Annotated in this window: 51 protein-coding genes and 2 pseudogenes (1 of these 53 cut by a window edge); 28 read left to right on the top strand and 25 right to left on the bottom strand. The window is 69.7% G+C overall.

Annotated elements, in window-relative coordinates; translation table 11 throughout:
- The 3 genes from IEZ27_RS37020 to IEZ27_RS37010 all read left to right on the top strand — a co-directional run.
- On the top strand, positions 1–208 hold the 3' end of the coding sequence (locus IEZ27_RS37020) for an ABC transporter ATP-binding protein (protein ID WP_189651521.1). The gene continues 542 nt to the left of window position 1, outside the view; 208 of the gene's 750 nt are visible here — the last part of the coding sequence; its start codon lies off the left edge, out of view; it ends in the stop codon at positions 206–208.
- A gap of 187 nt (positions 209–395) precedes the next feature.
- Positions 396–1,382, top strand: a complete 987-nt coding sequence (locus tag IEZ27_RS37015) for an agmatine deiminase family protein (RefSeq protein WP_229824688.1) — start codon at positions 396–398, stop codon at positions 1,380–1,382.
- 290 nt (positions 1,383–1,672) lie between these two features.
- Positions 1,673–2,476 (top strand): hypothetical protein, encoded by an 804-nt coding sequence (locus tag IEZ27_RS37010; RefSeq protein WP_189651519.1) that lies wholly within the window; start codon positions 1,673–1,675, stop codon positions 2,474–2,476.
- Positions 2,477–2,593: 117 nt separating this feature from the next.
- Here IEZ27_RS37010 and IEZ27_RS55655 read toward each other — a convergent pair.
- A pseudogene (locus IEZ27_RS55655) lies at positions 2,594–2,920 on the bottom strand (FtsX-like permease family protein); the annotation flags it as partial.
- Between the two features lie 194 nt (positions 2,921–3,114).
- On the opposite strand from IEZ27_RS55655, the gene IEZ27_RS37000 reads away from it, so the two are divergent.
- Positions 3,115–3,651 (top strand): hypothetical protein, encoded by a 537-nt coding sequence (locus IEZ27_RS37000; protein WP_189651517.1) that lies wholly within the window; start codon positions 3,115–3,117, stop codon positions 3,649–3,651.
- Positions 3,652–4,082: 431 nt separating this feature from the next.
- Positions 4,083–5,090: an RNA polymerase subunit sigma-70 gene (locus tag IEZ27_RS36995; protein ID WP_189651516.1), complete on the top strand. Its 1,008-nt coding sequence runs from the start codon at positions 4,083–4,085 to the stop codon at positions 5,088–5,090.
- Positions 5,091–5,339: 249 nt separating this feature from the next.
- On the opposite strand, the gene IEZ27_RS36990 is transcribed toward IEZ27_RS36995, so the two are convergent.
- Positions 5,340–5,924, bottom strand: coding sequence for a dihydrofolate reductase family protein (locus IEZ27_RS36990; protein WP_189651515.1), 585 nt, complete (start codon positions 5,922–5,924; stop codon positions 5,340–5,342).
- Between the two features lie 240 nt (positions 5,925–6,164).
- Between IEZ27_RS36990 and IEZ27_RS36985 the strand changes: the two genes are divergently transcribed.
- From IEZ27_RS36985 to IEZ27_RS36970, 4 genes are all read left to right on the top strand, one after another.
- Positions 6,165–9,401, top strand: a complete 3,237-nt coding sequence (locus IEZ27_RS36985) for a BTAD domain-containing putative transcriptional regulator (RefSeq protein WP_189651514.1) — start codon at positions 6,165–6,167, stop codon at positions 9,399–9,401.
- Between the two features lie 201 nt (positions 9,402–9,602).
- The gene (locus IEZ27_RS36980; protein WP_229824687.1) at positions 9,603–10,169 is read left to right on the top strand and encodes a GNAT family N-acetyltransferase; all 567 of its coding nucleotides are present in this window, start codon (positions 9,603–9,605) and stop codon (positions 10,167–10,169) included.
- 169 nt (positions 10,170–10,338) lie between these two features.
- Positions 10,339–10,683 carry a hypothetical protein gene (locus IEZ27_RS36975; RefSeq protein WP_189651513.1) on the top strand — a complete coding sequence of 115 codons (345 nt, stop codon included), beginning with the start codon at positions 10,339–10,341 and terminating at the stop codon, positions 10,681–10,683.
- 475 nt (positions 10,684–11,158) lie between these two features.
- Positions 11,159–12,121: a LysR family transcriptional regulator gene (locus IEZ27_RS36970; RefSeq protein ID WP_189651512.1), complete on the top strand. Its 963-nt coding sequence runs from the start codon at positions 11,159–11,161 to the stop codon at positions 12,119–12,121.
- Here IEZ27_RS36970 and IEZ27_RS36965 read toward each other — a convergent pair.
- The 6 genes from IEZ27_RS36965 to IEZ27_RS36940 all read right to left on the bottom strand — a co-directional run bounded on the left by IEZ27_RS36965 (position 12,108) and on the right by IEZ27_RS36940 (position 18,518).
- Entirely contained in the window at positions 12,108–12,956 is an 849-nt protein-coding gene (locus tag IEZ27_RS36965) for an alpha/beta fold hydrolase (protein ID WP_189651511.1), read from the bottom strand. The two genes, IEZ27_RS36970 and IEZ27_RS36965, sit on opposite strands and share 14 nt — an antisense overlap.
- A gap of 126 nt (positions 12,957–13,082) precedes the next feature.
- A complete protein-coding gene (locus IEZ27_RS36960) occupies positions 13,083–13,868 on the bottom strand; it encodes an ABC transporter ATP-binding protein (protein ID WP_229824686.1) in 786 nt (261 codons plus the stop codon).
- Positions 13,865–14,899 carry an ABC transporter ATP-binding protein gene (locus IEZ27_RS36955; RefSeq protein WP_189651510.1) on the bottom strand — a complete coding sequence of 345 codons (1,035 nt, stop codon included), beginning with the start codon at positions 14,897–14,899 and terminating at the stop codon, positions 13,865–13,867. Before IEZ27_RS36955 ends, IEZ27_RS36960 begins: the two co-directional genes overlap by 4 nt.
- Positions 14,892–15,878, bottom strand: coding sequence for an ABC transporter permease (locus tag IEZ27_RS36950; protein ID WP_189651509.1), 987 nt, complete (start codon positions 15,876–15,878; stop codon positions 14,892–14,894). Before IEZ27_RS36950 ends, IEZ27_RS36955 begins: the two co-directional genes overlap by 8 nt.
- Positions 15,875–16,804, bottom strand: coding sequence for an ABC transporter permease (locus tag IEZ27_RS36945; protein WP_125629633.1), 930 nt, complete (start codon positions 16,802–16,804; stop codon positions 15,875–15,877). The genes IEZ27_RS36950 and IEZ27_RS36945 overlap by 4 nt, the downstream gene beginning before the upstream one ends.
- Complete coding sequence (locus IEZ27_RS36940) at positions 16,791–18,518, bottom strand: ABC transporter substrate-binding protein (RefSeq protein ID WP_189651508.1); 1,728 nt, start codon at positions 18,516–18,518, stop codon at positions 16,791–16,793. The genes IEZ27_RS36945 and IEZ27_RS36940 overlap by 14 nt, the downstream gene beginning before the upstream one ends.
- A gap of 453 nt (positions 18,519–18,971) precedes the next feature.
- Here IEZ27_RS36940 and IEZ27_RS36935 point away from each other — a divergent pair, with 453 nt between their 5' ends.
- Positions 18,972–19,424, top strand: a complete 453-nt coding sequence (locus IEZ27_RS36935) for a hypothetical protein (RefSeq protein WP_189651507.1) — start codon at positions 18,972–18,974, stop codon at positions 19,422–19,424.
- Positions 19,425–20,192: 768 nt separating this feature from the next.
- Here the strand turns inward: IEZ27_RS36935 and IEZ27_RS36930 are convergent.
- Positions 20,193–20,564 (bottom strand): winged helix-turn-helix transcriptional regulator, encoded by a 372-nt coding sequence (locus IEZ27_RS36930; RefSeq protein ID WP_189651506.1) that lies wholly within the window; start codon positions 20,562–20,564, stop codon positions 20,193–20,195.
- A gap of 79 nt (positions 20,565–20,643) precedes the next feature.
- Between IEZ27_RS36930 and IEZ27_RS36925 the strand changes: the two genes are divergently transcribed.
- Positions 20,644–21,054 (top strand): RidA family protein, encoded by a 411-nt coding sequence (locus IEZ27_RS36925; RefSeq protein WP_189651505.1) that lies wholly within the window; start codon positions 20,644–20,646, stop codon positions 21,052–21,054.
- Positions 21,055–21,841: 787 nt separating this feature from the next.
- On the opposite strand, the gene IEZ27_RS36920 is transcribed toward IEZ27_RS36925, so the two are convergent.
- Positions 21,842–22,411 carry a hypothetical protein gene (locus IEZ27_RS36920; protein WP_229824685.1) on the bottom strand — a complete coding sequence of 190 codons (570 nt, stop codon included), beginning with the start codon at positions 22,409–22,411 and terminating at the stop codon, positions 21,842–21,844.
- A 453-nt stretch (positions 22,412–22,864) separates the two neighbouring features.
- Here IEZ27_RS36920 and IEZ27_RS36915 point away from each other — a divergent pair, with 453 nt between their 5' ends.
- Positions 22,865–23,449 carry a DinB family protein gene (locus tag IEZ27_RS36915; RefSeq protein WP_189651503.1) on the top strand — a complete coding sequence of 195 codons (585 nt, stop codon included), beginning with the start codon at positions 22,865–22,867 and terminating at the stop codon, positions 23,447–23,449.
- Positions 23,450–23,847: 398 nt separating this feature from the next.
- Here the strand turns inward: IEZ27_RS36915 and IEZ27_RS36910 are convergent, their stop codons facing one another.
- Positions 23,848–24,465, bottom strand: a complete 618-nt coding sequence (locus IEZ27_RS36910; RefSeq protein WP_189651502.1) for a LysE family translocator — start codon at positions 24,463–24,465, stop codon at positions 23,848–23,850.
- Entirely contained in the window at positions 24,462–25,211 is a 750-nt protein-coding gene (locus IEZ27_RS36905) for a metallophosphoesterase (RefSeq protein WP_189651501.1), read from the bottom strand. The genes IEZ27_RS36910 and IEZ27_RS36905 overlap by 4 nt, the downstream gene beginning before the upstream one ends.
- 94 nt (positions 25,212–25,305) lie before the next feature.
- Between IEZ27_RS36905 and IEZ27_RS36900 the strand changes: the two genes are divergently transcribed.
- Both IEZ27_RS36900 and IEZ27_RS36895 read left to right on the top strand, forming a co-directional pair.
- Positions 25,306–25,923, top strand: a complete 618-nt coding sequence (locus IEZ27_RS36900; RefSeq protein WP_189651500.1) for a CGNR zinc finger domain-containing protein — start codon at positions 25,306–25,308, stop codon at positions 25,921–25,923.
- A gap of 749 nt (positions 25,924–26,672) precedes the next feature.
- A complete protein-coding gene (locus tag IEZ27_RS36895) occupies positions 26,673–28,469 on the top strand; it encodes a discoidin domain-containing protein (protein ID WP_189651499.1) in 1,797 nt (598 codons plus the stop codon).
- 81 nt (positions 28,470–28,550) lie between these two features.
- Here IEZ27_RS36895 and IEZ27_RS36890 read toward each other — a convergent pair whose 3' ends face one another.
- Positions 28,551–29,717, bottom strand: coding sequence for an ROK family transcriptional regulator (locus IEZ27_RS36890; RefSeq protein ID WP_125629664.1), 1,167 nt, complete (start codon positions 29,715–29,717; stop codon positions 28,551–28,553).
- A gap of 146 nt (positions 29,718–29,863) precedes the next feature.
- On the opposite strand from IEZ27_RS36890, the gene IEZ27_RS36885 reads away from it, so the two are divergent.
- From IEZ27_RS36885 to IEZ27_RS36870, 4 genes are all read left to right on the top strand, one after another.
- Positions 29,864–31,108 (top strand): Gfo/Idh/MocA family protein, encoded by a 1,245-nt coding sequence (locus IEZ27_RS36885; protein ID WP_189651498.1) that lies wholly within the window; start codon positions 29,864–29,866, stop codon positions 31,106–31,108.
- Between the two features lie 257 nt (positions 31,109–31,365).
- Complete coding sequence (locus IEZ27_RS36880; protein ID WP_189651497.1) at positions 31,366–33,573, top strand: MMPL family transporter; 2,208 nt, start codon at positions 31,366–31,368, stop codon at positions 33,571–33,573.
- Between the two features lie 5 nt (positions 33,574–33,578).
- Positions 33,579–34,781 carry a sensor histidine kinase gene (locus tag IEZ27_RS36875; protein WP_189651496.1) on the top strand — a complete coding sequence of 401 codons (1,203 nt, stop codon included), beginning with the start codon at positions 33,579–33,581 and terminating at the stop codon, positions 34,779–34,781.
- Positions 34,778–35,404, top strand: a complete 627-nt coding sequence (locus tag IEZ27_RS36870) for a response regulator (protein WP_125629672.1) — start codon at positions 34,778–34,780, stop codon at positions 35,402–35,404. Before IEZ27_RS36875 ends, IEZ27_RS36870 begins: the two co-directional genes overlap by 4 nt.
- 83 nt (positions 35,405–35,487) lie before the next feature.
- Here IEZ27_RS36870 and IEZ27_RS36865 read toward each other — a convergent pair whose 3' ends face one another.
- Positions 35,488–38,193 (bottom strand): family 78 glycoside hydrolase catalytic domain, encoded by a 2,706-nt coding sequence (locus IEZ27_RS36865; protein WP_229824684.1) that lies wholly within the window; start codon positions 38,191–38,193, stop codon positions 35,488–35,490.
- On the bottom strand, positions 38,190–39,443 hold the full coding sequence (locus tag IEZ27_RS36860; RefSeq protein WP_189651495.1) for an MFS transporter: 1,254 nt from the start codon (positions 39,441–39,443) through the stop codon (positions 38,190–38,192). The genes IEZ27_RS36865 and IEZ27_RS36860 overlap by 4 nt, the downstream gene beginning before the upstream one ends.
- A gap of 127 nt (positions 39,444–39,570) precedes the next feature.
- Here IEZ27_RS36860 and IEZ27_RS36855 point away from each other — a divergent pair, with 127 nt between their 5' ends.
- Positions 39,571–40,590, top strand: a complete 1,020-nt coding sequence (locus IEZ27_RS36855) for a LacI family DNA-binding transcriptional regulator (protein ID WP_189651494.1) — start codon at positions 39,571–39,573, stop codon at positions 40,588–40,590.
- Between the two features lie 72 nt (positions 40,591–40,662).
- Here IEZ27_RS36855 and IEZ27_RS36850 read toward each other — a convergent pair whose 3' ends face one another.
- Entirely contained in the window at positions 40,663–42,228 is a 1,566-nt protein-coding gene (locus IEZ27_RS36850; RefSeq protein ID WP_189651493.1) for an MDR family MFS transporter, read from the bottom strand.
- A 6-nt stretch (positions 42,229–42,234) separates the two neighbouring features.
- Complete coding sequence (locus IEZ27_RS36845; protein WP_229824683.1) at positions 42,235–42,828, bottom strand: NADPH-dependent FMN reductase; 594 nt, start codon at positions 42,826–42,828, stop codon at positions 42,235–42,237.
- A gap of 100 nt (positions 42,829–42,928) precedes the next feature.
- On the opposite strand from IEZ27_RS36845, the gene IEZ27_RS36840 reads away from it, so the two are divergent.
- Complete coding sequence (locus tag IEZ27_RS36840; protein ID WP_189651491.1) at positions 42,929–43,645, top strand: TetR/AcrR family transcriptional regulator C-terminal domain-containing protein; 717 nt, start codon at positions 42,929–42,931, stop codon at positions 43,643–43,645.
- A gap of 169 nt (positions 43,646–43,814) precedes the next feature.
- Here IEZ27_RS36840 and IEZ27_RS36835 read toward each other — a convergent pair whose 3' ends face one another.
- Together IEZ27_RS36835 and IEZ27_RS36830 are read right to left on the bottom strand one after the other, a co-directional pair.
- Entirely contained in the window at positions 43,815–44,129 is a 315-nt protein-coding gene (locus IEZ27_RS36835) for a hypothetical protein (RefSeq protein WP_189651490.1), read from the bottom strand.
- Positions 44,130–44,258: 129 nt separating this feature from the next.
- Complete coding sequence (locus IEZ27_RS36830; protein ID WP_189651489.1) at positions 44,259–44,813, bottom strand: TetR/AcrR family transcriptional regulator; 555 nt, start codon at positions 44,811–44,813, stop codon at positions 44,259–44,261.
- A gap of 87 nt (positions 44,814–44,900) precedes the next feature.
- Here IEZ27_RS36830 and IEZ27_RS36825 point away from each other — a divergent pair, with 87 nt between their 5' ends.
- Complete coding sequence (locus tag IEZ27_RS36825) at positions 44,901–46,370, top strand: alpha/beta fold hydrolase (protein WP_189651488.1); 1,470 nt, start codon at positions 44,901–44,903, stop codon at positions 46,368–46,370.
- Between the two features lie 73 nt (positions 46,371–46,443).
- On the opposite strand, the gene IEZ27_RS36820 is transcribed toward IEZ27_RS36825, so the two are convergent.
- Positions 46,444–48,723, bottom strand: coding sequence for a hypothetical protein (locus tag IEZ27_RS36820; RefSeq protein ID WP_189651487.1), 2,280 nt, complete (start codon positions 48,721–48,723; stop codon positions 46,444–46,446).
- Positions 48,724–49,047: 324 nt separating this feature from the next.
- On the opposite strand from IEZ27_RS36820, the gene IEZ27_RS36815 reads away from it, so the two are divergent.
- A complete protein-coding gene (locus tag IEZ27_RS36815; RefSeq protein ID WP_229824706.1) occupies positions 49,048–49,929 on the top strand; it encodes a phosphotransferase enzyme family protein in 882 nt (293 codons plus the stop codon).
- Here IEZ27_RS36815 and IEZ27_RS36810 read toward each other — a convergent pair.
- Positions 49,922–50,149 carry a hypothetical protein gene (locus IEZ27_RS36810; protein ID WP_189651485.1) on the bottom strand — a complete coding sequence of 76 codons (228 nt, stop codon included), beginning with the start codon at positions 50,147–50,149 and terminating at the stop codon, positions 49,922–49,924. The two genes, IEZ27_RS36815 and IEZ27_RS36810, sit on opposite strands and share 8 nt — an antisense overlap.
- Complete coding sequence (locus IEZ27_RS36805; RefSeq protein WP_189651484.1) at positions 50,146–50,850, bottom strand: SDR family oxidoreductase; 705 nt, start codon at positions 50,848–50,850, stop codon at positions 50,146–50,148. The genes IEZ27_RS36810 and IEZ27_RS36805 overlap by 4 nt, the downstream gene beginning before the upstream one ends.
- Before the next feature lie 74 nt (positions 50,851–50,924).
- On the opposite strand from IEZ27_RS36805, the gene IEZ27_RS36800 reads away from it, so the two are divergent.
- Positions 50,925–51,449 (top strand): TetR/AcrR family transcriptional regulator, encoded by a 525-nt coding sequence (locus tag IEZ27_RS36800; protein WP_189651483.1) that lies wholly within the window; start codon positions 50,925–50,927, stop codon positions 51,447–51,449.
- Between the two features lie 134 nt (positions 51,450–51,583).
- Here the strand turns inward: IEZ27_RS36800 and IEZ27_RS36795 are convergent, their stop codons facing one another.
- Entirely contained in the window at positions 51,584–52,681 is a 1,098-nt protein-coding gene (locus tag IEZ27_RS36795; protein WP_189651482.1) for an epoxide hydrolase family protein, read from the bottom strand.
- A gap of 47 nt (positions 52,682–52,728) precedes the next feature.
- Here IEZ27_RS36795 and IEZ27_RS36790 point away from each other — a divergent pair, with 47 nt between their 5' ends.
- The 5 genes and pseudogenes from IEZ27_RS36790 to IEZ27_RS36770 all read left to right on the top strand — a co-directional run bounded on the left by IEZ27_RS36790 (position 52,729) and on the right by IEZ27_RS36770 (position 56,111).
- On the top strand, positions 52,729–53,118 hold the full coding sequence (locus IEZ27_RS36790; protein WP_189651481.1) for a hypothetical protein: 390 nt from the start codon (positions 52,729–52,731) through the stop codon (positions 53,116–53,118).
- Positions 53,119–53,140: 22 nt separating this feature from the next.
- Positions 53,141–53,430 (top strand): annotated as a pseudogene (locus IEZ27_RS36785) (IS3-like element ISRhosp1 family transposase); the annotation flags it as partial.
- A 333-nt stretch (positions 53,431–53,763) separates the two neighbouring features.
- Positions 53,764–54,216: a hypothetical protein gene (locus IEZ27_RS36780; protein WP_189651479.1), complete on the top strand. Its 453-nt coding sequence runs from the start codon at positions 53,764–53,766 to the stop codon at positions 54,214–54,216.
- A 444-nt stretch (positions 54,217–54,660) separates the two neighbouring features.
- Positions 54,661–55,554 carry a hypothetical protein gene (locus IEZ27_RS36775; RefSeq protein WP_189651478.1) on the top strand — a complete coding sequence of 298 codons (894 nt, stop codon included), beginning with the start codon at positions 54,661–54,663 and terminating at the stop codon, positions 55,552–55,554.
- Positions 55,555–55,610: 56 nt separating this feature from the next.
- Positions 55,611–56,111, top strand: a complete 501-nt coding sequence (locus tag IEZ27_RS36770; RefSeq protein WP_189651477.1) for a hypothetical protein — start codon at positions 55,611–55,613, stop codon at positions 56,109–56,111.
- A gap of 153 nt (positions 56,112–56,264) precedes the next feature.
- Here the strand turns inward: IEZ27_RS36770 and IEZ27_RS36765 are convergent, their stop codons facing one another.
- Together IEZ27_RS36765 and IEZ27_RS36760 are read right to left on the bottom strand one after the other, a co-directional pair.
- Positions 56,265–56,411 carry a hypothetical protein gene (locus IEZ27_RS36765; protein WP_189651476.1) on the bottom strand — a complete coding sequence of 49 codons (147 nt, stop codon included), beginning with the start codon at positions 56,409–56,411 and terminating at the stop codon, positions 56,265–56,267.
- Positions 56,412–56,634 (bottom strand): SDR family oxidoreductase (locus IEZ27_RS36760; RefSeq protein WP_189651475.1); only part of this gene is annotated, 223 nt, incomplete at its 5' end. It abuts the gene before it with no gap.

Raw genomic sequence — 56,634 nt, 5'->3', positions numbered from 1 at the left:
CCTCCTGGCCGATCTGCGCGAGCAGACCGGCACCGCGTTCCTGTTCATCACCCACGACCTCGGCGTCGTGAGTCAGATCACCGACGACCTGGTCGTCATGCGGCACGGGGAGATCGTCGAGCGTGGCCCGACCAGGCACGTCCTGGGGCAGCCGCAACACGCCTGGACCAGGCTCCTGCTGTCCTCGGTTCCGAAACCGGCACGGTAAGCTCCTGGCTGACGAAAATTTCAGTCAGGGGGCTGTTGTGCGAATATCGCGACGTCAGACGCTGCAAGCCGCGATTCTGGCGGCCTTCGGAGGCGCGCTGAGCGCCTGCGGCTCACCCTCGACGGGGGCCGTGGCGACGACCGCCGTCAAGCCGAACGCCCCGGCCACAAGGGCTGCCGGATGGCTGATGCCCGAAGAGACGCATCCACACCGGCTGACGTTCATGTCGTGGCCGACCGAGCTGATCTGGAAGTCCGACACCGCGGGCGTGCGCGACGACATCGCCCGCATCGCCCGCACGATCGCCGACTTCGAACCCGTGGTCATGCTCGCCAACCCCAAGGACGTCAAAGCCGCACAGCGCGCCTGCGGCTCCCAGGTCGAGGTCGTGGACATCCCCGTCGACGACCTGTGGATGCGCGACATCGGCCCCACCTTCGTGCTCCGCGGCGACAAGATCGCTGGAGTGGACTTCCACTTCAACGGCTGGGGCGGCAAGCAGGAGCACACCCGCGACAAGGACGTCGCCCGCAAGATCCTCACCATGGAACACATCACCAGGATCGACGCGCCGATCGTCGCGGAAGGCGGCTCGATCGAGGTGGACGGCGCGGGCACGCTCATGGCGACGGAGAGCTCCCTGGTCAACGACAACCGCAACCCCGGCAAGTCCCGCGCCGACATCGAACGCGGGCTGCGGGAGACCGTCGGCGCGACCACGTTCATCTGGGTGAAGGGCGTCAAGGGCAAGGACATCACCGACTACCACATCGACGCGCTGGCCCGCTTCTCCGAGCCCGGAGTGGTGGTGATCAGCACCCCGCCCGAGGACGCCCCGCAGGACGTCTGGACCGCCGCCCACGACCAGGCGCGCAAGGTCCTCCGATCGGCGGTGGACGCCCGCGGCAAGCGGCTCGAACTCGTCGAGCTCCCGGAACCGGTCGACATCGGGCGCCGCGGCGAGGGCTTCCTGGCCAGTTACGTCAACTACTACGTCGTCAACGGCGGGGTCATCCTGCCCCGCTTCGGCGACAGGAAGGCCGACAAGAACGCCGCCGCCATCGTCCGGGACCTGTATCCCGGGCGCGAGGTCGTGCAGGTGCCGGTCGACACGCTCGGCGAGGGCGGCGGCGGCATCCACTGCTCGACCCAGCAGCTGCCCGCCCCCGCTTGACACTCCGCCATGCCCGATGGATCACACGTGCGCACCTGCTCCCGCCGGAATCGGCGGCAGCACGGGCCCGCACGAAGAAGCCGCCGTGGTACCGCCACGCGCCCTCATCGAGGTAGGCCCGGCATCGGGGTGGCGATGGAGCCGCGACGTGGCCCGCGGATAGGATCGGCCGGGTGCGCCGGACGAATCTGACAGGGGCGACCGACGGCGGATCCTGGGTCGGCCTCGGCCTGGAGCTTCAGCACGCGGCCGAGCCGGGACTGCGGCCTGAGGCGGCGAACGGGAATCGGATGGTCCTGTCGCAGGGGCCGGACGCGGTGCTCTTCGCCGAGATCGACGACGATCGGGGCGGAGTCGAGTACTCCCGTACGGAGAACTACCGGTCACCCCTGGCTCCCTTGCGGGCCGCCGAGGCGCGCGCGGTCACCGAGCCGGGTCAACCGTCCTGGTACGCCCGCTGGGCGCATCGTTTTGCCGACGCCCTGGAAGCCTCCCCCATCGGCCCCTTCCACGAGGGGCGGTGGGTGCTCTCCCGGCGGCTTGCCGGGGAAGGGGCGTCCCGGACGGAAGACGTGTCGGCCGACCGATGGCGTTCCCTGTTGCTCGATGATCATCCAGACGGCTACATCGACTGGTTCACCGGCTCATGGGGGGTCATGCCCCTGCGGCGGATGTCACCGCCCGACAACGGCAGGGTGAAGGCTTACCGCAAGCAGGCCCGGGAGGGGATCCTGCCGCCCGCCTTGCTCTGGTGGTTCAGCGGGCTCAACTGCTACGCGATCCTGGACGGCCACGACCGTCTCGTCGCTGCCATCGCCGAGAACCGGAAGCCGGCGGTACTGGTCCTCTCCCGCGCACCGTCCGAGGAGCAGACCAGGACCGGTACGGACAGGGCCCTGTCGACCTATCGCCTCACCATGTCCCTCCTGGACGGTCCGCATCCGGTGACGGACCACCAAGGCTCGACCCGGGCGGCGAGCCACCTGCTCGCCGCTCAGCTGCACGAGCTCAAGGTCGACTACGCGCCCACCCGTGCATGGCCGATGCGAGCGGCGCACCGACGCAGCCAGGAGGGCCTGGACAGCTTGACGTGAGGCCAGGCGTACGCTCGCCCACCCCTTGCGCATCCAGTTCCCCGAACTGCCGGCCATCGAAGGCACACCACCGCCCCAGGCGACAGCTGCCAGTCCCGCCGCCGGCGCGCCCGGCAGGAACAGGTCTGGCGGGTAGCCGCCGACGGGCAGGTCACCGGCGTACGCCGACAGGTCCACGCCGGCCCCGAGCACGCTGGGGAGGCCGAGGCCCAGCCCCAGGCCGACCAGCGTGGCGGCGAAGACCATGGGCAGGACCTCCAGGACGGTCAGCCGCTGCGCCTGCCGCTCCGACAACCCCAAAGTGCGCAGGACCGACACCGTCCTGGCCCGCTCGGCTGCCCCGATGACCAGCGACAGGACGACGGCGATCAGCGCGTAGGCGGCCAGCGCGCTCTTGAGGGCCCGTTCTATCGCGCACCGACACCATCCAGGACAGCACAACACAACACGCCGATCGGCCCCCGATCCCAGAGCATCTCCTCCACGCTGGGCACATGCCTGGACACAACCGTGCTTCCCGCCTCACCGCTCGAACCACCAGGCGACTCGCCGCCCGCCGTCGGACGGGTCGGCCTCTCCGCCGCAAGCTCACTTCGGTACAGCTCTGGGCTGCCATCGCGGGGATCACCGGGAGTCTCATGTCCGTGCCCGCGTTCCTCGTCTCCATGAATGCCCTGCGGATCAGTGAACAGCAGCGGGTGGACGCTCAGCAGGCGAGAACAGCGTCTGATCGGGCCGGCCGGCGTGACTTCGCACTGCGCGTCACCGTCGAACCGGGCGAAGTGGATATCGCCGACCCGCTCATGACCGGCGGAACGATCACGGTCAAGAACGGGAACGCCCTCCCGACCACCGTCCAGATTCATGTTGAATTGTCTGACAACAATGTGGTGCAAGGGCCTGCGCACTATGCCACCTTCGACGCTCCCGCATGCAGCCAGGTGGTCTACCGGATGCGACACGATGAGGAGCGCACACGAACATTCGACGACGCCGACGGCCGGACAACGCTCGTCGTGGTCGTCAACCCGCTCGACCCGCACTCCCGCTTCTGGTCTCCTGGGCTCGGTGCGGAACCAGTCACAACGAGCGAGGTGACGAGGTTGAGTACAGCTGATTCTCTTTCGGTCAGCGACTTCTCCTCCACGAGCCGCTACCTTCCGACCTGCATGTGATCATCCCTCCTCTTCGGTGACGCGCTCCATCGCCTCCGCCCCTGTCCCCCACGTACGTGACGCCCGCAGGCATCCCGCCCCGCCGGACGGCACGTACGACCTGCTGGTCGACGGCCGTCTCACAGCGCAGGCCACGGCGCCCGGCGGCAACGTCCACACCATCACCGGCTCAGGCCGGTGCTCGTCGAGGAGGTGCCGCGGTTGTCACGCATGGGGCTTGCCTCCGGCCTGCCGCCGCACTGGGCGATCAGCCATGGCCGCCCGGTCCTTCCCCGGTACCACGGGGATCCCCTCTCGACATCGAGGGTGTGCCCGACCCGGCCCGTCCGGCCTGACGAACGGCCCGGTATCGGCGGCTTCACCGCTCAGAAATCCTCCGCCACGTCGTCTGTTCTGGTGTCCCCTCGCCACCCGCGGAAGGATTGACCACCATGACCGACGCCAGACTGCCAGGCGACGACGAGGCCGCGTTCATCGCGGCGGCCCGCTCCCATGACGCGGCACAGTTCGCGCTCATCACGGAGCGCTACCGGCGTGAGCTGCAGGTGCACTGCTACCGGATGCTCGCGAACTACGAGGACGCCCAGGACATGACGCAGGAGACGTTCCTGCGGGCGTGGAACAAACGGGAGTCGTTCAAGGGCCACGCTGCGCTGCGGACCTGGCTGTACCGGATTGCGACGAACGCCTGCCTCGACTTCCTGGGCAAGCGCAACGATCGCACACCCGTGCCTGCCGGGCTGCCGAGCGCGGGCTCGGAAGTGCACTACTTGCAGCCCTACCCGGACCGGATGCTCCCGGCGGACCCGCAGGAATCGGTGGTGACGCGGGAGACGATCGAGCTGGCGTTCATCGTCGCCGTCCAGCACCTGCCGCCGCGGCAGCGGGCGGTGTTCATCGTGCGCGACGTCCTCGGCTGGCCGGCGTCGAATGCCGCCGACGCCCTCGATCTGACGGTCGCATCGGTGACCAGCGCACTGCAGCGGGCGCGCGTGACGATGCGCGAGCAACTGCCCGACCGCCGCCTCGACTGGCGAAGCCCGGCCTCGCACGAGCTGTCGGATGACGAGCGCGGCGTGGTGAAGTCGTACATCGACGCCCATGAGCGCAACGACCTCGACGGGCTGATGGCCCTGCTGCGCGACGACCTGCGCTTCGTGATGCTGCCCGACCCGGGCGCCTTGATCGTCACGGCCGAGGAAGCGGTGGACGGCTGGGTCTCCAGTGGGCTCTTCCAGCGCGGCTACGACGACTGGCGCTGCACCGCCACGACGGTCAACCGCATGCCTGCCGCCGCGTTGTACCTCCGCACCCCCGACGACCCGGCATACCGTTTGTTCACCATCGCGGTCCTGCACATCGTCGACGGGAAGATCACCGAGCTCACCGGATTCGACGCCACCGACAAACCATGGCTGGGCCTGCCCGCGACGCTGTGATCAGGCAGGTCCCCATCGTCGACGAGTCCAGCGCACGGGCCGGCGTCACCGAGGTCACCGCGGAGTGAGCACCCTGACCAGCTGAACACCAACGCGGCACGGCGAACACCACCGCCCCGCCGGCGTTGCCGGCGGGGCATCCTCATGCCCGAAGAACATCGTCACGATCAACGACGCCGTCGTCCTCATCTTCGGCGAGACGGTCGACAACTCACCCGGAACGCGAGGAAGCGCCGGGAGAAGGTTCCCTCATCGCCGCGTCTCGTATCGGGTCAGCATCACGCCGCCGGGAAATGTCCGCGTCTCGACCAGGTTCAGGTTCACCCAGCTGTCCAGCCCGGTGAAGAACGGCGTGCCCCCGCCCACCAGGACCGGGTGGGTGACGATCGCGTACTCGTCGATCAGCCCGGCCCGCATGGCCGCCGCGGCGAGCGTCGCGCCGGCGATGTCCATCGGGCCGCCGTTCTCGGCCTTGAGCCGGGCGATCTCGGCGACCGCGTCGCCGGTGACCAGGCGGGTGTTCCAGTCGACCTTGTCGATCGTCGATGAGAACACCACCTTCGGCATGTCCCGCCAGAGACGCGCGAACGCGACCTCCGCCGGGGTGGCGTCGGGCCGTTGGTCGCCGGTCGGCCAGTGGGAGCTCATCGCCTCCCACAGCTTGCGCCCGTACAGCGACAGCTCGCTCGCCCGCATCTGGTCATACCACCACTGGAACAGCTCGGCGCTCGGCGAAGAGTCCGGCCCCTCTCCCCCACTCCAGCCGATGTCGTCGCCGGTCGCGGCGATGTAGCCGTCCAGGGTCACGTTCATGCCGAAGATCAGTTTCCGCATCCTGCCAGCCTCCTGTGAATCGATCTCACACGTACAGACGGGCGCGGCGCGGAATCCTAATCGGTGCGCGATCTGTGGCGGATCGGGTACGGTTCCGCGCTCGAGCCACGGGCCGGGAGATCGAGACACTGATCGTGCAGCTGATCACCGTTCGGAACGGTCGTCTGGGCAGGGTTTGGACCGGTAGGCTTGTGCGCGCTAAAACTCCGCGTTCGTCGGCTGGTCGGCCGACGATCTGCGATGTTCCCGGGGGTCGGCGTGGCCTTGCCAGTTCATCCGGTCCAGCCTGACGACGAGGAGCCGCCGGTCGGTGGCGTTGGTCTGCGCCTGCGGGTCCTCGGCCCGTTACGGGTGTGGCGGGACGGTGTCGAGCTGGATATCGGTCCCCGGCAGCAGGCGTATCTGCTGGCCTTGCTGCTGGCTCGGGTGGGCAGGCCGATCAGCGCGAGCGAGTTGATCGATCTGATCTGGGGCGACGACGTCCCCAGCAGCGCGCTCAACATCATCCAGAAGTACGTCGGCGCGGTGCGGCGGCTGCTCGAACCCGCGATCCCCTCCCGTGGAACCGGCTCGTACCTGCATCGCCGCGGCAACACCTACCTGTTCACGGCGCCTTCCGGCATGTCGGACCTGGTCGCCTTCCGGGAGCTCGTCGAGACCGCGAAAGAGGCCCTCGCAGAGCATCGTCACGAAGCGGCGCTTGATCGCTACATCGAAGCGCTCGGCCTGTGGCAGGGCCGTGCGGGCGACGGATTCACGCATGGGCCAACCGCGTTGCCGATCTTCGCGGCCCTCGACGAAGAGTTCCACGCCGCGTGCGCCGCGGCGGCCGAACTGGCGATGTCGCAGCGCCGGCCGGCGCCTGTGCTGCCGGCGTTGCGGCTGGCCGCGTCGATGGCGCCGTTCCATGAGCCGGTGCAGGCCGGCCTCATCGCCATCCTCGGGGCCGCGGGACGCCGTGCGGAGGCACTGTCGGCGTTCCGCACGGTCAGCGACTGCCTTGCCGACGAGCTCGGTGTCGAGCCCGGCCCGGCGCTGCAGGCCGCATATCTGCAGGTACTGGCGCAGCCTCCGACGTCGCCGGTCGTGACGGGTGCGGACGTCGGGGGTGACGGCGCGTCGGCGCGAGCGGCGGCCGGGCTGGTCGGCCGGGCCGAGGAGCTCGCCGTCCTGCGGCAAGCCGTCGAGATGGCGCTCACCGGCCACTCGGCGCTCGCCATCGTCGAAGGCGAACCGGGCGTGGGCAAGACCCGCCTGCTGCAGGAAGCCGCCGCCGAGGCGAGCCGGCTCGGCGCGTTCGTGGTCTGGAGTTCCTGCTTGGAAGGAGATGGAACACCGCCGATGTGGCCGTGGGAGCAGGCGCTCCGTCCGATCCTCGACAGCCTGCCGGCGCCGTTGCGGGAGAAATGGCTCGCCAGTGATCTCGGCGGACTCCTCGAACCGCGAAACGACAGCGCGGCCGCGCCAACGATTCCCGACAGCGGCGCCCAGTTCCGCCTGCTCGAACAGGTCGTCACCGTGGTCGGACAGGCCTCGGCGCAACGGCCCACGCTGCTGATCCTCGATGATCTCCAATGGGCTGACGCCGCCTCGCTCCAGCTGTTCGGCCACCTCGCGGCCCGGCTGCCCGCCGGCACGGTGATCATCGGCGCACTCCGTGACCGCGCACCCGTACCCGGCTCTGACCTGTCGCGGGTCCTGGCCGCGGCCAGCCGGCTGCCGGATCACCGCAGGATCCGGCTCGGCCCGCTCGGCTTGACCGAGGTGACCGAGCTCATCCGCCGCGAGATCGGCCAGGACCCGGGCGCTGACGTCGCCCGCGGCATCCATACCCGTACGGCCGGCAATCCGTTCTTCGTCCGGGAGTTGTCCCGGCTGCTGAGCGATGGCGGCTCGCTGCGCGACGGCGAGGCGGCAGTGCCGGCCGGGGTACCGGCCACCGTACGAGACGTCGTCCGCGACCGGATGGCCGGTCTCGACGACAGCGCTCGCGACCTGCTGCATGTCGCCGCGCTCATCGGCCGCGACGTGGACCTCGCCCTGCTCGCCGCCGCCGGCGGCGTCGACGTCGCGGACTGCCTCGAACGCCTCGAACCGCTGCAGGCGCTCGGTCTGCTGGAAACCAAGCCGGAAAGCCCGCATTCGCTACGGTTCGCGCACGACCTGGTCCGCGAGTCTGTCACCGAGACCACGACCCGGCAGCAGACCGTCCACCTGCATCTGCAGGTCGCCGACGCCCTCGAACGCATCCATGTGGACGACGAGTCCGTCGCCGAACGCCTCGCCCACCACCTCTGGGCCGCCGGCCCGCTCGCCGACCCGGCTCGCACCGCGCAGGCACTGGCCCGTGCCGGGCGCCGCGCGGCGACCAAACTCGCGTTCACGGCCGCCGGTCGGCACCTGGACTCGGCCGCCCGGATCGCGCGCACAGCCGGCCTGCGGGACCTGGAGCTGTCGGTGCTGTCACTGCTCACCCTTGTCGCCAGCAGGCACGGGGGATACGGCGGTTCGACGTTCGACCTGCTGGAGCGGGCCGAGTACCTGGCCCGCACGCTCGGCCGCGAGAAGGCGGCCGTGCACTTTCTGTTCGTTCGGCTCGTCGGGGCCTACACCTCGATCGAGAAGGACCGTGGAAGGTGGGCTCGCCGGGTGTACGAGCGAGGACAGGCGTCCGCCGACCCGACCATCCAGGCGTACGGCCGGCATGCCTGGGGCCTGTACCAGTGGGACATCGGCAACATCGGCGAGGCGTACCGCTTCCTCAGCGCGCCAGGCCAGACCAGCCCGCGCCATGGAGCCGGCGACCTCGGACCGTGGAAGGTGCCGAACGAACGGATCGGCTGGCTGGCCGTGATCACCGCGCTGCACGGCGATGCCGAGACGGCACGGTCCACGATCGACACAGCGTACCCGGCCGACGAAGACCCGGTGGCGATGTCGGTCTGGGCCTACTACCACACCATGGCGGCCTCGATGGCCGGTGACGCGCGACATGTGAGGTGGGCGGCCGAGCGGTGGATCGCGGCCGGCGACGACCGCTCCGGCGTCGCGCAGGAGCACTACATCCGGCTGGACTGGCACTGGGCCTGTGCACTCACCGGCGACGACCCGGCAGGCAAGGCGGCGGAGGCCGAACAACTCCTGGCCGCGACCCTCCTCGACCCGCCGCGATGGGGCATCGCCTACCACTACGGACTGATCGCCGAGATGTGGCTGGCCGCCGACATGCCCGACGCGGCCGCAACCGCACTCGACCGAGCCGACCAGGCCCTCACGACCTACGGCCAACGTTTCGCCGAAGGGCTCCTGCTGTTGCTGCGCGCACGCCTGCTGCACGCCCGTGGCGAACCCGTCGACGTCGTACGAGCCGCCGCCGAAGCAGCCCGCGCCCACTCGGACGAACGCGGGGCCCACCTCTTCGCGCGCCGTTCCGAGCGGTTCCTGGCCGAACTCGACCAGGAACCGGCGGACATGTGATCGCGCGCTGGACGATGGGCTGAGCCGCTGATGTTCGGATTCACGGCCGTTGCTCAGCAGACCCCTGCAGTGTGAGGCCGCCGCGTCCCCGAGCGTTCCACGGCACGTCGCGACGACCAGCTTCGTGGGGCGTCGCCCGGCTGACAGGTACTCTCCGAAATTCGGTGGGTGCCTGTCGGACATTTTTGCGATCATCCGCACGTGACAGATGAAACCGATCGCCAGACGTCGTTCCCCACCAGTTCGAAGCATGTGCGCTTTGTCGAGTTGTCGAGCGCTGCGATGTCCGCTCTGCTCGACGGGGATCTGCCCGCAGCCGGCGACACGGCTGGGGTCGCGCTGACCGAGTACTTCGTGACAGACAGAGCGCGATGGCTGTGGCGGGTTCGGATCGACCAGATGGCCGCCGATCCCGGCCACGCGCGGTGGATGGCGCGGCAGGCGGTGACCGGGCCCGAAGGTGTCGTCATCGGTCATGCCGGGTTTCACGGACCGCCCGATGAGGCGGGCATGGTGGAGATCGGCTACGCCGTCGCTCCCGACTTCCGCCGCCAGGGCTATGGCCGAGCCATCCTGATCGAGCTGTTGCGTCGGGCCGCGGCCGAACCGGAGGTCAAGACCGTACGGGCGACGATCAGTCCCGACAATGTGGCGTCCCTGGCCACGATCGCCGGCTTCGGCTTCGTCCAGGTCGGCGAAGATTGGGACGAAGAGGAAGGTCTCGGACTCATCTTCGAAGTCCCCGCCAACCGCGGCCGCCAGGCGTGACCAACCCAGTGAGGGGCGCAGACCAAGCAACGCTGAAAGGGACAGTCTCCTGGTCACGGCGGGTGTGCGCGCGAGGATTTTGACTCGAACATGGCTGTCCCTTCCAGCCGTACTTGGGCTGTGGGCCGTCTAAAGCCGATCCATAGCGCTGCGTTCTACGGTGTGCCGCATGCGACCTACGACGGCAATGCGCCGTGCATTCATCATCGGGCTCGTGGCAGTGAGCGGATTCATCGTTGTCCCTGCGGGGTCGGCCTCCGCCACCACCGTCTACATTGCCCCTGACCTGAGCTGCTACAAAAAGGTGCTCACTGTCCGTGGTGGAGGTATCAGAGGGTTCTCCGTCAACTGCACGGGCCCGGTCGGCAAGGTCAGGACCTTCACCGTCTGGGGGTGGCGCCAGAACGCCGGCACGCTGACGAGCAGCGGGATGAGCGTCCACGGATCCGAAAGCGGATGGGTATCGCTGCCGACGCTCTCGAGCGGCACCTACGACTGGATCGACGTCAAGTGAACAGCAGAACGCTCTGACTTCGGGGCTGGGACCTCTTCGGGAGCAGCGAGCCTCCAAGACCGAGCTCGCCAACCGGCCCCAATGACCCAACACCACGATGGCCGCCACCCCGACCAGGGTGGCGGCCATCGGCGGTGGACTGGGCCGCCTCCAGGGCGAGGTGTCCCAGGGCCAGTTGCTCGCGCCGTCGTGGACACCCTCCACGTGGCCTGCACCGACACGATCGCCGCGGGAGATCTGCCCCGGCGATCAAGCACGCGGACGGGGATCGACAGCACCTCGTGGACCGCCGCCGCGATCTGAGGGACACATGCCAGGTCAGAGCGGGTGAGGCGATTCTCGGCGTCCACAGGTGGCGCACCCCATGCCGGAGCGCCCGCGTCCGGAAGGGCCCGCTAACATCGGGGTCCCCCGGTCCCGCCTCGCGGATGCCCCCACTGCGACGGACGCCCGGCCGACCCGCCACGGAGCCCGCGTGCCCACGATCGACCCCCGACGTCTCCTCATCCTCCGTGCCTTCGTGCTGTCCGACTCGGTCACCGCGACCGCGGCGGCGCTGCACCTGACGCCGTCCGCGGTGTCGCAGCAACTCGCGGCGCTCGAACGCGAGGTCGGTCACGCGCTCGTCATACGCTCGGGGCGCAAGCTGGCGCTCACGCCGGCCGGGCGCATCCTCGCCGGGCACGCCGAGGAGATCAGCTCCCGGCTGAAGATCGCCGAGGCCGACCTGGCCGCGCACGCGGGCGGTGTCCTCGGGCAGCTCCGGATCGGCGCCTTCCCCACGGCGATCAGCTGGCTGGTGGCGCCCGCCATCGTCGAGCTGCGCCGCCAGGCCCCGGGCGTCGACGTCACCGTCGTCGACGCGGAGGCGCACATGAGCCACCGGATGCTGATGCGCGGCGACATCGACGTGACCGTCAGCATGGAGTACGAGTCCGACCCCGAGCGCGACTCCCCCGACATCGTGAAGTTCCCGCTCTACATCGAGCGGTTCAAGGTCGTCCTCCCCCAGGCGCACCCGCTGTCCGGCGAGGAGGGGATAGCGCTCACCCAGCTCACCGAGGAGGGCTGGATCATGCCCTCGCCCGGTAATCCGTGCCGCACGATGGTGCTGCAGGCGTGCGCGGAGCTCGGCTTCCACCCGCCGATCACCCACGTCTCGGACGACTACCGCGCCGCGCTGGCGCTGGTCGCCGCCGAGGCGGGGATCTGCCTGGTGCCGGAGTCCGCGCTCTCCGCCCGCGACGCCGAGTGGGTGACGATCCTGCCGACGCGTGGCATCGCGCCGCTGCGCAAGGTGATCATGACGACGCGGCGCGACAACCAGGGCCACCCCGTCGTACGGGCGGGGCTGGATGCGATGCGGGCCGCTGTCGCCGAGCCGGACTCGGAGGTCTACGGCCCGCTCGCGCGGTCCGACACCTTCAGTGTCGAGTGACGGCCCCGGCCGAGGGCGCGTTCTCGCGGAGGAAGGCGTCCACGTGCCGGTGGTACTCGTCCGGCTTGTCGCGGCGTACGCAGTGGTGGGCGCCCTCTATCACGACGACGTCGAAGCCGGGCGCGACGGCCGTGAGGCGATCACGGGAGTGCTTGTCGACGATGACGTCGCCGGTGCCGGTGACGAGCAGCGCCGGTACGCCGGCCGGGCCGACCGTGATCTGCCGCGCGGTCGGCGTCCAGATCCGGCGCTTCTCGTGGACCCGCTGCTGCATGTAGTCGATGTCGACGGCCTTCATCGCCTCGGCGAGCGGGCGCAGCTCCTGCTCCGCCCAGTGGGGCTTGAGCTCGCGCTGCATGTCCATGAGTTCCTCGACCGACGCCGTGTCGGCGAAGTCGAAGGGGTCCTTGGTGGTCTGCTCGACGCTGAGCCACGGGTTGGGACCGGCCTCCGGCACCCACCACGGCGGGTCCTCCAGCACGACGCCGGCCACGAGATGCGGGGCGTCGGCGGCGACGAAGGCGGCGATCCGCGCGCCCATGGAGTGCCCGACGACGAGCGTCCTGCGCCCGGTCTCGTCGAGCATGTCCTTGAGGATGTCGATCGCGTCCTGCACCATCACGTCGGTGGACGGAACGCCCTCGTGCTCGGGCAGGCGGCCGGGCGACTCCCCATGGCCCCGTGCGTCCGGCGCCACGATGTGGTAGTCGCCGCCCCAGCGATCGACGGCGTCACCGAAGCACGCGCCGGACTCCACGGCGCCGTGGAGGATGAGGATGGCCGGCGCATCTGCTGCGTCCCGCCCATACTCTCGGACGAACAGGTCTGTTCCCACGTGTCCTCATTCACTGCTCTGTCGCGCCGGCCCCCGGCCGGCTCACGACGGGGTTGTCGTTCGGTGGATCATGGTCAAGATCGTGGCACGCCTCTTCGGCGTCGCGCAACGCTCCCGCGGGTCAGGTCAGGCCGGTAGCTCCGCCTCCGGTGTCGCCTCGACCAGCGCGCGCGTGCAGGGGTGCTGCGGGGAGCGGAAGATCTCCTCGGACGAGCCGGTCTCGACGATACGGCCGCGCTGCATGACGGCGACCCGGTCGCTGTAGAGCCGGATCACCGCCAGGTCGTGGCTGACGTGGAGGAACGAGATCCCCTGGTCGCGCTGCAGGTCGGCCAGCAGGTTGAGGATCTGGGCGCGCACCGACACGTCGAGCGCCGAGGTCGGCTCGTCCGCGATGATCAGATCCGGCTTGAGGGCGAGCGCTCGTGCCACGGCGACGCGCTGGAGCTGCCCGCCGGACGCCTCGTGCGGGTAGCGCTTCAGGTAGTCGGCGCCGAGGCCGACCGACTCCAGCAGCGCGACCAGTTCGGCGGTCGACGTCGTCTCGCCGTGCGCGTGGAAGACGTTCTCCAGCGTCTGCCGCACGGTCTGCAGCGGGTTCAGTGACGCCAGCGGGTCCTGGAAGACCATGGCGACGTTGCGCCGCAGCCGCCGCAGTCCTCGCCGGCCGAGGCGGGCGATGTCCTGCCCGTCCGTACGGACGGTGCCGGACGTCGGCACCACCAGGCCGTTGGCCATCCGCGCCAGCGTGGACTTGCCCGAGCCGGACTCGCCGACCAGGCCGAGCGCCTCGCCCCGCTCGACGTGGAGCGAGACGCCGTCCACGGCGAGGAAGCCCTTGCGGCCGCGGCCGAAGCCACCGGCGGTGCGGTAGCGCTTGCTGACGTCGGTCATCTCCAGGATCGTGCTCACCGGGCGACCTCCTGCGGTTCGGGGAGACGATCGAGGTGGCAGGCCGCGAGGTGCACGCCGCCGTCCTCGCCGGCCGGGCGGACGGTGGGCAGCGGTACCTCCACGACACAGCGTTCGCCGACCTGGTCGGCGAAGCCGCAGCGCGGCGCGAAGGCGCAACCCGGTCCGGCGTCGCGCAGCGACGTGGGCGTGCCGGGGATGGCGCGCAGCCGCGTCCGCTCGCCGCCGATGTCGAGCCGGGCGTCCAGCCGCGGCGTGGCCGCGCGGAGACCTGCGGTGTACGGGTGGGCGGGCTGATCGAAGATGTCGCGGAGGCTGCCGTACTCGGCCTGGCGGCCGGCGTACAGCACGAGGACGTCGTCCGCCGCGCTCGCCACCACCCCGAAGTCGTGGCTGATCAGGAGCATCGCCATGCCGTACTCCTGCTGGAGCCCGCGGAGCAGGGCCAGGATCTGGGCCTGCACCGTCACGTCGAGCGCGGTGGTCGGCTCGTCGGCGATGAGCAGCGCCGGCCGGTTCACCAGGGCCATCGCGATCACCGCGCGTTGCCGCATGCCGCCCGAGAACTCGTGCGGGAAGCGGCGTACGGCGTCCGCGGGCCCGGGGATGCCGACCCGGTCGAGCATCTCGACCGCACGGGCCCGCGCGGCGCGACGGGTGACCGACGGGTCGTGCAGGCGGACCGCCTGGGCGATGTGCGCGCCGATGTCGAGGTACGGGCTGAGCGTGGACATCGAGTCCTGGAACACCATGGCCACGTCGGAGCCGCGGGCCCGGCGCAGCTCGCGCTCGTCGGCGGAGAGCATCTCCCGCCCGGCGACGACGATCCGGCCCCGGGCGCTCGCACCGCGCGGCAGGAGCCGCATGATCGCCCGGCCGGTGATCGTCTTGCCCGATCCCGACTCGCCGACCACGGCGAGCGTGCGGCCGCCGTCCAGCCTCACGGAGAGGTCCCGCACGACATCGGCGGTGAGGCCGCCGCTGGTGAACGAGACACACAGGTCCTCGACCTGGAGTACGGGGTCAGGCACGGCGGATCCTCGGGTCGAGAAGCGGCATCAGCAGGTCGGCGATCAGATTGCCGACGATGATGAGGAAGGCGGAGAAGAGCGTCACCCCGACGACGATGCTCAGGTCGGACTCGTTCACGCCGGACAGCAGCAGGTCGCCGAGCCCGTGCAGGCTGAACACCTTCTCCGCGATCACCGAGCCGCCCAGGAGCGCGGTGACGTCGAGCGCGAACATCGCCACGACCGGCACCATCACGCCGCGGACGGCGTGCCGGTTCACCCGCCGGGTCGACGCGCCGCGCGCGGTCATCGCGACGAGGTGGTCGGCCGAGAGTTCGTTGAGGAGCTGCGTACGGGTGACCCGGATGTAGCCGGCGGCGAGGATGAACGACAACACCATCCACGGGCCGATCAGGTGCCAGGCCCAATCCGCCGGTGACTCCGAGAACGGCACGAAACCGGAGTACGGCAGCGCGTTGAGCATGAAGCCGAAGACCTGGATGACGAGCAGGCCGACGAGGAAGGTCGGGACCGACAGCCCGAACATCGCGAAGCCTATCGAGAACCGGTCGACGATCCCGCCCTTGCGTATCGCCGACAACGCGCCGAGGCCGATGCCCACGACGAGGCACAGGACGGCCGCGCCCAACGCGAGCGACAACGTGACGGGCAGCCGCTCGGTGATGAGCGTCGTCACGTCGCTGCGGTTCGGGAACGAGTAGCCGAAGCACGGCGCCTGGCAGTGCACCTGCTGGGCGCCCTCGCCGTACGTACGGCCGGTGAACAGGCCCTTCACGAACTGGACGTACTGCCACACCGGGCTCTGGTCGGTCTGCATGTAGGCGCTGACCTTGGCCCGGGTCTCGGGCGGGCACGGCTTGCCGCACATGGCGCGGGCCGGGTCCTTCGAGGCCCCGAAGAAGAGGGCTATCGTCACGAAGGCGATCGCGAGGAGCATGAACACCGCGGTGGCCATGCGGCGGGCAATGTAGACGATCATGCGGAATCCTCCATGCGCACGTCGAGGACGTCGCGGAGCGCGTCACCGGCGAGCGTGGCGCCGAATACGATCAGGAACACCACGGCGCCCGGGAAGAGCATGTACCAGACGTCCGCACCGCTGTAGATCCACGGCAGCGAGTCCGAAAGCAGTTTGCCGAGGTCGGGGACATCGCCACGCAGGCCGACGCCGAGGAACGACAGTCCCGCGACGACGCTGACGTTGCCGGGAAGTGACATCGCGAACAGGACGACGACCAGGCCGAAGAGGTGCGGCAACATCTCCCGGCGGATGATCTGCCAGGGCGCGGCGCCTGTCGCGCGCGCCGCCTCGACGAAGGCGCGGGCGTTGACGGCGCCGGCCTGGGCGCCGATGATCCGGGCCGGGACGGTCCAGCCGAAGAAGGCCAGTACCAGTACGAGGACCAGCGCCCGCGGCATCTCCGGCGGCACGATCGCCATGATCGCGATGACGAACATCAGGCCCGGGAAACCGAACATGAAGTCGATCACCCGCCCCGCGACGGCGTTGAGCCAGCCACCGAAGTACCCGATCGCCGTACCGAGGACGGCGGCGAAGGCGATCGACAGGATGCTCGCCCCGAACGCGATGAACAGCGACGAGCGGATGCCGTAGACGATCTGGGCGAACAGGTCGACACCCGTCACCGGGACGACACCGAGCCAGTGGTCGGCGCTGACGCCACCGAAGGCGCCCAGCGGACGGCCGCCGTCCGGGTCGAGCACGTCGGTGTGCAAGGTGTTCGGGTCCTGTCCCTCCATCCACACGAGCAGCGGGGCGCAGAGCCCCGCGACGAGCGGCACCACCAGCATGACCAGGCCGGCGACGCCGGACCGCTTCCGGAGGAAGCGGCCGAGGACCGAGGTGCCCCGGCCCTCCGCCTGCTGGATCTCAGCGATCGACACCGACGACCAACTCGTTCGCGAACGGCGGGTAGGCCGGGATGAAGTAGTTCATGATCTTCGAACCGGCCAGGGCCTGCGTGCGCTGCACGAGGATCGGCACGACCGGGGCGTCCTCCATGATCTGCTTGTCGATCGCGGCCCACATCTTGGCGGCCTTGTCGAGGTCCGGCTCCGCGACCGCGGCGTCGATCGCGGCGTCCACCTTGGGGTTGGAGAACTTCGAGGCGTTTCCGCCGCCGTTGCCGATCTCGCTCGACGCGAACAGCGGCTGGATGGTGCTCATGCCGCTCGGGAAGTCCGCTCCCCAGCCGTTCGTCGTCATGTCGTAGTCGCCGTCGTCGGACGAGACGAGCTCGGACCAGGTGTTGCCGTCCAGGCCCTTGAGCTCGACCTTGACGCCGACCCGCGCCAGCGAGTTCTTGATGCTCTGGGCTTCCTTCTCCTCGATCGCACTCACGTCGGTCGGATAGGTCAGTGTGAGCTTCAGGTCGGAGGCGCCGGCGGCGGCGAGCAGTTCCTTCGCCTTGTCGACGTTGCCGGTGTCACCGCCGTCGTACAGGTTGTACTCGGTGTAGCCGGGGATGCCGGGCGTCATGATGGTCGAGGTGATCTGGCCGCCGAACTTCGGGCCGCCGTACACGCTTTGCAACTCGGCCTTGTTGATCGCGTAGTTGATCGCCTGCCGCACGCGGACGTCGGACAGACCCGGGCGCTTGACGTTCATGGCGAGGTAGCGGAAGTAGCCCGAGGGGCTGTTGGCCATGCGGCCGGCGATCGACGGGTCGGACTGGATCCGCTGGAACTGCGACGGCGAGATGAGCGCGTTGCTGATCGCGGTCTGGTCCTCGCCCTTGTCGTCGATGAGGCGCTGCACGATCGTGTCGTTGTTCAGGCCCATGTCAAGGACGATCTTGTCCGGGCCGGCGAACCGCACCTGGTCGCTGTCGGCCGTCCAGTTCGGGTTGCGCTCCAGCACCGCCTGCGACCCCTTGCGGAAGCTCGTCACCTGGTACGGGCCGCTGGCGACCGGGTGCTCGCCGTACGTCTCCGGCTTGGTGTCGGCGGCGGCCGGCACCGGCGCGAAGGCCGGCATGCTGACGATCCACGGCCAGTTGCCGAACGGACGCTTCAGCCGGAAGACGATCTTGTGGTCACCGGCGACCTCGATGGAGTCGAGCTCCTTGCCGTCGTACGGGCCGTCGTAGTCGGTGCCGCCGACCAGCAGCGTCTTGTGGTAGCCAAGGCCGCCCTGAAACATCGGCGCGAACGACCGCTCGATGCCGTACTTCACGTCCTGCGCGGTGATGGGGCTGCCGTCGGAGAACTTCAAGCCCTCCTTCAACGTGAAGGTCCACGTCTTGCCGCCGTCGTCCGTCTTGCCGGTGTCGGTGGCGAGGTCCGGCACGAGGACCGTGTCCTTGTCGGGGAGCGTCCGCCACGACGTCAGCCCGCGGTGCACCCACCGCAGCCGGCTGGTCGGCACCATCTGCGCGTTGGCGGTCTCGAAGGACTCGGTCGCGCGCCGCGAGAGGTAATGCAGGGTCCCGCCCTGGGGCACGGACTCGAGCCCCGTCGTCTTCTTGCTCGTCGTCGGCTCGGTGGACTGCGAGCCGGACTGCGAGCTGGACTGCGGGTTCGCGTTGCAGCCCGCCGTCACGAGGGCCAGCACGAGCGCGAGCCCTGCGGGCACCACTCTCCGGGATCGATTCGCCATAGATCGCGCTTCCTGTGAAGCGGCCCCGATCGGTCGGGTCCGCTGTGGATCTCAGGAAGGGAGTCTGTTGGCGAGCGAGAGCACACGTCCATCGAGGAGTTCTGCAACGGATCTTTCAGAAAATCTGAAAGATCGCGGAGATCCGCGCGCGCGGCGTCAATGTTAGTCCGTCGGCCCCGGTGACCGGAAGACCGCGGCGCACATCCACGGGCCCCGGCCTCTGGCAGTACCCGCCGAAATCCCGCACGACAACGACGCGCCACTGACTCCGATCCTCACCAACCCCACGAAGACATTCGCGTGGAAGCTGGGCGGCACCAAGACAAGAGCGTTCGCGGGCATGGTGCGCGGCAAGATGGTAGTTGTCTTCGTCGCAACAGAAGGCCCGTACCAGGGCAAGGTCATCTCGGCCGTGGTACCTGCCGCCAGGAACATCGCGAAGTGGGGTCTGTAGTGGGGAAGGTCGCCGAGGCGCTGACATGGGATGGTGTCCGGTGCGTCATCAGCATCTTCGTGGTCACCACCGCCAAGGCGCCGCTCCAGGCCGGCTTTCGTGACGGCGACGTCGCGCCCTCACAGGTGAAGGTCTACGACCTCACGGCCGATGAGGACTATCTGCCGGGGCGGCACGTGTTCGAGTACGACCTGATCTTCGATGCCGTTCCCGAGGACCTGGATGCCTATCTGAAGGCATGCCTGGACCGGGCATGCGAAGGCGCCGTTGTGGCATGGCTCGCGTTCGAGGGCTCTTTCAGCTACGACTACTTGCTGGCGCCGGAGGTGGCAAGCCAGGTTTACGGGGTGTGCGCACCGGGCGCGCCTGCCGAGCTGGCCCTGGAGGAGGAGGTCCTGACGAGCGAACGGTGGCGGATGACGCTCCAACGGTACGCGCGGACGCTCTCCTGAGACGGCTCGTCAGGCCAGGAAGCTCCACCCTGGAGCGGAGGCTCGTCGTCGCGGATCTTCTCACGCGGCTTCGGGGACAGCCCGATCGTGAGGAACCTTGCGTGAAGTCGGCGAGCAGCGGCCGGCCCACATGGACGACCAAGGCATCGATGTCGCCGTACTGTCCCTGTCGTCTCCGGGTGTGCAGGACCTGCCGGAGGCCGGCGCCATCGTGGTGACCCGCGAGGCCAACACCCAGCTCGCCGAGATCGTCGCTCCGCCCGCGCCAAACGCCCGTCGGTCTGAAGCCCCCCACAGCGGCCGGCCGGAATGCCACCACGCGGCTCAGGCGCCCCTCAGGCGGCCCCGCCAAGATCGCCGCGGGCGGCCGTCATGTCGATCCGGAACCGGCGGCCGAGGCGACCCGCGCGGGGAACTCCCCGCTCACGCCCCGTGAGGCCGACATGCTCGCCCTGGCACGGGACGCCGCCCGCCGAGGAGATCGCTCGACAGGTGTCGGTGTCGCAGGCACGGTGCGTAACTCTCGCTGAGGCGATCGCCACGCGTGGAGCGGCCAATCGGCACGAGGCCGCCCGCATCGCTGCCGAGCGGGGCTGAATCTGACGGCTTCCCACTGCGCAGAGCGGACGATCGCCGCACCGGGGCGAGGTGTGGGTGCGGAATCCCGCGCCCTCGGAAGTTCATGCACGACAGCAGGAAAGGCTTCGATGCTCGGCCGCCCCGTCACGGGCCTGAGCCGCCGGCTCGAACGGGACCAGGACACAGGTCTCAGAGGCCCGCGTCTTCGCGCGTGTCGAAGACGTCACGGGCATGTTCGATGGCGGGCATGTGCTCGGACGCCCAGGCCAGCAGGACGTCAACAGGCTGCCGCAAGGTCTTGCCGAGCGGTGTGATCCGATACTCGATCGCCACCGGCCGCGTGGAGAGGACCTCGCGTTCGATCACCCCGTTGCGCTCGAGGCGGCGAAGAGTCGCGGTCAGCGACTTCTGCGTGACCGCGGGCATGGCCCGGCGTAGCTGGTTGAAGCGGCAGGGGCGTTCGCAGAGCTCGTTGAGCACACCGAGGGACCACTTGTCGAGCACCTGATCGAGGAGTTCGCGGTGTGGGGCGTCGATGCGGAGTTCGCTGCCGGTATCCATGGTGAAACCTGGTCTCGTTGAAGTGTCCTTCTCCTACTAAGTAGCTTAAAGATACCTACGTTGACAAGGAGAAACAGCTGTGGCCGTCAAGCATTTCACCCCTGAAGGCCTGCTCCAGCCAACCCCCTACCACCATGTCGCCGTCGGCACGGGCACGACGCACGTCCATGTCAGCGGGCAGGTCGCACGACGGGCCGACGGAACCCCGGTGGCCCCCGGCGATCTGGCCGGACAGGTCGCGCAGGCTCTGCGCAACACCGCCGTCGGCCTGGCAGGCGCAGGTGCCTCGTTCGCGGACGTGTTGCGCCTGACGTTCTATGTGACCCGGTGGAGTCCGGAGAAGATCGGCGACTTCATGGCCGGAGTCGAGGCCGTCGCCGAGGAGATCGGCCTTGCGCTCCCCATGCCGCCGGCCTCCCTCATCGGCGTCGACCACCTCTTCGAGCCGGACGTGCTCGTCGAGGTCGAGGCGACCGCACTGCTCGACTGATTCGGCGTACGGAGCCGGGCCTGGTCACCGCGAGACCACGCACGCACGAACACCACTCGCCGACCGCTTGAGGGACATCCGTTTCCCAAGCGATCGGCGTCGTTCTGCGGGCCGAACCCGGCCACCAGGGCGCAACGCGACCCGTCCGGTGTTGGGGTTGACGATCGTGCTGAGGAACGCCACGGTCGCGGCGCCCGAACGCGGGCCCGCTCACATCCGGGCGCAGACGGTATACGATCTCAAAGCACTTTCGTGGCCGGCCCCCCCACGCGGTCAGATGGTGGGGCACGCCGCGACACCTGAACAAGCCGTCGCCATGGTGGTGGAACGCCTTCCCCCCAGGATGCGGTCCCGCCTTCGTCGGCAGTCCAGAAGAGCTCGCGGCCCTCGAAACGGCTTCACAACCGGTGGAAGGTCCGACCGCGAGCTGAGAAGTCGAGCTACCGAGCCTCAGGATGGGCGAGAGGTTCCACAAATCCGACCGCAAATGGTGAAGGTCACCGACTGTCGGCCCGGACCTCCCGAAGACCGATCTGTTGCGCGAGCAGGGGTTCCAGTAGGCCACTGACCTGCGTGAACGCGCGCCCTTGACCGCCCGTGGCGTGTTGATATGCCGGCCCGTACCGCTCGAGCCACATCACCGCGACCCGGCGTCTACTCGGCGAGCGACAACTCGTTGGCTCGAGAAGCAATCACGCAGCCAGGGGACGATTGCGTCCCATCATGGATGGAGTCAGCGCCCGACAGTGCCTGGACGTCGCTCGCTTCGCCCGGCGGTTGAACAGATTCATACAGGGCGGCGGAGCCGGCCCTCGGGGGTAAAGGTGAAGCTCTGGCCGAAATTCCCCTCACCGATGCGGACGGCGAGCAGAACAGGCTCGGCGTGGGCGGGTGGCCATTGTTGTTCGGCTTCCAGGGCCGGCCCGTTCCAGAGGTGAAAGGAGATCATCGGCTCTTCGGGCACGCCGGTCAGGTAGCTGAGGGTCTTTCCGTAGAGCGGGTTGTTCCCGCCGAAGAGGATCGAGGGTGGGCCGAAGGCGGTCGTGACTTCGGTGAGTGTCCGGTTGAGCGCTGTCCAGGTGCTGATCGTGGCCGTGAGGGCACGGTACTCCTGGAGTGTCAGTGTGCGATCGGCTTGGAGCCAGCCTTGGGTACGGGCGAATTCCGCGTAGATCGAAGCCACACCGCACGCGTAATGACCGGGTATCAAACAGGCGAACGCTCCGGTGACTCCGGTCGACATGAAGGCCCCGTGCGTCTTCCAGTCCTGCAAGGCTGCGGACCAGTGATCCTCACGTTGTTCCACATGCGCCAGGTGGTCGACGAGAATGCGCAGCGCGACCTCGTTGCCGTACATCCCTGGCCTGCGTAGAGCCGAATTCAGCTCTCGTCTGAGGTAGTCGCGAATCTCTACGGAGGGCCGGAGGTCTGGGTCGTCTGACACAAAGATCAGTCTCTCAGGTGTTGAGAATCGATTGTTTTTGAAGACCAGCTCGACCGGTCTCCAAAAGGCGCGACAGCACGCCTGGCCTCCACGTACGTGGCCCGCTCCGGCGGAGCCACTGTGCGCCCGTGACCGTGCCTCTTGGGTCTGGGTGCGGACCGTGGTCTCGGTGTGGACCTCGCGCACCGGCTCGGCGCGCCCGAGCGGCACCTGATCGCCTGGGAAACCCCCGAAACCCTAGGCCTCCTGCCCTGCGGGACCTCAAGTCCCGGGCAGTGTGGCTGTGAGCGATAGCCGGCGGAGCCGAACGACTCCAGGCAGCTCGCAAGCTGAGCCCACCGGCGCAGCCTGACAGAATCGTGACCCGTGATCGACGATTTCGTGAAAGACAACCTGCACGAGAGACTGCGGCGGGACCGCAAGGCGCTGCTCTGGAAGCTCGACGGCTTGTCCGAATACGACGCCCGCCGACCTTTGACAGCGACCGGGACCAACCTCCTCGGCCTGGTCAAACACGTGGCCACCATCGAGGCCAGGTACTTCGGCGAGGTCTTCGACCGCCCTTCCCCAGAACCGCTGCCCCGGTGGCAGGACTCCGACGGCAACGATCTGTGGGCGACCGAGGACGAGACCCGCGATCAGATCATCGGGTTCTACCGGCGTACGTGGGAACACTCGGACGCGACGATCAACGAGCTTCCCCTCGACGCCCCCGGCCATGTGCCGTGGTGGCCGGAGTCAACGCCGGCCTGGCACACGAACCTGTTCGCCATCATGGTCCATGTCCTCGCCGAGTCCACCCGGCATGCCGGGCACGCCGATATCCTGCGCGAGAGCCTCGACGGCCGGACCGGGTTGCGCCCCGAATACGAGGAGCAGATCGACGAGGAAGCCCGTGCTTCCTACTGGGCGAAGATCGAGCAGGCCGCCAGGGCGGCCCGCACCGATTAAGGCTTGACCACATCGCGCCACCGTGGCCGTGCCCTTGGCGGGGACAATGACGGCCGTCATCAATGACAGGCCTGACAAACCGTTCAAGCTCATCACCGCTCTCGGGTTCCATGCACTCCACCGTGTCAGGTGAGCGAGGAGCACGGTCAACGGCGCCTACACCTACGCCTGACCCTCACGGCCGCCCCGGCGGGGCTGAGGTGTTCCGGCGCACAACCGGGAGCTGTACTGCCTGGCTCAGCCAGGCGCTCACACCGACTGCCAGGGTGTTCACGAGCGGGGATGACCTGGGGCGACGGGAGGGTTGAGAAGATCGCTTCCCGAATGAGAAAGATCGTTTCCCAGGATCGGTCGAGCGCGCCACGAGCTTGCGCCGGCGCCGCCGACCGCGACATCGCCTACATCGTGGCGGCCCGGACACCGAGGACGACGAGCACTACCGCCGTCACCTTGCCGAATGCGCGCTTGAAGCGGGCCTTGTGCAGAACATGTGCCCCTTGGCGGACAAGGACCGTCCAGGTCAGCAGCCACACCGCCATCAGCAGGGCATGGGCGGTGGCCAGGGTGAGGATCTGCCCGTTGAGGGGCGGGCCGGGCACGATGAACTGCGGGACCAGGGTCAGGTAGATGGAGGCCGCCTTGGGGTTGAGTACGTTCGCGAGCAGGGCCTGGGTGTAGACGGAGCCGGTACGCTCCGGCCGATCCGTCGGCTTGGGAGGCGGGGGCAGGGTGGTGGAGCGCCAGGTCCACAGGCCGAGGCCGATGAGGTAGGCCGCCCCGAGGAGTTTGACGATGGTGAAGGCCTGGCTGGAGTGCATGACCAGGGCCGACAGTCCGGCGATGGCCAGGGTCGCGTGGGCGTACAGGCCGCTGACCGTACCGAGGATGATCGGGAGGGCCTGCCGGTGACCACCGGCCGTGACGTGCTGGATGAGCAGGGTCAGGCTGGCGCCCGGAGTGGCGATGATGGGCAGGATCGCCAGGAGGAACGCGATGACCGCGTACGTGTGGGTCATGCCTGGAGCACGACGCGGAAGTGGGTGGTGAGGCGGTGGTCGTCGTCCAGGATGTGGAAGGCGAGGCCGGGCGGTTGGTCGCGGTCGGCGGGCTGGTCGCCCTCCCACGGCAGGCGCAGGGTCCAGGTGACGGCCGGTGCGACGATCAGGGGACGACCGGCGAAGGTGGAGGCGGCCGCGGTGTGAGCGTGGCCGGTGAGCACGGCGACGACCTGCGGATGGGCGTCGAGCAGCGCGGCCAGGTCGCCGGGCGACTCCAGCCGCCCGGAGTCGGGCAACGGGTGGTGCAGTACGACGGGCGGCTGATGGAAGGCGATCAGCGCGGGCGTGTCCGGGGCGAGCCCGTCGAGGGTGGCGTGCATCCAGGCGAGGGTTTCGGCGTCGAGCCGTCCCTCGTCGCGCCCGGGGATGGTGGAGTCGCACATCAGGATGGCGGTGCCGGCGACGTGGTGCACCCGGTTGACGGGGCCGGGCGCGGACGGCTTTCGCAGCAGCGCCTTGCGGTAGGCCGTACGGACGTCGTGGTTGCCGGGGCAGGTGAGCACCGGGAAGGGGGCAGCCAGGATCTGGGCGGCCTGCTCGTACTCGGCCTCCGCGCCGTGATCGGCGATGTCACCGGTGACCAGCAGGGCGTCGACCGGGCGGGGCAGCGCCCTCAGGTAGTCCATGACGTAGGTGGCGCGTCGGGTCGCCCTGTCGGTGCCGTCAAGGTGCAGGTCGCTGATCTGAGCCAAGAGCAACGTCATCGTGCGATCCCCCAAAGCTGTCTAATGGTTAAATGGGATTTAGCGTTAGGAACCATAGGGTACGGAAGACGACATAAGCAACCGGGAGGTTCGAGTGGAGCGCTGGCCGGCACTGGAACTGGCGAGCACGATCCGCCACGACGGCAACGGCGGTGTCGCCGACGACCTGGCAACGGCGCAGGGCACAACCCGCTGGATCCATCAGCAGGCCGAGTTGCTGCCCGGCCACGTGGACGTCGCAGAGCTCACGGCAGGCGAGGAGCTCAGGAGCGAGATCGTCGGGCTCCGCCGGGCCGTACGGGCGTTGTTCGCGCAAGCGGTCAGCCCAGCGCCCCCAAGCCGGGCCGACGCCCACCGGCTGATGCCGGTCGAGCAGGCGCTGGCGCACCTCAACGCGGCTGCCGCCCGTGAAGCGATCGTCCCGCAACTCGACTGGCCCACGAGCGGAACACCCCGTACGGAAGTGTTGTCGACCGAGCGCGATGCGAGCGTCCGGTTGATCGCGGCCCTGGCGCGGGCCGCCATCGATTTCCTGAGCGGTCCGCAACGTGAGCAGTTGCGGGCCTGCAACGCGCCGCGCTGCGTACGCTACTTCGTCAAGAGCCACGGGCGGCAGGAGTGGTGCAAGCCGTCATGCGGCAACCGTGCCCGGGCCGCACGCCACTACCAGCGCCACAACGCCACGACCGCCCGAGAGCTGCCCGGGTCCTGACCACCGACAAGCCCCGCGTCCGGCGCCGCGCCTGGGCTCTCGCCCGGCCTGCCCGGGCGGCGCGCCCGCAGGCGGTGAGTTCCCATGCCTAGTCGCACCCTGCGCTTGTCGCAGGCCCAGGCGCTCGACGTGCTGACCCACCTGGGCGCCATCCAGCTCGACGCGATCCAGCGCGTGGACAAGGCCCACCGCCTGGTTCTGTCTGGCCCGCGCCCCGCACCTTCAGGGCCGCGACACCATCGGCGCCCAGCTGTGGAGCCCGGCCGGCCCGGCGACCGTGTTCGGGAGCGCGGCGCACGCCGTGCGCCTGTTGCCGATGACCGACTGGCCGTTGTGGACCTGGGCGCTCCCCCATGACCCCCGAGGTCGCGAGGGGAGCGCCGAGGGCTGTGCATGCGCTGTTTTATTCTGGAGTCCATAGATATTCATCTCGGGGCTCTTGCGACGCGGGCCTAATGTGGAGATGATCCCGAACAGGAGAGCTCGTAGCTCGACAAACTTCCCATGGAGTCTGTAAAAAGTGGTGACCAATCATGCGCCGGCCAGCCGTACCCCCGCCCCGCACGAGGCGCGTGGCCGGAGGCGCGGGCGCCGGTGACGCGTCCCGGCAGCCGATCTCAAGGCCGCCCGGACGACCCGCGCGACTCAACTGAGCGCCGCCCAACCCCCTCCCCCGAACCCCGCCCCCGCACCCGCCCAGCCGACGGCTCTCCTTCCATGCCCTGAGACCCCCGCGAAGGGAATGCTTCATGCGCTTCTCAACCCCGTCCCTGGCCGTCGCCGTGGCCTTGACCGGGCTGCTCGCCGCCACGAACACCACCGCGGCCGCGGCCGACCGCGGGAACAAGCCGAGCCACCGTCTGGAGTGCGACGGCACGGGCGGCCCCGGCAGCACCTGCACCGTGGTGGCCACCGGCAAGGCGCGGCCCAACCAGGTCGAGGAGTACGTCACCACCGTCAGGAGCGGTGACCAGGTGTGGGCGCGGGACACCATGTACAGCCGCGAGGGGCAGGTACGCACCCGGCCGTTCACGCTGCCCGACAAGGAGGTCACGGTCGACGTCTCCGTCACCTCCATGCCGGCCAAGCATGTGGGCGTGCCACTGCGGCTGATGTCGTGGAACCTGTTCGTGGGCGGCACGTTCGATCGCCAGGAGAAGACCGGCGAGAACCTCGCTCAGATGATCGACTACATGAACGAGGTCAACCCCGACATCCTCTTCGTGGTAGAGGGGTACGGGTCCGGGCAGAAGATCCTCGACGGACTGAACGCCGGACGGTCCGAGGGCGACCGGTTCACCGGCACGCAGCTCACCACGCCGGAGGACTACAGCGTCAACGGCGACAACCTGTGGCTCTACACCAAGCTCAAGGTCGAGAAGGTGTATCCGCGCTACGCCGACGCGGACATCGACTCCTTCAACATCGGCGGCGCCCGCCTCGGCCTGCCCAACGGCAAGCACGTCAACGCCTTCAGCCTGTGGACCTGGCACGACGGCTGGGCCTACGGCGACACCCACGACGCGGCCGTGCAGAACACCCACGGCCTGCCCCGCACCAAGACCGACGAGCAGATCCTGGAGGACGACAACTTCCGCAGGGTCGCCATGGGCAAGGCCATCCTGGAGAAGGCGATCCCGTCGTACATCGGCGACGACGACTCCCCCGTGCTCATGGGCGGCGACCTCAACGCGCAGTCGCACCTTGACTGGAGCGAGCAGTTCGCCGACGCCCCCGGCCACGGCGGCGTGGTCCTCCCGTGGCCGTACACCAAGCTGTACACCGACGCCGGCTTCATGGACACCTTCCGGTACGCCAACCCCGACGCCGGGCGTTACCCAGGCCGGACGTGGAGCCCGTATCACGGCATGGGCGCCATTCCGGGCCGGATCGACTACGTCTTCGCCCGCGGCGAGGACGTGCGCATCCTGGGGTCGCGGGCCGACACCCGGCGGCTTCCCCGCCACCAGCAGACCCCGCTCGACCGGCCGTACCCCTTCTACTCCGACCACGGCTCCGTCATCACCGACATCCTGATCCGCGGCAAGGGGACCGGGCCCGACCGGGAGCCCGTCAGCGAGGAGCCGGGCAAGGGACGCGACATCTGGCCGACGGAGCCCGCCGGCCGCCGCGTCCCGCCCGCCGAGCTCAAGGCCACCGCCAGCACCTTCAAGCCCGGGATCGGCGACCCGCGCAACGCCGTCGACGGCAAGCTGACGACCGACTTCCACTCCAACTACCCCGAGGTGCCCGCGCAGCCGCACACCATCACCGTCGACCTCGGCCGCGTCAGGCAGCTGTCGGCCGTACGGTTCCAGCCCAAGCTGCGCACCAACATGAACGGCACCATCCTCGAAGGCATGGTGCAGGTCAGCGACGACGGCGTCACCTTCCGCGACGTCAAGGCCGTCAACTGGCCGCGCATGACCGCGCCCAACGACGTCAGCCTCGATGGCGTTTCGGCACGCTACATCAGGCTCCGCTCCGACTATGGCATCGGCGGCGCCTCCGCCCTCGCCGAGATCATCCCGTACGAGAAGTCCTGACGCCGGTGGCGCCGGCCGGGCAGCTTCCCCCTGCCCGGCCGGCGGCCTTCGGTGAGGCCGGGGAGAAGGTGGGGCGGCGCTTCAGGTGAGGCGCTGCGGGGCGGCGGGGCTGGAGATGGAGCCCGCCGGGGAGAAGAAGCGATCATCGACATGATCCAGCGCCAGGCAGGCCCCACCCAGCGCGACACACTCCTCGCCGAGGGTCGAGGGCCGGACGTCGGGCACGCGCACGCAGTGCGGTTCGAGCGCCCGGCGCAGCGCGGGCAGCAGCACGTCGGCCGAGCGGGAGAAGCCGCCGCCGAGCACGACCAGTTCGGGATCCAGCGTCAGCACCATCGCGGCGGTGCCGAGCGCGAGATGGCGGGCGTAGGCGTCCACCGCGGCCTGGGCGTCGGGGTCGCCGCCGCGGGCCGCGCCGAAGACCAGCCGGGCGGCCTCCTCCGGCGAGGCCCCCTCGGCCGTCGCGCCGCTCTCCAGCCGCCCGGCCATGGTGCTCCAGCCCGTGATCTCCATGAGCCCGACCTCGCCGGTGGCCCCGCTGAACCCGTGGTGAAGGCGTCCGCCGATGATGAGCGCGGCACCGGGCCGGCGGCCGACGTGCAGGTAGACGAGGTCCTGGACCCCGGCGGCCACCCCGAGCCGCTGCTCGGCGAGGGCGGCGAGCTTGCTGTCGTTCTCGATGGCGATCGGGCAGGGAAGCCGCTGCCCGAGATGCCCGACGAGGTCGACACCGGGCCAGTCGGGCAGGTCGTTGACCCGGGTGACGAGCCCTTCGCGGTTGACGACGCCGGTGGTGCCCGCGGTGACGCCCCACATGTCGGCGACGGTCAGGCCGGCGGCGATGAGCGCGGCGTCGACGGCCCGCCACACGGCCTCCAGCCGCTCCCGCTGGGCGGTGTGCCGGTCGACGGCGACTCGCCCGCTGGCCACGACCCGGCCGGCGAGGTCGGTGATCACGGCCAGGACCTTGTGGACGCCCACGTCGATGCCGAGCACGTGACCGGCGTCGGTGCGGAAGCGGTAGCGCTTGGCGGGCCGGCCCATGGCGCCGGGCGCGGGCCGTTCCTCGGCGATCCAGCCGCGCTGCTCCAGATCGGTGACGACGTCGCCGACGGAGGCCCGCGACAACCCCGTCCGGGCGGACAGCTCGGTGAGCGTCAGTGGATCGCGCGCCTCACGCAGGGCACGGATGCTGCTCAGGGAGTTCAGCTGGCGCAGCCGCTGAAGGTCCCCACCACTGACCTGCACGGTGTCGCTCCTCACTATCAATGGTCTCTGACTTATATCGCTGAAGCCTCGATGGCTTCCACCTCGATCGTCCTGCGGCGAGAGATCTTGACGGCGACGCCGTTTTCGTGACTATCTATGGAAACCATAATAAGGGAGCATTGCGAATGACAGTGACTATAGCCATCGTCGGTGCCGGCGCGCGCGGCCAGATCTACGCCGGAGCCGCCGCCGCGGACGGCCGCGCGCGGGTCGTGGCCGTGGCCGACCCGGACCCGGCGCGGCGGGCCAAAATGGCCGCCGAACACGGCCTGCCGGACAGCGCCTGCTTCGCCGGGTGGGACGAGCTGGCAGCCGTGCCGAAGCTCGCCGACGCCGTGGTCATCGCGACCCAGGACCGGTTGCACGTCGAGCCGGCCGTGGCCTTCGCCGAGCTCGGTTACGCCATCCTGCTGGAGAAGCCCATGGCGCCGACGGAGCCGGAGGCCCGCCGCATCGTCGAGGCGGTCGAGCGCAGCGGCGTCGTGTTCGCGGTCTGTCACGTGCTCCGCTACACGGCCTACACCCGGGTGCTCAAGAAGCTCCTGGACAGCGGCCGGCTGGGCACGATCTCCAGCGTGCAGCACCTGGAGCCGGTTGGCTGGTGGCACATGGCCCACTCCTTCGTACGGGGTTCCTGGCGCAGCGCGGCCGAGTCGGGGCCGATGTTGCTGACCAAGTCCTGTCATGACATCGACTGGTTGCTCCACATCCTCGGCGAGGCGCCGGTCGCGGTGTCGTCCTTCGGCTCGCTGACCCACTTCCGGCCGGAGAACCGCCCGGAGGGCGCGAGCACGCGTTGCGTGAGCTGCGCGGTCGAGCCGGACTGCCCCTACTCCGCCAAGCGGCTCTACCTGGGCTGCCTCGGTGATCCGCGGCGGGAGTTCTGGCCGCTCGGCGCCGTCACCTCCGACGCCACCGAGGCGGGCGTCACGCGCGCGCTGGAGAGCGGCCCGTACGGCCGCTGCGTCTACGACTGCGACAACGACGTGGTCGACCAGCAGGTCGTCACGATGGAGTTCGCGAAGGGCGCGACCGCGTCGTTCACCATGACGGCGTTCACGCCGCTGGAGCACCGCAAGACCCGGATCTTCGGCACCCGCGGGTACGCCGAAGGGGACGGACATGACATCAGGGTCGTCGACTTCGTGACCGGCGCCGAGGAGACGATCGACACCGGGACGGCGGCGGGCGCGTCCCTGGCCGACGGCCACGGCGGTGGCGACGGCGGCCTGGTCAGGGCGTTCATCGACGCCGTCACCGCCGGGGACCAGGCGCCGCTCGGCGCCGGGCCGGCCGATGCGCTGGCCGGGCACCTGGTCGTGTGGGCCGCCGAGCGCGCCCGCCGGAGCAGGAGCGTGGAGGCCCTGTGACGACGATCCCGGCGCCCGCCCGCCTCACCTCGGGCCGGGGTCGCTTCACCTTCTCACCGCGGCGTGGTGCCCGGGGTGGAGGGCGGCCGCCGGGAACCGGGCGCCGGTGACAGTGAGCGTCTCGGCGTAGCCGGCGCGGGTCGTGGCCGCGGTGATGGAGTCTACGGAGGTCGTACCTGCTGTCCACCCAACGGTGGACAGCAGGTACGACCGGACGATGCTCCCGGTGACACCTGCCGTTCCGCGACGCTCTTCGTATGAGCGAACTGGCTGTACGCGCGGCGCGCTGGAGCGCCCGCCACCCTTGGCGTGCCTTTGTTTCCTGGTTGGGGTTCGTGGTCCTGTGCCTGATCATCGGCATGGCGGTCGGCACCAACAGCGCTACCACCAAGGACTACCGGGTGGGCGAGGCGGGGCGTGCCGAGGCCATGGCGGCCGAAGGAGGGCTGCAACGTAAGCCCGAGGAGCAGGTGCTGATCTCCCGGCGGAACGGAGATCCTGCCGGTTCGGCCGGGCAGGCGGCCGCGGACGAGATCAAGGCGCGGATGGAGCGACTGCCCGGGGTGGAGAGTGTGGCGGTGCCCGTACGGTCCGCGGATGGCAAGGCGATCGTGGTCAGGGTGACCATGCGTGGGCCGGAGCTGGGTGCGCAGAAGCAGGTGGATCCGCTGATCGCGCAAACTGCGGCGGTGCGGGCGCGCCACCCGGATCTGCGTGTCGAGGAGACCGGTGCTCCCTCCATCAGCAAGGGGGTCAACGCCCAGCGTGGCGCGGACCTGGCGCGTTCGGAGGCGATCGCGTTGCCCGTCACCCTGGTGGTTCTGCTCTTGGTCTGCGGGTCGCTGGTCGCTGCCGCGATTCCGCTGCTGCTCGCGCTGTCCTCGATCGCGGCGGCGATGGGCCTGGCGATGGTGGCCTCACATGTCTTTCCCGACGCCGGGGTGGGCACCAATGTGATCATTTTGATCGGCATGGCGGTCGGCGTCGACTACTCGCTGTTCTACCTCAAGCGGGAGCGCGAGGAACGCGCCCGATCCGAGGGCCGGGTCGGGCCTGAGGCGTTGGTGGAGCTGGCCGCGGCGACTTCCGGGCGGGCGGTCGCCGGCTCGGGACTGGCCGTCGCCGTCTGCGGCGCGACGCTCTATCTCGCCTCCGATGTCATCTTCTCCTCGCTGGCCACCGCCACGATCGTGGTCACGCTGGTGGCGGTGGCGAGTTCGCTGACCGTGCTGCCGGCGGTGCTGGTGCTGGTCGGGCGGCGGCGTGAGCGACGCGGCGCGCGCCGAGCGGGCCGGGCCGGCGGGGGCAGGCTCGTACGGGCCGGAAAGGAACCGGGCCGGGTGTGGCAGGCGCTGATGAGGCCCGCCGTCCGGCATCCCGCGATCACGCTGGCCGCATCGATCCTGGCGCTGCTCGCCCTGGCCGCCCCGGTGACGGGCCTGAAGCTGACGGAGATCAGCCTGGAGACGTACTCGCGGCAGATCCCGGCCATGCAGGTTCGCGATCGGCTCGTCGCCGCGTTCCCCGAGATGCGGGTCACGCATCAGGTCGTGGTACGGGCCGAGGCCGCCCGGGCGGGTCAGGTGCGTAGAGCGCTGGCGGAGGTGATCCGGCGCACGCGGGCCGATGTCTCGTTCGCGGGCACGCCACACGTGCGCACGTCGGCCGATGCGCGTGTCAGCACCCTCGCGCTGTCGGTTCCGTATCGCAACGACTCGCCGCAGGCGCTCGCCTCACTCGCACACCTCAGGAACGACTACCTGCCGGCGGCCGTCGGCGGCATACCGGGCGCCGAGTGGGCGGTCTCCGGCGACGTGGCCCGCTTCACGGACTACCCCGCCCATCAACAGGACAGGATCCCGCTGGTGCTCGGGGCCTTGCTGCTGGCCACGTTCGTGATGACGCTCCTGATCTTCCGCTCGGTGGTGCTGGGCCTTCTCGGCGTCGTGCTGAACCTGCTGTCCACCGCCTCCGCCGTCGGCGTTCTCGTCCTGGCCTTCCAGGGAAGCTGGGCCGAGGGGTTGCTCGGCTTCACCTCCACCGGGTCGATCGGGTCACGCGTTCCGCTGTTCCTGATCGTGATCCTCTTCGGACTGTCCATGGACTACCAGGTCTTTGTGGTGAGCCGGGTCCGAGAGGCGGCGATGAGCGGCCTGCCCACGCGCCGGGCGGTCCTGGACGGCGTGGCCGCTTCGGCGAGCGTGGTCACGAGTGCCGCCGTGGTGATGGTGACCGTGTTCGTCAGCTTCATCTTCGTCGACCTGATCGAGTTGAAGCAGATGGGCTTCGTGCTGGCGGCCGGTGTGCTGCTGGACGCGTTCGTCGTCCGCGTCCTGGCGCTGCCGTCGGCGCTGCTCCTGCTGGGACGCCTGAGCTGGTGGCCGTCACGGGGCGTGGCGCGGGACGGCCGAACCGGTGGAGGCCGCGGCGACGTGCCTGAGAGCCGGGCCGCCGAAGTAGGTTGAGCGACATGACGTCGTGGTCGAGCGCCGGTGACCGGCATACGCCCCCCGTCTGGGGCAAGGCCCTCCAGCGGTGGAACGCCGTCTCCTGGCTGCTGTACGGGCTGTTCACGGCGGCCGTCGTGGTCCTCGATCCGCCCGGTGAAGACAAGACCTGGTCCCTGGTCCTGCTGGGTGTCCTGGCCGCCTGCTACGCGGTCGTCATGAGATATCCGGGCAACCGGGTGCTGCGGCCGTACACCTATCTGTGGGTGCTCGTCCTGTCGTTGAGCGGCCTGTCCTATCTCCGTGACGGGTACGCGGCCCTGTTCATGGTGACGTTGCCGCACTTCTGGGTGCTGGCCAGATCGTGGCGGGAGTCGGTCGGCTTCAGCGCTCTGGGCGCGGTGGGCACGCTGGCCGGCAGCATGCTGCGGGTGGGCTGGAGCGCGGACTTCTTCAGCTCCAACGTGATCTCCACACTGATCGTCTACTCGGCGAGCGTCCTGATCGGGACCTGGGTGCACCAAGTACTGGAGGAGAGCCGCGAACGGGCTCGGCTGATCGGCGAGCTGGAGCGGGCTCAGGCGCAACTGTCGCAGGCGCACCAGCGCCAGGGCGCGGCCGACGAACGGGAACGGATGGCACGCGAGATCCACGACACCCTGGCGCAGGGCTTCGCCTCGATCGTCGTGCTCGCCGAGGCCGCGCGCTCCGGGCTCGACTCCGCGCCGTACCGCAGCGAGCAGCAACTGCGCTCGATCGAGGCGACGGCGCGGGAGAACCTCGCCGAGGCGCGGGAACTCGTCGGTTCGGCACGCGAACCCGGATGGCCGGCCGTGGGCACGGTGGCTCGGACATTGAGGCGCACCCTGGATCGCTTCACCGAGGACACCGGGCTCGCCGTCGTCGCCGAACTCGCCGACGTCGACTGCGACCAGCAGACCCGCATCGCGCTCCTGCGCTGCACCCAGGAGTCTCTGGCCAACGTCCGCAAGCACGCGCGGGCGTCCACGGTGGGCGTGGTGCTGGCGCGGCACGCGGCCGAGGTCGAGCTGGAGATCACCGACGACGGCGTCGGCTTCGACGTGGGGCGTCCGCCGGGGTTCGGCCTCGACGGGATGCGTAAACGCCTGGCCGAGCTGGGCGGCGAACTGACCGTCACCAGCTCTCCAGGAGACGGGACGAGGGTTCTGGCGATGATTCCCCTGGAGAGCGAGGTGCCGGTATGACCCGCGTGATCGTGGTCGATGATCACACCGTGATGCGGGCCGGGGTCATCGCCCTGCTGGCCGGTGAGCACAGCATCGACATCGTCGGCGAGGCCGGCGACGGCCGGGCGGCGCTTGCCCTGGTCGAGCGGCACGATCCGGACGTCGCGCTGGTCGACCTGCGCATGCCGATCCTGGACGGCGTCGCGACCACCGCCGAGATCGTCACCCGGCATCCGCGCACCCGTGTGCTGATCCTCACCACGTACGACACCGACGCCGACATCGAGCGCGGCGTCGAGGCGGGCGCCATCGGCTACCTGCTGAAGGACACCACCCGCGAGCAACTCGTCGACGCCATCCACGCGGCGGCACGCGGCGAGACCGTACTGGCTCCGCGCGTGGCGGAAAAGCTGATCGCCAAGATGCGACGACCCGCTCAGGCGACGCTGACGCCACGCGAACTCGACGTGCTCAACGCGGTGGCCGACGGCCTCACCAACGCCGAGATCGGCAGCCGGCTCGTCATCGCGGAAGCCACGGTGAAGACCTACCTGCTGCGGCTGTTCGCCAAGCTGGAGGTCAACGATCGCACGCACGCCGTCGTGAGGGCCATGGAGCGAGGGCTGCTGCGCCGACCATGAGAATGCTCAGGTCACGAAGCTCCTGGCTCGTTCTTGCCCGCCCGGGCCGATGCGGGTAGGTCCACGCCCGGCCCGACCTCGGCTCACGGCCGCAGTTGCTCGTCCAGGGCCGACTGCAGCCGCGCGACCTGTTCCGGTGTGGCACGTGGGGTGACCACGGAGGCCAGCTCGGACAGCGGCAGGCGCAACCCACGGGCGGCCAGGGCCGCCGGATCGCCGATCACGCCATGGGCGGTCATCACTCGTGTCAGGCGCTCCCACAACCGGGCGTCGTCGACGGCGTCCGCGATCACTTCCGGCGACGCCGGCGGCGGCAGCTCGGCCTTCCACTGATGATGGCCGGGTCCGGTTCGGAACGGTTCCCGCCCCGGCAGGTGCACGATCGCCTCGGTCCCCGGCGGGACCCGCGCTTCGAGGACGAGGGTGCCGCCACTGATCCGCCACGCCACGCCCGCAGTGCCGTACGGGGTCTCCAGGTCGGCCTCTGCCCAGGTCAGACCATGTCCCGGCAGCGGGCGGACCTCGATCCGCCGGTAGCCGGGGGCGGCGGGCGCGAGGCCGGCCACCCGCCGGTGCAGCCAGTCGGCGACCGCGCCCAGCGCATAGTGGTTGAACGAGGTCATCTGGCCGGGGTTGATCGAGCCGTCGGGCAGCATGCTGTCCCAGCGTTCCCAGATCGTCGTCGCCCCCATCGTCACCGGGTAGAGCCACGACGGGCAGGAGCGCTCCAGAAGCAGCCGGAACGCCAGGTGCGGGTATCCCGCCTCGGTGAGCGCGTCCGTGATCAGCGGCGTGCCGACGAATCCGGTCGCCACCCGGAAGCCGTTGGCCCGCACCAGGTCGGCCAGCCTCGTTCCGGCCGCTTCCCGCTGCTCCGGCGTCGGCAGCAGGTCCCAGTGAAGGGCCATCGCATAAGCCGTGGGAGTGTCGCTGACCATCAGCCCGCGCTCTGTGACGTAGGCGGAGGCGAACGCACGCCTGACCTCCGCCGCCAGGTCCCGGTAGCGGCGCGCGTCCTCGCTCAGGCCGAGCACGGCGGCGGTCCTGGCCAGCAGGTCGGTGCTGCGGATGTAGTGCGCGGTGGCGACCAGGTCCTTGTCCGTACGGGAGTCGCCGGGCGCGTCCGGCGGGGCGGCCGGGTCCAGCCAGTCGCCGAACTGGAACCGGCCGGCCCACAGACCGTCCTCCCCCGCGAAGGCGTGCAGCCGTTCCACCCACGCCCGCATGCTCGGATACTGCTCGCGCAGCACCTCGGCGTCGCCGTAACGCTCGTAGAGAGTCCACGGCACGATCGTGGCCGCATCGCCCCACGCGGCGGCGGCGGGAAGGATGTTGTGGTGGATGTTCGGCACGACGAACGGCACGCAGCCGTCCTCGAACTGCTCCGCCGCCAGATCCCGCAACCACGAGGACAGGAAGGACGAGCAGTCGGCCAGGAAGGCGGCCGCGGGTGCGAAGACCTGGATGTCGCCCGTCCAGCCGAGCCGCTCGTCCCGCTGGGGGCAGTCGGTCGGCACGTCGAGGAAGTTGCCGCGCATGCTGCGCACCACGTTGTCGTGGAGCTTCTGCACATCGGGATCCGAGCAGCGGAAATGCCCTGTGGGGCGCAGGTCGGAACTGAGCACGACTGCTTCGACCGACTCGATCTCCTCAGGAGCCACGCCACGCAGCCCCGCGTACCTGAAGCCGTGGAAGGTCAGCGACGGCTCCAGCACCTCGGTCCGCCCACCGGCCAGCACATAGCGGTCGGTGGCCTGAGCACTGCGCAGAGGGCGGATGCCCAGTTCGCCGTCCTCCAGTACTTCGGCGTGCCGGACGACGACTTCCTGCCCGGCACGCCCGCGCACGCGCAGCCGTACCCAGCCCACCAGGTTCTCCCTGAAATCCACCAGCAGCTCCCCCGACGGGGCCGCGTACCGCATGCCGCCCGGCACTGCGGCGACCGGCCGAACAGGCGGAGAGTCGCCGGGAAAGAGCTGGTCGAGCGGCTCGTCGAGCACATCCACCGGTTCGCCCGCGCCGCGCCCGATCCGCAGGTCGGTGGTCTGTCCGTCGTAGAGGTCGTCAGCGAGGACGCCCGTGGTGTGCGCCCGCCAGCTCTCGTCGGTCACCACCAGGTGCGTGCTTCCGTCGGCGCACTCGATCTCGAGTTGCGCCAGCAGCGCGAGCCGGTCGCCGTACAGGGCTCGCTGGCCGCGCCAGTAGAGCCTGCCGCGGTACCAGCCGTTGCCGAGCAGCGCGGTGACCTCGTTCTCGCCCGGCCTGAGCAGGGCGGTCACGTCGTGGGTGCGGTAACGCAGCCGCCGGCCGTAACTGGTCCAGCCGGGCGCCAGTTCCTCGTCGGTGACGCGCTCGCCGTTGATCCGCGTCACGTGCAGCCCGAGCGCGGTGACATGCAGGCGGGCGCGTGTCACCGCCGCGGGCAGCTTCACGGTACGGCTCAGCAGCGGTGCGGCGGTGAGCACCCCGCCGAGGGTCCGCGGCGAGACGAAGCGCGCGCTCCATTCCCCGGCGCCGAAGAGCGGCGTCTCGAAGGCCAGCGGCCGGCTCCAGTCGCCCCAGCGGCCTCGGCTGCCGACGCTGACGCGCAGCGCTCCGGCGGCGCGGGAGTCCAGTGGGGCGAACGGCCATCGCACGCCGAGTTGTTCGGCGCCCTCCGCCGTGTGGACGACGGGTGGCCTGCCGGCGAGGGTGAGCTCGACGCGGTAGGCGTCGAACGGCTCGGTGGTCCGCCAGGACAGACGCGGTCGCGGCGCCGGCATGCCGTGCAGCCGCAGGTCGACGCTCACCGGACCGCCACGGGGTCGGCGGTCGCCTGCATGCGGCGGCGCAGCGGGAAGATCCACGTCCAGGCGATCAGGGCGGCGACGAGCACGGCGGCGAGCAGCACCACCATCAGCGCCTGGGGGCTGGCGTCGGCGATCGCCGGGGTGACCAGCGCGAAGCCCGCCGCCACGAAGCGGGTGAAGGCTATGGCGACGCCTTGCGCGGTGCCTCTGATCAGGGTGGGGAAGAACTCCTGCGACCACACCTTGAAGATGACCTCGCCGGCGAAGCTCGCGCCGATCGTGATGGCGAACTTCAGGATGATCAGCGTCACCGTGTTCAGCCCCACGATCAGCGGGATCGCCGTTCCGATCGCCATGATCGCGACACCGATCGTGTAGAGCAGCATCCGGGCGGGCCCGTCCACGTACTTCATGAAGATCAGGATGGTGAGGAATCCGAGCGGATAGGCCAGCATCCCCACGAGGGTGGCCGTCGACACCTGCGCCCCGGCCACTTCGGTGAACAGGAACGTCTGGAACTGGCCGAACGTGTTGGCGACCAGGTTGCCGACGGCGTAGAAGAGACCGAGCCCGACGACGGCGCCGAGGAGCGGCCTGGACGTCAGCACGCGCCAGGAATCGCCGCGCACGCCCTCGGCCGGGCCGGCCTGCTGCCGGTCGCGCTCGCGTACCCACTCCTCCGACTCACGCAGCCTCCGGCGCAGTACGAGCACCACCAAGGCCACGACGATCACGTGCAGGTAGATGATCCGCGCGCCGATCGTTCCGGTCCCTGAGACCAGGAACGCGATGAGGTAGGCAGCGAATCCGCCACAACTCCATAGCACCTGCGAAAAGGCGACAAGCCTGGCACGCCGGCCTTCCGGCGCCTCCTCGGCCACCAGCGCCAAGGAGGTCGGAATGTCGGCGCCCATCGCCAGACCGGTGACGGCCACACCGACGAAGATCATCCACGGCTGGACGGCGAAGGCGAGCAGCAGGAGACCGGCGACGAAGACGACCAGGTCGTATGTGAACACCCTGCGCCTGCCCAGCAGATCCCCGAGCCGTCCGCCGAACACGGCTCCGAGGGCCAGGCCCAGCGTCAGGACGGACGACGCCGTGCCGATCATCCACGGGCTCAGCCCGAGCTGCTGCTTGTACAGAACCAGCGCGGTGCCGGTCCCCACGATGGTGGCCGCGTCCATGTAGGAGGCCATGCCGCCGAGCGCGGCCGTCCTCCAGGCACGCCTGGCCGTCGTCTGTGTCATCTGCGTCGATACCTCGTGTAGGGGGTTCCGCGGGCCCGCACGCCGTCGGTCCGCGTTGTGTGAAGCGACTATTGTGGATCGATCTACATTTTTCAAGAGGGAAGTTCCGGACCGCTATGTTGCTGACATGAGTTCCTCGCGCCCCACGATCTCCGACGTCGCCGCCGCGGCAGGAGTGTCACGGGCTGCCGTGTCGAAAGTCCTGCGCGACGCCTACGGCGTGAGCCCGCGCATGCGCGAACGCGTCGAGCGGGCCATCGCCGAGCTCGGTTACCGCCCCCGGGAGGCCGCCCGCGCCATGCGCACCGCCACCCGTACCATCGGGGTGGCCGTCCCCTTGCTGCGTGGCCAGTTCTTCGCCGACATCCTCGACGGCGTCTACGAGGAGCTGGACGCCGGCCCTTACCGGATGCTCGTCTCGCCGTTCGACCACGAGACCAGCGAGCGCAACCCCGGCATGGAGTCGCTGTGGGACCGCGAGGTGGAGGCGGTCATCGTCGTCTCGCCGAAGGTGCGCGCCTCCTGGCTCGACTCCTTCGCCCAGCGGCTGCCGACGGTGGTGGTGGCCAGGCACGACGCGAGCGACCACTACGACCGCGTCGTCAACGACGACCGAGCGGGCGCGGCCCTGGCCGTCGAGCACCTGGCGGCGCTGGGTCACCGGCGGATCACTCACCTCTCGCACAACGTCTCCGGGCCTGGCATGCTGAGCCCGCATGCCGTACGCGAGGCCGGCTACCGTGAGGCGATGCGACGGCTGGGGCTCGACTCGTACCTGTCGGTGGTGACCTGCGGTGGCAGCGAGGCCGAGACCCACCGGGCCACGGCGGCGCTGCTCGACCGGGGGGATCCGCCGACCGCGCTGTTCGTCGGGTCCGACCAAGGAGCCTTCGGGAGCCTGCGGGCGCTGTCGGAGCATGGGCTACGAGTGCCCGATGATGTCTCTGTCGTGGGCTACGACGACACCCAGTTCGCCTCGCACCCGCGCTTCTCGCTCACCACCGTCGCCCAGTACGGCACCGCCATGGGCCGTGTCGCGGCCGACCTGGCACTGGAGCGGATCAAGGCGCGCACGGAGGCACGGGAATGGGTGTCGCGGCCGGCGTTGATCGAACGTGAGTCCACGGGACCCGTACGCCTCCCCTGACGCCACCGGCCGATCGATCGCCGCGCCGGCAGTCACCCGGGAGTCACGTCGCAGCCGGTGACCTGGTCGCACTCACCCTGGGGCGATTGAGCCGGAATCGACGACATCGAATGCCCCGCCCTGCGTCAGCCGCGTCGGGCGCTGCCTGGCGGATCGGCCCGGCGGCTCCGGCGCGCCCGGCGGGGGTGGCGCGTCGGGAACGCCGGAGCGCAGCGGGGTTTCGCGGACCAGGCAGGAAAGGGCGAAGACGGCCGCACCGAGAACGGCGGTGCCGAGGAGCATGACGTGCAGGCCGTCGGTGACGGCCAGCCGTACGGCATCCGCCGTCCGTTCGGGGAGGCCCGGGAGCAGAGCGGGGGTGAGTTCGCCGCCCGTGGTGAGGCGGTCGGCTTCGGCCGGGCCCAGGCGGGCGGCCAGACCGTCCCCCATCCGGGCGGCGTACAGGCTGCCCAGCAGGGCGATGCCGAGTGATCCGCCGACGGTGCGCGCCAGGGTGAGTGTGCCGTTGGCGGCGCCCATGTCGCGGGGATCGGCGCTGTTCATGGTGATCAGGGTGGTGCTCTGCATCACCAGCCCGATTCCCGCTCCGATGGGGAGGGTGAGGGCTGAGGCGAGGGCGGCAGGGGTGTCGCCGTCGAGGAGCAGCAGGGCCGGCGCACCCGCGGTCATGAGCGCCCCGCCCAGGATCGGGTAGATCCGGTAGCGGCCGTTGGCGCTGATGAGGCGGCCGGTGACCAGTTGGGCGCCGAGCATGCCGAACATCAGCGGGAGCAGCAGCATGCCGCTGGCCGCCGGGGAGGCGCCCTGGACGAGTTGCATGTACTGCGGCAGGTAGTTCGTCACGGTGAGCATCACCGCGCCGACCAGGAGGCTGAGCATCTGGGCGAGGGTGAAGTTCCGGTCGGCGAAGAGCCGGGGCGGCATGATCGGCTCCGCCGTACGACGTTCCACGGCCACGAAGGCGACCAGGGCGAGCAGGCCGATCGCGCCGAGGATCCACGACGTCCCGCCCGCCAGCAGGGTCAGGGCGACGGTGGCGGTGGTCAGCAGGGTCGCCCCGGCGTAGTCGATGCGAGGCCGGGCGCGTACGGCGGGTGGCACATGGACGCGGGTGACGATGAGCAGCAGGGCCAGGGCGCCGAGGGGAAGGTTGACGTAGAAGGTCCAGCGCCAGCTCAGTTGGTCGGTGAGCAGGCCGCCCAGCAGAGGTCCGCCGACGTAGGCGACCGGCATGATGACGCCGATCATCGACTGCAGCCGCCCGCTCTCGCGAGGCGGGACCAGGACACCGATGATGGCCAGCGCGCCGACCATGAGCCCGCCCGCGCCGAGCCCCTGGACGGCGCGGAAGGCGATGAGCTGGGTCATGTCCTGCGCCAGGCCGCAGAGTGCGGATCCCACCAGGAAGAACACGATCGAGGTGATGAAGGTGGCCTTGCGGCCGAACAGGTCGCCGAGTTTGCCCCAGATCGGAGTGGTGGCCGCGCCGGCGAGCATGTACGCGGTCACCACCCAGGGCAACTGGTCCGGGCCGCCGAGGTCACCGGCGATCGTGGGCAGTGCGGTGCCCACGATCAGGCCGTCGAGCATGGCCAGGAACATGCCGATGAGCAGTCCGAAGATGCCGAGACGGGTCATTGCGGTTCAGGCGGCGTAGGGGCGGGCGGTCCTGGCCTCGCGCAGCGAGTGCCCCCACCAGGCGAGCCGGTCCAGCATGACCTTGGCCGCGGCGTCGGCGGCCGGGTCGACGGCCTTGCCGTCGCCGTCGAACTGCGCCCAGGGGTGCTGCAGGCCGACGCTGTCGCGGATGGTCACGGCGTGCAGTTCGGCCAGGACGAGCCGCAGTTGCTCCACGGCGCGCAGCCCGGCGGAGAAGGCGCCGTAGGAGACGAACGCGACGGGCTTGGCGTGCCACTCGGTGTTGTGCCAGTCGATGGCGTTCTTCAGCGCCGCCGGGAAGCTGTGGTTGTACTCGGGCGTCACGATGACGAAGGCGTCGGCCGCCGCCATCCGCGGTGACACGGCCGCCAGCAGGTCCTTGGCCTCCTGAGTGGCGGGCGGCTGCCCGAGTACGGGGTAGACGGTCGGCAGCGGGGTCTCGATCAGGTCGATCAGGTCGGCGTTCATGTCCTCCCGCTGGGCCAGATGGTCCATGATCCAGCCGGCTACCGCGGGGCCGAAGCGGCCGTCACGGGTACTGCCGAGAAGGACGGCGATGTTGAGCATGTCGTTCCCCAATGTGTACAACGTATTTGCGGGAGACAATGTACGCATCACTGTGTACGTTGTCTACTTCTGATACGTTGTATCTGTCGCGCCGGGAAGGGAGGCCCTGACTGTGGCCACGGATGAGAACGTGTCGCTGTGGGAACGGCTGGAGCGGCCCGCCCCCACACCCCGCCAGGTGTTGTCGCCGCAGCGCATCGCCACGGCCGCCGTCGCGATCGCCGACGCCGAGGGCCTGGAGGCGGTCACCATGCGCCGTCTCGCGGCCGAGCTGAGCGTCGCCCCCATGGCGCCTTACCGCCACGTGTCCGGCAAGGACGACTTGCTGGAGCTGATGGTCGATCACGTCTACGCCGACCTGAGCCTGCCCGACGGCCTCGGCTGGCGCGAGAACCTGCGAACGCTTGCCGTGCGCACGCGCCGGCTGATGCTCGACCACCGATGGCTCACCCAGTTGCCCCCGCAGGCCAAGCTCTCCCTCACACCTCGCCGGATGGCCGTGGCCGAACGGGCCCTGACGGCCCTCGACGGCCTGGGGCTCGACGCCGACGCGATGATGAGCGCCTTTCGTACCGTGGACGCCTATGTGCACGGCTCCATGAACTACGAGGGTGCCGTCAGCACCCTGATCGCCGAGCAGAACCTGTCCGACGGGGACGAACTGCGCGACACCCTCGCCCCGTTGATGATGTGGCACATGCGAACCGGCCGTTATCCCACTTTTCAGCGGTACCTGCACACGGCCGCCCGCAAGGACGACGCCCAATGGCAGTTCGAATCCGGCCTCGACTGCGTCCTCGACGGCATCGCCGCCCGCCTGGGCCTTTGAGAGACGCGGCTACCGCACGGGAAGCCCAACTCGACGTCGCCCCGGCCCGCTGAGCCTCCCCCCCCAATGGGGAGGCGCCTATGCCCTCGCGAGCGTGAGGGCCCTGGCCGGCGGTTGCTGCCGGCCGGGACCGATGTCCGGCTCGGCAGCTCGCGCGCTGCCCGCCACGCTAGAAGACCGGCACCGTGGGGTCGCAGACGGCCACGACGCTGTTGCCGGCGATGATCCGGATCGGCACGTCGGTGAAATCGGCGATGGTCACGCCATTGAAGTCGTGCTCGAACGCCGACGTTCCCGGGGGGTTGATGCCCAGGTCGAGGGGGCCGGGCGGCGGCACGTCGCCGACGTGGAGAAGGACCTTCGCGTCCTGGTCGTCGAAGCCTTCGTTGAACTGGCCGGTCATGCGGACCGTGGAGTCCTCGGTCTGGGTGAAGGTGACCCGACCGCCGAGCGCGTCGGTGTATGTGACGTCGCCGATTGCCATCTGGCGCACTCCGTTCGTCGCGGGCCTTCCCCACCGGAAGCGCCCTTCGCGCAGAGTATCGGCTTACTCACTTCGGGTTGTGATTGCTTGATCGGCACCGACGCCGCCGGGGTGGCGCCGACCCGGTGGTCAGCCGGGGTTGCGGTCGAGCAGGTCGGCGAAGGCCGCCGCCGCGTTGTCGGCGCGCGCCGGGTCCGCGGCGACCATGCGGTCGAGTGCCAGGCCGTCGAGTGTGGCGAGGATGAGGTCGGCGAGCGGCTCGGCCTCGCCCGCCGCGACCCCCAGGGCGAGGAGGCCGCCCCGCAACGGCTCGCGCCACGGCCCGCGCAGTTGTTCGACGGCGGCCCTCCAGCGTTCGGGCTCCTTGGCGGCGAGGACGGAAAGGTCGAGGTAGAGCCGGGTGGTCTGCGTGCCGCTCGGGTGCGCGAGGCTGGACCACAGATGCCTGACGAGGTCGGCGACACTGCGCACCGCCTGGCCAGGAGGTTCGACCGCCGCGGCCAGCCGCTGCTGCGCGAGCGCGAGGGCGGCGCCGACGAGCCGTTCCTTGCTGCCGAAGTGGTAGATCAGCATGCGGTCGCTGGTGTTCAGGGCGGCGGCCAGCGGACGCAGCGACAACCCGATGAGACCGTGTTCGAGCACGTAGTCCAGCACCTGCCCGGCCAGCTCGGCACGACGATCCATGGCTCGACCGTAGCAGTCCTATCCGTGAATGTAGCGCGTGCTACATTCATATGCATGTAGCGTCTGCTACACACAAAGGGGGCGGCGATGATTTTGAACAGGATGGCGCCCGTACTCCCACCGCTGGTGTGGGGAGCGGTCGCGGGGGTGAGTACGCCGCGCGGGCCGCTGACCCCGGCAGCGGCGCTGACCAGCATCGGGCTCAGCCTGGTCGTGGGCGGGGTCGCCGGATACCTCGCCAGGTCGCGATGGGCGATGATCGCGTCGCCGGCGGTGTTCGCCATCGTCTTCGAGATCGTCCGGACCGGTGCGGAAGGGCCGAGCGTCGACGCGCCGCAGGGCGGGCTGTTCGGAGTGCTCGCGCTCCTCGCCGGGCGGGGCGTGCACGGGCTGCTCGCGTTGCTTCCGATGCTCGTCGGCGCCGCCTGCGGAGCCGGCCTTGCCCGATCAGGCCAGGGAACCCGATCAGGACAGGGAACCGGCCTTGCCCGATCAGGATCGGGAGCAGGCCGCGTCCAGCACTGGCTCGGCCGGACGGTGATCGGCGTGCTCGCGATGATCGTCGCCGCGCTGGCGATCGGCGTCGCGCTGCCCGCGAGCACCGCCCCGATCACCGGTGAGCGTGCCGTCGCCGAGCTGACGACCATCCCGAGCGGCTCCCACCGGCTCGGGCTGATGATCCGCGGCCGGGACACGGCCAAGCCGGTCCTGTTGTTCCTCCCCGGCGCGCCCGGCGCGGCCGAACGCGGAGCGGTGCGCAGGCACCTGTCCGCGCTGGAGGACCACGTCGTGGTCGCCACCCTCGACCGGCGCGGCGGCGGCAGCTCCTACCCGACGCTCGAACCCACCGCCACGCTGACCCCGGCGAGCGAGACCGGCGACATCCTCGCCGCCGCGAACTACCTCAGAACCCGATTCGGCAAGGACCGGATCTACCTCCTGGCACACTCCGGGGGCACCCTGCCCGCGGTGCTCGCCGTGCAACGGCGGCCCGAGCTGTTCCACGCCTACGTCGGCGTCGGTCAGGCAGTGAACACCGGCGCCGCCGACCGCGTCCAGTACGCCGACACCCTCGCCTGGGCGCGCGGCCACCGTGACCGCGACCTCGCCGCCGCGCTGGAAGCCGTCGGGCCCCCGCCCTATGCCGGCATGTACGGCTACGAGCCGATGCTGCTCGCCGAGAGCAAGGTCTACGCGACCGGGAACGGCCAGGGCGGCCTCGACGAGAGCCTGGCGGCGACCGAATACTCCTTGCTGGACAAGGTGCACCTCGTCACCGGCTTCCTCGACGCCTACGATCGCTACTACCCGAAGGCCCGCGACCTCGACCTGCGGACTCTCGTCCCGCGGCTCGCCGTCCCCGCCTACTTCATCGACGGCGCCGACGAGGTCCCGGCACGCAGCCGGCTGCTGGACGACTGGTACGCCACACTCGTGGCGCCCCACAAGGAACACACCGTCCTGCCCGGCGCCGGGCACCGGTCGCTGTACGAGCAGCCGGACAGGTTCACCGACATCCTCGTCGGGCGCGTCCTGGCCACAGGCGTCAGAACCTGAGCACTGCGGCCACGTCCGAGACGGCCTGCCGTCACCCTCGACGCATCGGATGAGACCTTCGGCAACTGGAGAGTCAGGTCGACTTCCGGTTCCGGTGGACGATCTCTCTGTCGCCCTTGCCGGGATACGCCATGATCAGCAGCCGCTGCCCACTCTGCGCCTCGCCCTTCCAGGGGAACCAGGCGTAGTGGACGCGGATGCGGTAGTGCCCCTTGCGCCCGTTGAGGGCGAGGTTGGGCAGCTCGGTGCCGCTGAGGCTGTCGTAGAGCACGATCTGGCCGCCCGCGCTGTAGTAGCCGACCTCGACCACCTTGTCCCAGCCCTTGGTCTCGACGGGCGGCCGGCGGGTGTAGGTCTCCAGGGTGACGCAGAGGTCGAAGTCGGGGTGGGTCATCACGGACAGGATCCCGCGCGCGGAGGAGACCAGCCCGTTGCCGGGGTCCATGTCCGGCTCGGTCTCCTCCTCTCCTTCCTCCTCGTACGTCTGCAGCACCCCGTAGTCGGTCCACTGCGGCTCCTTCATCCGGATCGCCCAGGCCGGCTTGGTGCGCGGCCGGTGGCGCGGCGTGGCGTCGCACATGGCTTGGGAGTCGGCCTGCATCGCCGCGATCTCCTGGTCCTGCTCGGCCTTCGCGGCCTGGACGATGGTGGTGGCGCTGGGACAGATGCCGGCCAGAGGATCGGTGAGGGACGCGCGGTCGACCTTCAACCGGGCCAGCTCCCGTGGGTCGTTGCGGGTGTGGACGCCGCACAGGTGGCGCCCGTAGGCCAGCACGACCTGGTCGGGCGTGGTGTCGGGGAACACGTGCAGGCTCTGTGCGCCGTGGTCGCCGCGCAGGGAGCACACGAACTTCTGCTCGGCCGTCAGCTCGCGCGGCTCGGCCTCGCCCGTGTCGATCTCCCACGGCTCGGGCATGTCGCAGTCCGTGACGGGGCCGCGGGCCATGTCCGCTGCGGGCAGCAGGCACAGGGCCACGGCCGAGGCGAGCCCCGCCAGGAGGACGTGGTGGCGGACGCGGTGACCGGGCGGGGCGGCGTACAGAAAGAGCAGGATGAGGCCGGAGGCGGTGAGCGCGAGGGCGTACCAGAGCGGGGAGATGCCGGGAGACAGGAGCTCGGTACCGTCGTAGGGGACGACGGCGCCCCGCTCGACGTAGAGGCTTTCCGGGTAGAGCCACAGCTCCCCGAAGAAGGTGGAGTGCTCCGAAGTGAACGCGCTCACGGCGCCGGCCCCGCCCAGCAGGAACAGGCTCAGCGTCGTGGCGCGCAGTAACGTGCGCGTCCGCCGCCGCACGGCGACCAGGATCAGCACCGCCGGCGCGCCGACGCCGACGAGGAGGTCGAGCACGAACCAGTACGCGGTGGCCTCCGACCCGGTGTACTCGCGTACCGCGTCGCCCAGCATGTTCTTCGGTCCGAGCCAGAACGGCACCCCCTGCGCGAGGTTGACGGCCGCGGGGACCAGCGGGAGCACGATCGCCACGGTCGGCAGCGGCCACCACTTGGCGCGCGCCCGCACGGGCTCCGTCCGGGGCGCGGAAGGCCGGAGCGTGCCCAGGTCATGTGCGGACCTCGCCCACCAGACCAGCGAGAAGACCGAAACCGCGCCCAGGAGCGAGGGCATCATCAGCTTCCACGCCACCGCGTCCGAGCCGCCGAACGCCACGATCGAGACCGAGCCGGACGAGAGGAGGGAGAAGAAGACCGCGATCACGCCGGCCCGTACCGTCGCGCCGCTCCAGCGCGGATCCCGCGCCTGCGCCACCAGCAGCGACACCAGCCACACCGACGACAGGGCGTCCAGCGCCCATGTCCAGTTCTGCCCGGCGAAGAGGTAGTCGCCCGTCTGGTACGCGATGGTGGTGACCACGTCGTGCATCACGCTGAGCACGCCGGTCACGAGCATGAGCACCTGTGGCCATCGGCGGCCGCTCCCCCACAGCACGCGGAAGAACAGCCATATCACCACGAGCTCGATCACATCGGCGACCAGCGACAGCCACCACAGGTAGGGGATCGGCAGCCGCCAGGTCAGGACGTCCACGACCGTGGCGTAGAGGGCGACCCGCAGCAGTCGCACCTCCCGGCCGTACCGCGCCGGTTCCCCGCGCAGCCTCCCGCGCAACACCTCCCGGTACGCCCACGCCTGCACCGCCGCGATCGGCACCAGCAGGGCGGGCAGCCACGGCCACGCCCGGATCTCGTCCGCCGTGTATCCGTCCGGGTCCGCGACGACTCTCCACAGCGGGACGAGGTCGCCGGTGACCAGTCCGACGACGGCCAGGACGATCACGACGGCCAGGTAGAGGGCCGCGAAACCGGCGGCGAGCCGGCCGAAACGATGGCGGCGCATGAGGCACTCCGGGACGGGGTGAGGAGGAAAGCGCCCAACCCTACTGATCCCCGACCAAGTGGATCAAGCACCAACTCCCGCAGGTCTTGGGCCACCCGCTCCAGTGCCGGGACGGCGCAGGTCCTCAGCCGCCCGCTCCGGTGCCGGGACGGCGCAGGTCCTCGGCCGCCCGCTCCGGGTACCTCCACTGCCGGGCTCCCCGCCGCGCAGGGCGGCGACCTTCGGCGCGGCGCTCATGCCGTCCGCCGCGCGACGCTGTTTGGCACCTGGCCATGCTGGTTGGCATCGCCCTCGCTCATCCATGCCAAGATTTCGAGGGTGGAGATGACCGATGTCACGCGTGCGATCTCGGCTGCGATTTCGGTCGCCGCATCGCTCGACCTGCCGGCCGACGACGCAATCGTCGTCCACAACTCGAACAAGCTGGCACTGCGGCTGACGCCATGCGACGTCTTCGCCCGGGTCGCCTTTGTGGGACAAGAGGTTGCACAGTTCGAAGTTCAGCTCGCTCAGCGGCTCGCCGAGGTGGGATGCCCGGTGTGTCCCTTGGAGCCTCGGACGGGCCCGCGTGTGTACACGCGCGATGACTTCGCCGTGACGCTGTGGACCTACTTCGAGCCCGTGACACCTCACACCTCACCAGTCGACTACGCCACGGCGCTGGAGCAACTGCACGCCGGCATGCGCAAGGTCGATGTGCCGAGCCCGCGGTTCACGGACCGGATCACGGAGGCGGAAGAAATTGTCGCCGACCCGGATCGCTCGCCGGAGCTCGCCGACGCGGACCGCGTGTTCCTCGGCGGCAGGCTGGCAAGCCTGCGACGAGCGATCGACGAGCGCGGCGCCGTGGAGCAGCTGCTCCACGGCGAGCCCCATCCAGGCAATGTGCTCAGCACGAAGAACGGCCCATTGTTCATCGACCTTGAGACGTGCTGCCGTGGACCCGTCGAGTTCGATCTCGCCCATGTGCCCGAGGCGGTCTGCGAGCACTACCCAAGCGTTGACCAAGGGCTGCTGGACGAGTGCCGGCAGCTCGTCATCGCGATGGTCGCCGCGTGGCGCTGGGAGCTTGGCGACCAGTTTCCGAACGGGCGGCGCTTCGGCGAGGAATTGCTGCGCTTGCTACGTGAGGGGCCTCCTTGGCCGACACTCGACACAGTGACCCGGCGACTGGATGGCCTGGAGAAATCGCCGCAGGTCACGTGATAGCGGCAAGGAACCAGGCGACGAGACTGCCGCCGTTACAACGCCATGCGCGCCCGGCCGCACCGCCGGGCCGGTGTTCCTGGCCGACCGGCGCGTCCCCGCCTCCGGCCTGGGTGAGCCGGTCGGCCGGCTCCAGCCCGGGACCGGAGGTCTGGGTGAGCCGGTTGGCCGGCTCCAGCCCCAGACCGGAGGTCGCACCGGTGACCAGGATCGTCCTCACGCCTTCAGCTTCCCCCCGCCGTCGACGGTGAGGACTGTCCCCGTGGTGAAGGCGTTGCCGACCACGAACGCGATCGCGGAGGCGATGTCAGCCGGCTCGGCCACGCGGTTGAGTGGTGAGGCGGCGGCGAAGCCCTTCATGGCCTCGGCCCTGACCGCCTCGTCCAGCCAGCTCCACCACTCGGTGTCCACCACACCCGGCGAGACCGCGTTCACCCTTACCGGCGCCAGTTCCACGGCCAGGCCGGGGACGATGGCCTCGATCGCACCGTTGATCGCGGCCAGCCCGCTGGAGCCGGGGAAGGCCGCGCCTGCCGAGGCGGCGGCGATGAAGGTGATCGAGCCGCGCTCCGACAGTGCCGTCGCCGCTGCCTTCGCGGTCAGGAAGTGCGGGATCAGCTTGTCCTCAACGGCCTGGCGCAGCGCGTCCGCGGTGATCGCGGAGAGCGGCCCGGCGGCCTGGCCGCGCCCGCTGACATTGATCACCACGTTGTCAACCGGGCCGATCCGGTCGAAGAAGTCACGTGTGGCCTGCTCGTCCCTGGCGTCCACGACGTAACCCGTGCCATCGGTCTCCTTGGCCGCCTGCTCCACCCGATCGGGAGTGCGCCCGGTGACGATCACTTCGTGGCCCTGCTCGCTCAGCAGCTTCGCGGTGGCCAGGCCGACGCCGGTGGTTCCGCCAATGATCACAGTACGCATAGTTGAAACCTTCTTTCGAGTCACCTTGCCTCGAAATCATAAATCGAGACATCGTGTCTTGTAAAATGGTGGCCATGGTGGGCAGACCGAGAAGCGAGACGTCCAGGCACGCGATCCTGCGCGCGGCCCTGGATCTGTGCGAGCGCGACGGCTATCAGAACGTCACGCTGAAGGGCATCGCGCAGGCCGCGGGCACCGGCAGACAGACCGTCTACCGCTGGTGGCCGACCAAGGCGGAGGTGATGCTTGAAGCGCTGACCGCGTTCGTCGAGGCGCCCGCAGGCAGCGAGGACCTGCGCACGTTCCTCCTTGAGACCTTCCGGCTGAGCGGTGGCGCGGTGGGCGGTGTGGTCGTGGGACTGATGGCCGACGCGCAGAGCGACGAGGCGTTCGCCGTACACATGCGCGGGTTCATCGACTCCCGCCGGCAGGCGTTGCGAACCGTGCTCGCCAGGACGCTGTCGGCGGACGTGGACCTGGAGCTGGCGGTCGACATGGTGTTCGGCGCGATGTGGTACCGGTTGATGAACCGCCACGCGCCTGTCGACGAGTCACTCGCCGACGATGTCACCGCGATGCTTGCCCGGCTGTCGTCGTAGTGCGCGCGTCCGACGTCGGCCGCGACCAGGTCGTCCAGGTGCTCGGCGTCGCTGATGCACATGGCCACGATGGCGTGCAGTGCCGGCACGGGGGCGCGGCCGGCTGCGATGGGGCGTCGTTGCCCAACCCCGGTTCAGGTCAGGGGCCGGAAGAAGGTTCGGAGCTCTTCTGCCAGGTAGTCCGGTTCCTCGTGGGCCATGAAGTGTCCGCCGCGGTCGGGGCGAGCGAAATGTCGCAGGTTGGGAAAGGCACGTTCGGCCAGGCTCCGGGGGAAGCCCGCCATCAGGGATTCGTGGCTCAGGGTGATCGCGGTCGGCACGGTGATCGGTGGGCGGGGTCCGGTGTGCGGATGGTCGTAGTAGGGACGGAAGGAGGAACCGATGCTGCCGGTGGCCCAGTAGAGGGTGGCCACGGTGAGCAGGTCGTCGGCCTCCCACCGGGCCTTGAGGTCGCCCTCGCAGTCGCTCCAGTCGCGGTACTTGTCGGCGATCCAGGCCAACAACCCTGCCGGTGAGTCCGTCAGCGCCGCGGCGATGGTGTCCGGACGGGTTCGCATGATCGCGCTGTAGCCGCCGTCCTGGGCGTCGTAGGCCTGTTCGGCCTCCAGGTAGATCCGCTCGTCCGGGGTCACGGCCGAAGAGTCGATGCCGGCGGTGAGGCTGCCGGAGGTCATGTGGATGCCGACCACGCTGGCCGGAAACAGGGCGCCGAGCCATTGGGTGACACTACCGCCGATGTCCCCGCCGAACGCGCCGTAGCGCTGGTAGCCGAGGGTCGTGGTCATCAGGTGCTGCCAGGTCTCGGCGATCCGATGCCCGGTAAAGGGCCCGTGGGGTGTTTCGGAGTACCCGAAACCCGGCAGTGAGGGGATGACCACGTCGAAGTCGGCGGCCAGCCGGTCGGCCACTGCGAGCATCTCCACGAAGCAGCTCGGCCACCCATGGGTGAGCACCAACGGCAACGCGCCGCGTCGCGGAGACTTGACGTGGACAAAATGCACCCGCCGGCCATCGACTTCGGTCAGGTACTGCGAGTACTTGTTCAACCTGGCCTCAACCTGGCGCCAGTCGAAGCCGTCCTGCCAGTGCTCCACCAAGGCACGCAGGTCCGTTGGGTCGGCCCCCGCGTTCCATCGCGTGTGGTCCGAGGCTGGGGTGAACCGGGTGCGCGACAGGCGTACTCGCAGGTCAGCAAGCACGTGCTCCGGTACGTCGATCCGAAAGGGTTGCATGCTCCGGCAATCGTCAGGTGGTCGGTGAGCTACTTCTGCTGAGCGACATGATTCTGACAGCGCTTCGCTACACGAGCCATCAGCTCACCCACGGCGACCACCCCAACGACCGCGAGGATCCGTTCGCCGAACCGTCCTGGTGGCCGCTCGCCGACCTGATGGCCCCGGCCGACGCGGCTGCCTTCCGCTCGAATGATCCCAGCCGCCGCGGCCATCCGGCACGAGGCGGCCGGAACGGCCTGGATGGCGGGGATGACGACCGCCTCCAGGGCGGGGTCGCCGCCCGTCAGTGGTCGGCGCGCAGGGCCTCGGCGGAGAAGCCCGCGATCTCCTTGTACCGCTGCGAGATCTCCGCCAGCTCCTCCACCTTGATCACCTCGGTCGGCCGGCATGTCCGCCGCCTGGACACCGACATTGCCGTCCCCGCCCGGGCTTGAGTCTGCGATCAGCGCGGTAGGCAGTTATGGCGCGCCGCGGGTGCACGCTCAGCCGCAGCGGGACGGCCGGCGGCGGGTGGCCCGGCTGATGCGCGCCCTCGGCCTGGCCGGACGGTACCGGCGCCGCCGACAGATCACCACCATCCCCGGCCCGCACGCGGGCCTACGGCCGGACCTGATCGAGCGCGACTTCACCCCGGACGCGGCGGCCGTTGATACGCGCTGGTGCGGCGACATCACCTCATGGCCACCGTCATCGACATCGCCTCGCGGCGGGTGGTCGGCTGGGCGACCGCCGATCACCTCCGTACTGGCCCGCGCTCGCCCCACCCAGACGCCGCAGGATGTGCAGGCTCAGCGCCGTCTCCCCCATCATGTCCGCCCGGCCGGCGATACGCACGCGGGGCGACGGCGGCCTTGACCTGTGTGTTCCCGTTCAGGCCGGAACTGGGTGACGATCCCGGGCCCGGGGGGATGAACTGGTTTCGCCCCACCAGGACCGCGATCAACGTTTGTCTGGGTGGCGAATCGGGGTTCCAGACAATCGCCCAGCCGCCAAGACTGGCCCTTGCCTGCCATTACCCGCTCGGCGGGCCGGCCATTTCCTGGCTTGGGCCCCACCCAGGCAACTAACGAGGAGAACTCATGCTGCGAAGATTCATCCCGGCCGCCGTCGCCGCCATTTCTCTGGCAGGGCTGGCATTCACGTCGCCTGCGAGCGCGGCAACCCTTGGCTGGTCGAACCATTACGGCTGCGCGAGCGGAGACTTCTGCGTGTATTCGACATACGTCATCTCCGCAGAAACGAAGGTCGGGATCGGCCGGGGCGAAGACTGGGGGGACGGGAAGTTGTCCAGCTGGAACAAGAGCCCCTACAAGGGCGTGTACTCCTTCTTCAACAACGGCAGGCCCGGAGAAGGAGGGGAGGACCACGTGGTCGTCACGTACGCCTACTCGCACGACTCCACGCCCCATACCATGTGCGTTCACTACGCCGAGGACAACGATCTCGCAATTGGACATGAGTTGACCGACAGCGGCGTGGCCGCGACCGTCCTCAAGATCGACTGGGTCCCCGCCTCGACGTGCGGCGGGTAGTCCGCATCCGGCGGCGATCCGCCTGAACCGCCCGGGTCGATGGTGCGGGGGCCGCCGAACCGGACGGCCGGGGGCCTGCGTCCATCGGGGCCAGGTCGCCGGCAGGGCGGTGGGGTGACGGCGGCGTGCGCCGTACCGAGTTCAGCGGCCAGGCGCCTGGATCCGACCAGCGCGGCCGCCGGGCGGCGGGTCCAGGCGAGGCCGGCAGACGCGCCACCGATCGAAGAGGGGCCACCAGACAATCGGCGGGCCCTGAGACTTCGGGGGCCTGCCGGCGACGTCGGGGCTGTCGATGCGGCCATCGACAGGTACAGGGCCGTGAGCCGCCCGTTCCTGCTCAGGCTGGAACAGCAGGGCAGGCGGCGCCCCGCCGTTGTCCAGTGGATCCCGTGCCCCGACCGGGCACGGCCGTCGACGACGATTCCGAGTAGAACGGGGACACGGATGCTCTTCACGAGGCGAGGGCAGGCCGCCGCGCTGATCGCGGGCCACGTTCTGGCCCTGGGGTTGCTCGCTGGTTGCGGCGCCGCCCCCAGCTCACCCCCCGCTCCGCTCACCGAGGCGGACTACGTGGTCCTGAAACGCGCGGAGCTCCTGCTCATCCGCGACTGCATGCAAGAGCAGGGCTTCCAGTACTGGGTGCCGAAGATGCGGGAGCCGTCACGAGGGTTCGGCTTCGTCATCGACGATCCGGACTGGGCGCGTGAGCACGGGTACGGCGGCCTCGACCAGCAGAGGGCCGTGCAAGCCAAGCGGGACGACCCCAACCTCGCCTACATCCGCAGCCTGCCCGCGCCTCGCCGAGCCCAATACGTCCTCGCCATGAGGGGCGGCGACGACGTCAGAGTGCTCACCGCGCACCTGCCCGACGGAGGAACGATCAACAACGCCCTCGGCGGCTGCGAGCTGTCGAGCAGCGAAGAGCTCTACGGCAACCGCGAGCGGTGGTTCCTCCTGGACAGGCTCGCGTCCAACATGACGCCGCTCTACATGCGGGAGATCACGAAGGACGCACGCTTCACCGCGGCCCTGTCCTCCTGGTCGCAGTGTATGCGCGGGAAAGGCCACACCTACACCACGCCGCCGGAGATCCGAGCAGCCCTTCCCGGTCTCACCAAGGGGCTGGCTCCCGCCCAGGCCCACACCGTCGAGGTGAAGCTGGCCGTGGCGGAGGCCACCTGCGCACGCGCCACCTCGCTGCCCTCCATCTTGCGCACGCTGCGAGTCGAGTACCAGCCCAAGGCGGAGGGGCCCTACGCGGCCGATCTCCAGACCCACGCCCGGCTGCTACGGGAGGCACTCGAGCGCGCGAAAGAGATCAACCGCGCCACACCCTAGGCTTCCGCGGCGCAAGGCCGCGGATCACCCCTCACCGAGGTCACAGGAGAGAGACCATGCGCAAGATCCGCCTCACGGCCGTAGTCGTGGGCTTGGCCCTCGCCGCCATTCCCATGTCCGCCCCCTCCTCGACAGCCGGCACCGCCATGGAGTCACACTGCCTCACGATGAAGAACCGCTGGTTCCCCGACGGCAACTTCACCGCCTACGCGGACACCTTCTGCTACAACCCGATCGGCTGGGGCCCGGGCGACGATCCCAACTGGTCCGACAACTCTGGCGACTTCCGTACGACTGACGGCAGCAGCGCCATGTCCGTCCTCAACACCGGCTGGGGGGCGGAAGCCGACGTTGTCGCCGTGTACGACTACGCGAACTACGACTTCGCCGGCGGGTACCGGTGTCTGGGCACGGGCGACTGGGAGTCCGACCTGAGCAACTTCAGGTTCGTCGACCCGAACGGCAACCCCAAGGGCCCCATGGCTCGCGCGATCTCCTCACATCAGTGGGTCTACAGCAGTGGCTGCGCAGCCGCCAGCTGGATCGGCTTGCCATGACGCGTGAGCAAGGATCGACGCCGTCATCGAATGATCTCGGCCATCAAGCTGGAGATGGCCACGTCGAGCCCAACGCAGGAGATTGCCGACTGGCACGGCACCGGACGGCGCGCCAGGCAGGGCCAAAGCCGTGCCACCGGGCGAGTTCCTTCCTCAGGTGGCCTTCCACTCGATGATCCGGAGGTAGCCCGTCTCGGGGCCGGCGACCGCGCCGAGTTCGCCCTCGCCGGTCCTGTGATCGCGCCCTCCCTGCACCCTCGCAGCGCCCGCCGCCCGGCGTACGTCCTGGCGGACCTGCACTCAGTCGACGATCGCGCCGCCGGTCAGGTTGGCGATCGTCCCGGTCATGGCCCCCGCTCGCTCCGAAGCCAGGAACGCGGCCGTCTCCGCGATCTCCGAAAGCGTCGGCAGCCTCTTGAGCAGCGTCCCCTGCGCCATCGCCCCGCCTTCGAGCATCTCCTGGACCGACTGCCCGGCCGCTGCCGCGGCCTGCTCGAAGAGCTCGTTGGTGTAGGAACCGGCT

Origin of the sequence: Nonomuraea spiralis (assembly GCF_014648435.1) — a bacterium.
In the GTDB taxonomy this organism is placed as follows: domain Bacteria; phylum Actinomycetota; class Actinomycetes; order Streptosporangiales; family Streptosporangiaceae; genus Nonomuraea; species Nonomuraea spiralis.
The sequence above is the reverse complement of the archived record's forward strand: the minus strand, read 5'-3'. Positions and strand labels throughout refer to the sequence as shown.

Bases quoted from the DNA above. Each gene is read 5' to 3' on its own strand.
- IEZ27_RS36920 (WP_229824685.1), bottom strand. From the start codon at position 22,411: ATGTACGGCAACGAGGTCGCGCTGCGCATTCTCGTCGACCACCTGGCG.
- IEZ27_RS36815 (WP_229824706.1), top strand. From the start codon at position 49,048: ATGACCGATGTCACGCGTGCGATCTCGGCTGCGATTTCGGTCGCCGCA.
- IEZ27_RS36835 (WP_189651490.1), bottom strand. From the start codon at position 44,129: ATGGCAATCGGCGACGTCACATACACCGACGCGCTCGGCGGTCGGGTC.
- IEZ27_RS36855 (WP_189651494.1), top strand. From the start codon at position 39,571: ATGAGTTCCTCGCGCCCCACGATCTCCGACGTCGCCGCCGCGGCAGGA.
- IEZ27_RS36820 (WP_189651487.1), bottom strand. From the start codon at position 48,723: ATGCGCCGCCATCGTTTCGGCCGGCTCGCCGCCGGTTTCGCGGCCCTC.
- IEZ27_RS36850 (WP_189651493.1), bottom strand. From the start codon at position 42,228: ATGACCCGTCTCGGCATCTTCGGACTGCTCATCGGCATGTTCCTGGCC.
- IEZ27_RS37015 (WP_229824688.1), top strand. From the start codon at position 396: ATGCCCGAAGAGACGCATCCACACCGGCTGACGTTCATGTCGTGGCCG.
- IEZ27_RS36770 (WP_189651477.1), top strand. From the start codon at position 55,611: ATGCGCAAGATCCGCCTCACGGCCGTAGTCGTGGGCTTGGCCCTCGCC.
- IEZ27_RS36870 (WP_125629672.1), top strand. From the start codon at position 34,778: ATGACCCGCGTGATCGTGGTCGATGATCACACCGTGATGCGGGCCGGG.
- IEZ27_RS36950 (WP_189651509.1), bottom strand. From the start codon at position 15,878: ATGATCGTCTACATTGCCCGCCGCATGGCCACCGCGGTGTTCATGCTC.
- IEZ27_RS36895 (WP_189651499.1), top strand. From the start codon at position 26,673: ATGCGCTTCTCAACCCCGTCCCTGGCCGTCGCCGTGGCCTTGACCGGG.
- IEZ27_RS36975 (WP_189651513.1), top strand. From the start codon at position 10,339: ATGCGACCTACGACGGCAATGCGCCGTGCATTCATCATCGGGCTCGTG.
- IEZ27_RS36885 (WP_189651498.1), top strand. From the start codon at position 29,864: ATGACAGTGACTATAGCCATCGTCGGTGCCGGCGCGCGCGGCCAGATC.
- IEZ27_RS36825 (WP_189651488.1), top strand. From the start codon at position 44,901: ATGATTTTGAACAGGATGGCGCCCGTACTCCCACCGCTGGTGTGGGGA.
- IEZ27_RS36990 (WP_189651515.1), bottom strand. From the start codon at position 5,924: ATGCGGAAACTGATCTTCGGCATGAACGTGACCCTGGACGGCTACATC.
- IEZ27_RS36880 (WP_189651497.1), top strand. From the start codon at position 31,366: ATGAGCGAACTGGCTGTACGCGCGGCGCGCTGGAGCGCCCGCCACCCT.
- IEZ27_RS36940 (WP_189651508.1), bottom strand. From the start codon at position 18,518: ATGGCGAATCGATCCCGGAGAGTGGTGCCCGCAGGGCTCGCGCTCGTG.
- IEZ27_RS36875 (WP_189651496.1), top strand. From the start codon at position 33,579: ATGACGTCGTGGTCGAGCGCCGGTGACCGGCATACGCCCCCCGTCTGG.
- IEZ27_RS37000 (WP_189651517.1), top strand. From the start codon at position 3,115: ATGTCCGTGCCCGCGTTCCTCGTCTCCATGAATGCCCTGCGGATCAGT.
- IEZ27_RS36860 (WP_189651495.1), bottom strand. From the start codon at position 39,443: ATGACACAGACGACGGCCAGGCGTGCCTGGAGGACGGCCGCGCTCGGC.
- IEZ27_RS36775 (WP_189651478.1), top strand. From the start codon at position 54,661: ATGCTCTTCACGAGGCGAGGGCAGGCCGCCGCGCTGATCGCGGGCCAC.
- IEZ27_RS36905 (WP_189651501.1), bottom strand. From the start codon at position 25,211: ATGACGTTGCTCTTGGCTCAGATCAGCGACCTGCACCTTGACGGCACC.
- IEZ27_RS36800 (WP_189651483.1), top strand. From the start codon at position 50,925: ATGGTGGGCAGACCGAGAAGCGAGACGTCCAGGCACGCGATCCTGCGC.
- IEZ27_RS36995 (WP_189651516.1), top strand. From the start codon at position 4,083: ATGACCGACGCCAGACTGCCAGGCGACGACGAGGCCGCGTTCATCGCG.
- IEZ27_RS37010 (WP_189651519.1), top strand. From the start codon at position 1,673: ATGGTCCTGTCGCAGGGGCCGGACGCGGTGCTCTTCGCCGAGATCGAC.
- IEZ27_RS36930 (WP_189651506.1), bottom strand. From the start codon at position 20,564: ATGGATACCGGCAGCGAACTCCGCATCGACGCCCCACACCGCGAACTC.
- IEZ27_RS36790 (WP_189651481.1), top strand. From the start codon at position 52,729: ATGATTCTGACAGCGCTTCGCTACACGAGCCATCAGCTCACCCACGGC.
- IEZ27_RS36805 (WP_189651484.1), bottom strand. From the start codon at position 50,850: ATGCGTACTGTGATCATTGGCGGAACCACCGGCGTCGGCCTGGCCACC.
- IEZ27_RS36780 (WP_189651479.1), top strand. From the start codon at position 53,764: ATGCTGCGAAGATTCATCCCGGCCGCCGTCGCCGCCATTTCTCTGGCA.
- IEZ27_RS36830 (WP_189651489.1), bottom strand. From the start codon at position 44,813: ATGGATCGTCGTGCCGAGCTGGCCGGGCAGGTGCTGGACTACGTGCTC.
- IEZ27_RS36795 (WP_189651482.1), bottom strand. From the start codon at position 52,681: ATGCAACCCTTTCGGATCGACGTACCGGAGCACGTGCTTGCTGACCTG.
- IEZ27_RS36910 (WP_189651502.1), bottom strand. From the start codon at position 24,465: ATGACCCACACGTACGCGGTCATCGCGTTCCTCCTGGCGATCCTGCCC.
- IEZ27_RS36985 (WP_189651514.1), top strand. From the start codon at position 6,165: ATGTTCCCGGGGGTCGGCGTGGCCTTGCCAGTTCATCCGGTCCAGCCT.